37 protein-coding genes are annotated in these 50196 nt (G+C 42.9%); 23 read left to right on the top strand and 14 right to left on the bottom strand.

Annotation, left to right across the window (positions count from 1 at the left end; all coding sequences use genetic code 11):
• Positions 1-370 precede the first annotated feature (370 nt).
• From HC733_RS14145 to HC733_RS14135, 3 genes are all read right to left on the bottom strand, one after another.
• On the bottom strand, positions 371-2245 hold the full coding sequence (locus HC733_RS14145; protein ID WP_190365677.1) for a choice-of-anchor I family protein: 1875 nt from the start codon (positions 2243-2245) through the stop codon (positions 371-373).
• Positions 2246-2400: 155 nt separating this feature from the next.
• Positions 2401-3657, bottom strand: coding sequence for an HlyC/CorC family transporter (locus HC733_RS14140; RefSeq protein WP_190365676.1), 1257 nt, complete (start codon positions 3655-3657; stop codon positions 2401-2403).
• A gap of 61 nt (positions 3658-3718) precedes the next feature.
• On the bottom strand, positions 3719-4525 hold the full coding sequence (locus HC733_RS14135) for a cytochrome C assembly family protein (protein ID WP_190365675.1): 807 nt from the start codon (positions 4523-4525) through the stop codon (positions 3719-3721).
• 166 nt (positions 4526-4691) lie between these two features.
• Here HC733_RS14135 and ffh point away from each other — a divergent pair, with 166 nt between their 5' ends.
• The 6 genes from ffh to HC733_RS23175 all read left to right on the top strand — a co-directional run bounded on the left by ffh (position 4692) and on the right by HC733_RS23175 (position 20336).
• Positions 4692-6071, top strand: coding sequence for a signal recognition particle protein (ffh, locus tag HC733_RS14130; protein WP_190365674.1), 1380 nt, complete (start codon positions 4692-4694; stop codon positions 6069-6071).
• 467 nt (positions 6072-6538) lie between these two features.
• Positions 6539-8701 (top strand): type I secretion system permease/ATPase, encoded by a 2163-nt coding sequence (locus HC733_RS14125; RefSeq protein WP_190365673.1) that lies wholly within the window; start codon positions 6539-6541, stop codon positions 8699-8701.
• Entirely contained in the window at positions 8698-10005 is a 1308-nt protein-coding gene (locus HC733_RS14120; RefSeq protein WP_190365672.1) for an HlyD family type I secretion periplasmic adaptor subunit, read from the top strand. Before HC733_RS14125 ends, HC733_RS14120 begins: the two co-directional genes overlap by 4 nt.
• 40 nt (positions 10006-10045) lie before the next feature.
• Positions 10046-10432: a hypothetical protein gene (locus tag HC733_RS14115; protein WP_190365671.1), complete on the top strand. Its 387-nt coding sequence runs from the start codon at positions 10046-10048 to the stop codon at positions 10430-10432.
• A gap of 46 nt (positions 10433-10478) precedes the next feature.
• Positions 10479-11144, top strand: a complete 666-nt coding sequence (locus HC733_RS14110; RefSeq protein ID WP_190365670.1) for a hypothetical protein — start codon at positions 10479-10481, stop codon at positions 11142-11144.
• Between the two features lie 30 nt (positions 11145-11174).
• Positions 11175-20336, top strand: coding sequence for a calcium-binding protein (locus HC733_RS23175; RefSeq protein ID WP_238937553.1), 9162 nt, complete (start codon positions 11175-11177; stop codon positions 20334-20336).
• Between the two features lie 255 nt (positions 20337-20591).
• Here HC733_RS23175 and HC733_RS14030 read toward each other — a convergent pair whose 3' ends face one another.
• Positions 20592-21332, bottom strand: a complete 741-nt coding sequence (locus tag HC733_RS14030) for a LytR/AlgR family response regulator transcription factor (RefSeq protein ID WP_190365669.1) — start codon at positions 21330-21332, stop codon at positions 20592-20594.
• Positions 21329-22366, bottom strand: a complete 1038-nt coding sequence (locus HC733_RS14025; RefSeq protein WP_190365668.1) for a sensor histidine kinase — start codon at positions 22364-22366, stop codon at positions 21329-21331. The genes HC733_RS14030 and HC733_RS14025 overlap by 4 nt, the downstream gene beginning before the upstream one ends.
• 158 nt (positions 22367-22524) lie before the next feature.
• Between HC733_RS14025 and HC733_RS14020 the strand changes: the two genes are divergently transcribed.
• Positions 22525-23745, top strand: a complete 1221-nt coding sequence (locus tag HC733_RS14020) for a hypothetical protein (RefSeq protein ID WP_190365667.1) — start codon at positions 22525-22527, stop codon at positions 23743-23745.
• A gap of 56 nt (positions 23746-23801) precedes the next feature.
• Here the strand turns inward: HC733_RS14020 and HC733_RS14015 are convergent, their stop codons facing one another.
• Positions 23802-24446 (bottom strand): class I SAM-dependent methyltransferase, encoded by a 645-nt coding sequence (locus HC733_RS14015; protein ID WP_190365666.1) that lies wholly within the window; start codon positions 24444-24446, stop codon positions 23802-23804.
• 142 nt (positions 24447-24588) lie between these two features.
• Here HC733_RS14015 and HC733_RS14010 point away from each other — a divergent pair, with 142 nt between their 5' ends.
• Positions 24589-25476 carry a LysR family transcriptional regulator gene (locus tag HC733_RS14010; RefSeq protein WP_190365665.1) on the top strand — a complete coding sequence of 296 codons (888 nt, stop codon included), beginning with the start codon at positions 24589-24591 and terminating at the stop codon, positions 25474-25476.
• A gap of 32 nt (positions 25477-25508) precedes the next feature.
• Here HC733_RS14010 and HC733_RS14005 read toward each other — a convergent pair whose 3' ends face one another.
• The 5 genes from HC733_RS14005 to HC733_RS13985 all read right to left on the bottom strand — a co-directional run bounded on the left by HC733_RS14005 (position 25509) and on the right by HC733_RS13985 (position 30262).
• Positions 25509-26717: an endonuclease/exonuclease/phosphatase family protein gene (locus HC733_RS14005; RefSeq protein WP_190365664.1), complete on the bottom strand. Its 1209-nt coding sequence runs from the start codon at positions 26715-26717 to the stop codon at positions 25509-25511.
• 148 nt (positions 26718-26865) lie between these two features.
• Positions 26866-27618, bottom strand: a complete 753-nt coding sequence (locus HC733_RS14000) for a HugZ family pyridoxamine 5'-phosphate oxidase (RefSeq protein WP_190365663.1) — start codon at positions 27616-27618, stop codon at positions 26866-26868.
• Entirely contained in the window at positions 27611-28408 is a 798-nt protein-coding gene (locus HC733_RS13995) for a heme ABC transporter ATP-binding protein (RefSeq protein WP_190365662.1), read from the bottom strand. The genes HC733_RS14000 and HC733_RS13995 overlap by 8 nt, the downstream gene beginning before the upstream one ends.
• Entirely contained in the window at positions 28401-29450 is a 1050-nt protein-coding gene (locus tag HC733_RS13990) for a FecCD family ABC transporter permease (protein WP_190365661.1), read from the bottom strand. The genes HC733_RS13995 and HC733_RS13990 overlap by 8 nt, the downstream gene beginning before the upstream one ends.
• The gene (locus HC733_RS13985; RefSeq protein WP_190365660.1) at positions 29447-30262 is read right to left on the bottom strand and encodes a heme/hemin ABC transporter substrate-binding protein; all 816 of its coding nucleotides are present in this window, start codon (positions 30260-30262) and stop codon (positions 29447-29449) included. The genes HC733_RS13990 and HC733_RS13985 overlap by 4 nt, the downstream gene beginning before the upstream one ends.
• A 214-nt stretch (positions 30263-30476) precedes the next feature.
• Here HC733_RS13985 and HC733_RS13980 point away from each other — a divergent pair, with 214 nt between their 5' ends.
• The 6 genes from HC733_RS13980 to tyrA all read left to right on the top strand — a co-directional run bounded on the left by HC733_RS13980 (position 30477) and on the right by tyrA (position 36054).
• Entirely contained in the window at positions 30477-32567 is a 2091-nt protein-coding gene (locus HC733_RS13980; protein ID WP_190365659.1) for a TonB-dependent receptor domain-containing protein, read from the top strand.
• 220 nt (positions 32568-32787) lie between these two features.
• Positions 32788-33036 carry a 30S ribosomal protein S16 gene (gene rpsP, locus HC733_RS13975; RefSeq protein WP_010382415.1) on the top strand — a complete coding sequence of 83 codons (249 nt, stop codon included), beginning with the start codon at positions 32788-32790 and terminating at the stop codon, positions 33034-33036.
• Positions 33037-33053: 17 nt separating this feature from the next.
• Entirely contained in the window at positions 33054-33587 is a 534-nt protein-coding gene (rimM, locus tag HC733_RS13970) for a ribosome maturation factor RimM (protein WP_190365658.1), read from the top strand.
• Complete coding sequence (gene trmD / locus HC733_RS13965) at positions 33587-34354, top strand: tRNA (guanosine(37)-N1)-methyltransferase TrmD (protein WP_190365657.1); 768 nt, start codon at positions 33587-33589, stop codon at positions 34352-34354. The genes rimM and trmD overlap by 1 nt, the downstream gene beginning before the upstream one ends.
• A 33-nt stretch (positions 34355-34387) precedes the next feature.
• Positions 34388-34747: a 50S ribosomal protein L19 gene (rplS, locus tag HC733_RS13960; protein ID WP_190365656.1), complete on the top strand. Its 360-nt coding sequence runs from the start codon at positions 34388-34390 to the stop codon at positions 34745-34747.
• Positions 34748-34920: 173 nt separating this feature from the next.
• The gene (gene tyrA, locus HC733_RS13955; protein ID WP_190365655.1) at positions 34921-36054 is read left to right on the top strand and encodes a bifunctional chorismate mutase/prephenate dehydrogenase; all 1134 of its coding nucleotides are present in this window, start codon (positions 34921-34923) and stop codon (positions 36052-36054) included.
• A 53-nt stretch (positions 36055-36107) separates the two neighbouring features.
• Here the strand turns inward: tyrA and HC733_RS13950 are convergent, their stop codons facing one another.
• Positions 36108-37262 carry a chorismate mutase gene (locus HC733_RS13950; RefSeq protein ID WP_190365654.1) on the bottom strand — a complete coding sequence of 385 codons (1155 nt, stop codon included), beginning with the start codon at positions 37260-37262 and terminating at the stop codon, positions 36108-36110.
• Positions 37263-37604: 342 nt separating this feature from the next.
• Between HC733_RS13950 and HC733_RS13945 the strand changes: the two genes are divergently transcribed.
• From HC733_RS13945 to purF, 7 genes are all read left to right on the top strand, one after another.
• The gene (locus HC733_RS13945; RefSeq protein ID WP_190365653.1) at positions 37605-40586 is read left to right on the top strand and encodes an EAL domain-containing protein; all 2982 of its coding nucleotides are present in this window, start codon (positions 37605-37607) and stop codon (positions 40584-40586) included.
• A gap of 127 nt (positions 40587-40713) precedes the next feature.
• Positions 40714-41499: a tRNA pseudouridine(38-40) synthase TruA gene (truA, locus tag HC733_RS13940; protein WP_190365652.1), complete on the top strand. Its 786-nt coding sequence runs from the start codon at positions 40714-40716 to the stop codon at positions 41497-41499.
• 152 nt (positions 41500-41651) lie between these two features.
• A complete protein-coding gene (gene accD / locus HC733_RS13935; protein ID WP_190365651.1) occupies positions 41652-42527 on the top strand; it encodes an acetyl-CoA carboxylase, carboxyltransferase subunit beta in 876 nt (291 codons plus the stop codon).
• A 25-nt stretch (positions 42528-42552) separates the two neighbouring features.
• A complete protein-coding gene (gene folC, locus HC733_RS13930) occupies positions 42553-43815 on the top strand; it encodes a bifunctional tetrahydrofolate synthase/dihydrofolate synthase (RefSeq protein ID WP_190365650.1) in 1263 nt (420 codons plus the stop codon).
• 12 nt (positions 43816-43827) lie between these two features.
• Entirely contained in the window at positions 43828-44496 is a 669-nt protein-coding gene (locus HC733_RS13925) for an SPOR domain-containing protein (RefSeq protein WP_190365649.1), read from the top strand.
• Between the two features lie 61 nt (positions 44497-44557).
• Complete coding sequence (locus HC733_RS13920) at positions 44558-45052, top strand: CvpA family protein (RefSeq protein WP_190365648.1); 495 nt, start codon at positions 44558-44560, stop codon at positions 45050-45052.
• 17 nt (positions 45053-45069) lie between these two features.
• Positions 45070-46596, top strand: coding sequence for an amidophosphoribosyltransferase (purF, locus tag HC733_RS13915; protein ID WP_190365647.1), 1527 nt, complete (start codon positions 45070-45072; stop codon positions 46594-46596).
• A gap of 76 nt (positions 46597-46672) precedes the next feature.
• Here the strand turns inward: purF and HC733_RS13910 are convergent, their stop codons facing one another.
• Positions 46673-47272, bottom strand: coding sequence for a Yip1 family protein (locus HC733_RS13910; protein ID WP_190365646.1), 600 nt, complete (start codon positions 47270-47272; stop codon positions 46673-46675).
• A 360-nt stretch (positions 47273-47632) separates the two neighbouring features.
• Between HC733_RS13910 and HC733_RS13905 the strand changes: the two genes are divergently transcribed.
• A complete protein-coding gene (locus tag HC733_RS13905) occupies positions 47633-48097 on the top strand; it encodes a DUF2846 domain-containing protein (protein WP_190365645.1) in 465 nt (154 codons plus the stop codon).
• 99 nt (positions 48098-48196) lie between these two features.
• On the opposite strand, the gene HC733_RS13900 is transcribed toward HC733_RS13905, so the two are convergent.
• Positions 48197-48988: a PhzF family phenazine biosynthesis protein gene (locus HC733_RS13900; protein WP_190365644.1), complete on the bottom strand. Its 792-nt coding sequence runs from the start codon at positions 48986-48988 to the stop codon at positions 48197-48199.
• Between the two features lie 250 nt (positions 48989-49238).
• Here HC733_RS13900 and miaE point away from each other — a divergent pair, with 250 nt between their 5' ends.
• Positions 49239-49991: a tRNA isopentenyl-2-thiomethyl-A-37 hydroxylase MiaE gene (gene miaE, locus HC733_RS13895; RefSeq protein WP_190365643.1), complete on the top strand. Its 753-nt coding sequence runs from the start codon at positions 49239-49241 to the stop codon at positions 49989-49991.
• Positions 49992-50196: the final 205 nt, after the last annotated feature.

Here is a 50196-nt window from a genome sequence, read left to right as displayed (position 1 = left end):
AACTCAATGCCATTCTAGCGGGTGTGGGCCAAAACTTTAGAAAAATCCTAAGCCTATTAAGGCTTTTTTACGTCTGGATTTTATGTTGGCTATGTGCGCCATTGGCACGTGAAAATCAACAACAATAACGTTAGATGGTTAACCGAATCTAAAGATAGCAATCCAAATTGAACAACCTCAGTTTTTTGAAAAACCGAGTTTTTCAGAATCGACTATGTAGGTCGGTTAAGCGAAGCGCCACCCGACGTTTGTGGCTCTGTCCTGTATTATTGTTAGATGGCGCCTTTGGCTTATCTAACCGACTGAGTTATGTAGGTCAGTTAAGCGAATCGCCACCTGATGTGTAGAACGTTGCCTTAACCTTTTGCACTTAGTCTTTTAACGCGATTTGCCATACAGCCACTGAGCCTGAGATCTCATTACCCACGATCAATAGTGGCTTGCCTGTTGCGCTTTGCTCTGCTGGTACAAAGGTCATGCCTTCAGGTGCCAAATCGCCGCTAATATCAGCGCCTTCAACCGTGCCGCGGTTGTAGAAATAGTCAGCAAACTTAACATCATACGGGTTGGTGATATCGTACACCATTACGCCACCCATGCGCTCTAGGCCTACAAATGCAAATAAGCGCTCACCTATTTTACCTAATGCCAGCGCTTCAGGTTCAGGGCCTTTGGCATCAGAGCGGGTATCACCTTCGTTTGTATCTTCGTCGTTGTTAAATGCACTGCCATGGATTGATGCGGTGATGCGTTCAATTTGGTCGCCAGAGTCAAAGACCACCATGCCATTGCTATCCCAAATGGTGAAGGAGCGAGCACCGTAGGTATATAGCTGCTCGTATTGACCATCGTTATTGTTATCACCTTTCACCGTGGTGACTTTTAAGCGGCCGATGTCGTCATCATCGTTGTTCAGATAAGCAAAGTTATCGGCAAGGGTCAGTTTTTTAGCGCGGCTTTCGTCAACGTAAGCTAGGCAGCCATCGTCTTTATCGTAATCTAAGCCACCTTTTGCCGTACATTCAGCTTCATCTTTTGTATCAAAAAAGTATTCACGACCATCCCCTTCATTGGCACTGACGATAAAATTAGCACCTTTCCAAGTGAAGTTGGTGATGGTGTCGGGTTGGTACATGCCATACAAGCCAGGGTATTTTCTGAAATTAATTTTGCCATCTTTGTCAGAGGCATCCATGGTCAGCTCTGACCAATCTTTAAATCCAAGGCCCATCAGCTTTACGCTGTTATCGGTTAAATCAACAACCGCAATGGCATTGTTTTCTTGAATAGAGACATACGCATAGCGGTTGTCTTTGGAGATGCTTACATACTCAGGCTCAAGGTCCATTGCAACTGTGGTGTTGATAAGTTTGCCGTTGATGGTACGGCCTGTTGGATTGGCAAATACCATGCCTTGCGCTTCAAGTTCTGCTTGCTTGTCGTTAAATGCTTTAAAGTCAATGTGTGTAGCGGTTTCGGCAATTGTGCCATTAGTGATGTTAATCACGCTAATGGTGCCCTCAGGATCAACGCTATAGTCGCCAGCAGGTTCGCCTTCGTTAGCCACCACCACTTTAGTGCCATCATGGCTAAAAGTTACCATGTCGGGCAGCGCGCCAACTTGAACATTTTTGATAAATACCGGTGTGTTTCCTGCAATATTATAAAACGCGATTTGACCTGCTTCGCCAATGGTTTTTGACGCCATCGCGACCGCTAACAGTTGGTTGTTACTGTCAATAGCAATGCTGTTTGCATCCCCTGGCGTGCGCTCATTCAATTTGAGCGTAAAAGTGCTACTTAAATTGGTGCTGGTGGTAATGTTTTCGTTGTTTCTAGCAAGGGCTGTGCTGTCAAAAGTTGTTGCAGGAATGATATCAACAACGGCTTGTTCGCCTGAGCTGTTAATGGCGTAGATCCATTTTTTAGCGGCTTGATATGCCACGATTTCTGCCGCACCTTCGGGGCTTTGTGCATTGAGTACGGCTCGACCAACCAATTGAATATCAAGCAGTCGATTGGCATCTTTACCATTTTGACCGTCTACGCCATTTTGCCCATCCGTACCATTTTGTCCATTAGCTCCATTATTGCCTGCTGGTCCTTGCTCGCCTGCAACGCCTTGTGGTCCTTGATTGCCATTTTTACCATCATCGCCATCCAGTGAACAGCCAGCCAAAATGGTGGTAATTGAAAGTGCGATTAGAGAATGTTTTAAAGAGTGTTTGAATGAACGGTCTAACATGTGAGCCCCTTGGTGTTTTTATTAATCTTAAAAAGGGGACAGTCAAACATAGCTTAATGATATTTGTGTGACTCTATTGTTTCAATTTTGTGGCTTGAATAAAACAAAAAACCGAGCCGTTAGTACTCGGTTTTTTGTATGGGTTTGGTCAAAAGTTAGCGCTTAATCACTTTAACCAGTTTAACCATGTTTTCTTTGAGCTCTACCACTTCCATTTGGTAGTCGACAATCACTAAGCTAAGTGGCGCATCTGGGATATCTTCAAGATATTCAACAATTAGGCCGCTGAGTGTTTTGGGGCCCTCAGTAGGTAATTCCCAATTCATTTCTTTATTGATATCGCGGATATTAGCTGCACCATCAACCAGTACTGAGCCATCGCTTTGTACGTTTACTTCTTCGCTGGCTGCAGGCGTTTGGGTAGTCGTAAAGTCACCAACCACTTCTTCAAGAATGTCTTCAAGTGTTACCAGACCTTGAATATCGCCGTATTCATCAACCACCAAGCCAATTCGCTCTTTGCTTTGTTGGAACTTAAGCAATTGTGTATTAAGTGAGGTGCCTTCAGGAATGTAGTAAATTTCGCGTACGGCACGTAACAAAGAAGGCTTATCAAATTGTTCTTTTGTGAGCAGGCGCAAGGCATCACGAGAGTGAATAAAGCCAACCGCATCGTCAATTTGGTCACGGTACAGTAACACGCGAGTATGTTGAGCATGGGTAAGCTGGCGCGAAATATCTTTCCAATCATCGTTGATATCAATGGCATTGATCTCGTTGCGCGGGATCATAATATCTTCAACAGTTACTTGCTCTAAGTCTAAAATAGAAGTCAGCATGTTTTGGTGATTAGACGGCAGTAGCGCACTTGACTCATTCACCACGGTTTTTAGCTCTTCTTTGCTTAAACTATGCTCTTCAATTTGTTTGCTTGAAATACCAAATAATTTAAGCATGCCGTTGGTGATCCAATTAACCGTGACAACCAATGGAAACAGTACCTTAAGTAACCCTTTCAAAATAATCGAACTTGGGAAAGCGACTTTTTCAGGGTATAAAGCAGCGAGTGTTTTTGGCGTAACTTCAGCAAATATCAGTACCACGAGTGTTAATACAAAAGTAGCGATGGCAATACCCATATCACCGTATAAGCGTAAACCTATAATGGTGGCAACTTGCGCAGCTGCAATATTAACGAGGTTATTACCGATGAGGATCAGGCCGATAAGCCTATCAGGGCGTCGTAGCAGTTTACTTACACGTTTTGCTGCCCGGTGGTTTTCTTTTTCTAAGTGTCGCAATCGAATGCGATTTATTGACATGATCCCCGTTTCAGAGCTAGAAAAATAGCCCGAGGCCATGATAAGCAAGCCCAATATTATAAATAAGGTGCTTGTTGATATGTCGTCCAACAGTGGATCCCTTTCAAACTTACGAGCGTGTATTAAGCGTTAGCTGGCGATAAGAGTCAAGCTAAAACTTCCCTAGGATGACCTCTTGAATAAATCGACTGCCAAAATAAGCCAATGTAATCAATCCAGAAGCGGCCATAATTGAAACTACCACAGCTTTACCACGCCAGCCAAATTTATGATGCCCTAAGGTTGCTGCTGCAAATATTGTCCACGCCACTAACGATAAAACCGTTTTGTGAATAAACTCTTTAGCAAACATCCCATCTAAAAATACAAAGCCCGACAATAGCGCTAAGGTAAGTAACGCGGTGCCTATGGTAAGTAGCTGATATAACTGTCTTTCAACTTGCATAAGCGGTGGCAGGTGACTGTGCATAATGGCTAAATCTTTGTGCTTGAGTCGGTTATCAATATAAAAGAATTGCACGGCGTAGAGGGTTGCAATGATGAGTACACAGTACGCCAGCAATGACAGCGAAATGTGTACCACAAGTCCTAAATCGACATTGATGGTTTGCATTATAATATGGTGCGGAATAAACAAGCTGGCTACTAGCAGTAGTGCTGCAAAGCCATACACCACAGGCAGCAATAAGGTTGCAGGAAATCGCAATGAGACGGTAGTAACACTAACCACGATAACCCAGCAGGTGAGCAAGGCGACATTCACGGTACTTAAATCTTGTCCATCATTGGTGAATACGGAATTTACCAACAACAACATATGAGACAAAATCGCCAGTGTACTTAATATAATTGTGAGCTTTTGGCTTGGCCCTTCTTTGTGAAATAGCCTCGATAAAACATGACCTGTTGCAAGTACATAAAACAGGCTGGCAAATAAAGACAAGCTAACAATCAACATTAAAGTGTGCCTACTAATAAATTTCCTTTATGAAAGCTATTGTATTTTAAGCACTGCTTCTTGCATAGAGTTTCCAAAAAGAAACTTTGTATGCACTTGAACACTGTATTAGTAGGGGCCATATCAGTATAATGCCAAACAATTACGATTTATTGGAACCTAATACATGTTTGAAAACCTCCAGGAACGTTTAGGTAAAACGCTTAAAAACATCAGCGGCAGGGGCCGCCTAACCGAAGATAATATTAAAGATACTCTGCGCGAAGTACGTATGGCGCTGCTTGAGGCCGATGTCGCATTACCTGTGGTTCGTGAGTTTGTTAAACAAGTAAAAGAACGAGCGGTTGGCGTTGAGGTAACCAAAAGTTTAAGCCCAGGTCAGGTCTTCATTAAAATTGTTCGCGAAGAGCTTGAAAAAGCCATGGGCGAGTCAAATGAAGAGCTTAACCTAGCGGCACAACCACCAGCAGTGGTGATGATGGCGGGCCTGCAAGGTGCGGGTAAAACCACCAGCATCGGTAAATTGGCTAAGTTTTTAAAAGAGCGCAAGAAAAAATCTGTACTTGTGGTCAGTGCCGACGTATACCGCCCCGCGGCAATTAAACAGCTTGAAACATTGGCCAGCGAAGTAAATGTAGAATTCTTCCCAAGTGACATTTCACAAAAGCCTGTAGACATTGCTACCAACGCAATTAGCCACGCGAAGAAAAAATTCATCGATGTAGTGCTTGTTGACACCGCGGGTCGTTTGCACGTAGACAACGACATGATGGATGAGATTAAAGCGCTTCACGCTGCCATCAAACCGATAGAGACGTTGTTTGTTGTGGACTCTATGACCGGCCAAGATGCAGCGAATACCGCCAAAGCATTTGACGAGGCGTTACCGCTGACCGGTGTGATTTTGACTAAAACCGATGGTGATGCCCGTGGTGGTGCGGCGCTGTCAATTCGTCATATTACAGGCAAACCAATCAAATTTATTGGTGTGGGTGAGCGCACTGACGCGTTAGAACCTTTCCATCCAGACCGTATTGCTTCTCGAATTCTTGGCATGGGTGACGTATTGTCGCTTATCGAAGAAGTTGAGATGAAAGTTGATAAAGAAAAAGCCGCCAAAGTAGCTGAAAAAGTCTTCAAAGGTGACGGGTTTACACTAGAAGATTTTGCAGAGCAGCTACGCCAAATGAAGAACATGGGCGGCATGATGTCGATGCTTGAAAAACTACCAGGCATGAATAACCTACCAGATGCAGTAAAAGGCCAAATGGGTGATAAAACCTTTAACCAAATGGAAGCAATCATCAGCTCAATGACGCCAAAAGAGCGCGAACGCCCTGAGATCATCAAAGGTTCACGCAAAAAACGCATTGCAGCGGGTTCTGGTACACAAGTGCAAGACATCAACAAGCTGCTGAAGCAATTTACGCAAATGCAAAAAATGATGAAGAAGATGAAAGGCAAAGGCGGCATGATGAAAATGATGCGCGGCATGAAAGGCATGTTACCGCCAGGCATGATGGGCGGCGGTGGTCCGAAGTTTTAATAGCTAGATATTTAGTAAAAACCCGAGCTTAGCTCGGGTTTTTTGTTTTTCTAGAGGGCAAAGAGTTAACAATCAAAATTACGTTTGAGAAATAGCGCATTTGATAATCTTTATTGTGATTTTAGTTTTGCAGTTATGTTGGTTATAAAGTTATTTATTAACACTAGGGCTATAGTTTTGTTAGATGCGTACAGTGACAGACAAACTTTTGAGTGAACTTTAAACATTATACGGATGTATTATAAGCGACTCATTTTTTAGCTTAAACGAAAGTTTGAATTTGTGTGAAAAAATGGAGTTTACAATTAATGAAGTGTTGTTTTTTGTTTTTAAATTCAGAGTGTTAGCTTTGTGTTGATCGTTATTTTGCTATGTTAGACTAGTCCCTAATTACGGGAGGGACGCAATGGTTATAACTGCATTCACAAAGTCAAATGTTCACTTACAACATATAGAAGACGCAAATCATGGACGATAAAACCTATCAGCAGTTCGAATCTGGACTTGTTTGTCTCGCTTTGGCGGGCAGGCTTCATAAACGTGCCGTCAATATTGACGAATTGCGGCGCAACTTTACAGACCCTAAACTTAGAGAACCTAAGTTTGTTAACATTCAGATTATTCGAGCCGCAAAGTCACTAGGGTTTAGAGCTAAGTTTAAAACAACTCCAGTTTCAGTGCTAAACCAGAAAATATTTCCAGTGATTGCAAAACATGTTAAGGGGCACTTTGTGCTCATTGTAAATTGCTCGGATAAGGGATTGCTGGTGCAAGATGTTACTGCCAATAGGCCTGCACAGCTAGTATCCAGAGAGTCGTTTTATGAAAGCTATGAGCAACAGCTATTGATGCTTACTCCACGGCAAGGCTTGCTTACACAAGCCGCACGCTTTGGTTTCAAATGGTTTTTACCTGTGATGGCTAAGTACAAGCGCTTTTTTACCGATGTACTAATTGCGTCATTCTTCATTCAATTACTTGCGCTTGCATCCCCAATATTCTTTCAAGTCGCTATTGATAAGGTGATGGTCCATAAAGGAATGACCACGCTTGATGTATTAGCAATTGGCTTTCTATTTGTCATTATTTTTGAGGTAATACTGAGCGGTTTACGTGGCTACCTATTTAGCCACACGACTAATCGGGTAGACGTAGAGCTGGGTTCTTTGCTGTATGACCATATGCTGAAGCTGCCTATTGCTTTTTTTAAGTCACGCAGAGTCGGTGATACGGTTGCTAGGTTAAAAGAGTTAGACACCATTCGAGACTTTATGACGGGGTCGGCTTTGACTGTGGTGCTAGACATGCTATTTACACTGGTATTTTTCGCGGTCATGTTTTACTACGCGCCAGTTCTGACTTGGATTGTTGTTGGGAGCTTGCCATTTTATTTTGCTATTGCACTCATCTTAGGCCCCAAACTGAGACACAATTTAGAGCAAAAATTCCAACGAAGCGCTGAAAATCATTCATTTTTGGTTGAATCCGTTTATGGGATAGAAACGGTAAAATCTCTTGCAATTGAACCTCAAATGCGCAGTAAATGGGAGGATAAATTAGCTGATTACGTCGGTGTTTCTTTTAAAGCTGGGCAGTTAAATAATATTTATGGTCAATGTTCTTCTTTTATAACCAAACTAACCGGTTTGCTCATTCTATATTTTGGTGCAATTGCGGTAACAGACGGTGATTTATCAATCGGTCAATTTATTGCTTTTAACTTACTAGCACAGAGAGTTACAGCTCCAATAATGCGATTTGCAAACCTTTGGCAAGACTTTCAACAAGCGAAAATATCTGTTGAAAGACTAGGAGACATACTTAACTCTCCCGTTGAAAGTGGTGAGAAAAACAAACTTTCATTACCTCAGCTCAATGGCTCGGTACGTTTTGAGCATGTGAGCTTTAGCTACTCTCCAGAACGCCCAAATGTTCTAAGTGATATTAACCTTGAAATTAATGCAGGTGAAGTGATTGGTATTGTTGGCAGATCAGGGTCTGGAAAAAGCTCATTAACTAAATTAGTTCAGCGGCTATATTTAGTGAGTTCAGGTCGAGTGTTAGTTGATAATGTAGACCTTTCACTGATCAACCCAAGTTGGCTTAGGCAAAAAGTGGGGGTGGTGTTACAAGAAAACTTCCTTTTTAACGCCAGTGTAAGAGACAACATTGCACTTAGTGATCCTTCAGCGTCTCTAGGTCGAGTTATAAAAGCGGCAAAATTAGCTGGTGCTCATGACTTTATTTTGGAGTTACCCCACGCATACGATACAGAAGTTGGCGAACAAGGTGCTAACCTCTCGGGTGGACAAAAGCAACGCATCGCGATTGCACGAGCACTCCTCACCGACCCCTCTATTTTAATATTCGATGAAGCGACGAGCGCGCTTGATTACGAATCAGAGCGGATTATCCAGCAGAATATGCAGCAGATAAGTCAGGGCAGAACGGTGTTTATTATTGCGCATCGTTTAAGCGCAGTACAGCATGCAGACAGGATAGTTGTATTAGATAGAGGAAGAATTGTAGAGAAGGGAACGCATATAGAGCTATTAGCCTCACAAGGGCATTACCATTACCTTTATCAACTGCAATTTGGCGAAACTAAACTTAAAAGGCAGCCTGTATGAAGTCTCGTGTTATTGATTATGAATTTTTACCAGCAGCGCTGGAAATTCAGGCGGCCCCTCCACCTAAGCTGGCTCGTGGTATTGTGTGGACGTTAGTTTCACTGCTGATAGTCGGTATTACGTGGATATGTTTGAGCCCCATTGATATTGTTGCAACTGCAACAGGTAAAGTTGTTCCAAAACAGCGTGTTAAAACGGTTCAGCCGATGGAGTCTGGCGTTATTTCTAAAATTTATACTTATGAGGGACAAAAGGTAAATAAAGGAGACTTATTGCTTGAATTAGACCCTGCAATAAACGCTGCTCAAAGTCGAAATCTAGCGCATCAGCAAAGTGACTTGCAACAGCAAATTTATCGGTTAACTCAATACAGCAATTGGTTAGAAAACAAGTCAGCACAGAGTTTGCCACAGCTGACGAGTGAGCAAGCTAGACTACTAAACAGCGAAAAGCGGCTTCATGAGACCCAGATAAGTATGTTGAGCTCAGAGGTGGCACGCCTTGAGGCTGAACTTCAGTCAGCCCAGCTAAGTAAAGTTAAAATAGAAAAAACCCTGCCTTTGTTGCAGGAGCGCACAGATTCTTTAGAAAAACTACAAAGTAGCAAAATGGTCTCTAGGGAAGAATATTTGGCGTTGAAGCAAGAGGCATTGGCTCTAGAGGCACAGCTACCTATTGAAAGCGCGAATGTTAAACGCCTTAGAGCTGCAGTAGCAAGTGCCAATAGTAACTTGCAGCAAAAGCAAGCTGAAGCGATACAAAATACACTGGCGCAAATTAACCAACTACAGGTTCAATATCACCAAATTAGCGAAGATCTTGTAAAAAGCCGGTTTTTAGAACAAAAGATGCAATTAAGAGCGCCTGTATCCGGCACAGTTGAAAACTTGACCGTAACAACGTTAGGCGAAGTTGTTACACCTGCACAAGAGCTTATGCGCATTATTCCTGAAGATGATGAATTAATCGTAGATGCAGGGTTACTCAACAAAGACATTGGTTTTGCTTATGCTGGGCAAAGCGTTGAAGTAAAAGTAGAGAGCTTTCCATTTACGCGGTACGGGGTGATTGAAGGGACTCTAATTGATGTCTCTACCGATGCTGTAGAGCACGAACAATTAGGTTTGATTTTTCCAATAAAAGTGAAGCTTGATAAGCAGTCCCTCAATGTAGATGGTAGAGAAGTTCCTTTGAGCGCAGGGATGAATGTAACAGCAGAAGTAAAAACAGGGCAACGTTATATTGTGGAGTTTTTACTCTCTCCGATTATTCAGCATGCACACGAAGGCGCAAGAGAACGTTGATACAGATATTGTCGTAGGCACAACCTTAAGGAAAGAGAAGATGTTTTGGACGCAAATTTTTGAGCGCTCATCGCAGGTGAATGAAGAACGCGTTAACTTAACCAAGATAAGGCTTGTGTGCCTTTTTATTCTGTTATTCATGTTTTTACTTTTGCACATTGCTATTTACGTTTATTTGATAGAGCCAACGGAATATATGCGCAGTGCTGGTCAATCAGGTTATCTAATAGGGTATATCGAGCTTGTTGATTATTACTGTGCTCATCTGCCGAACTTAGCACCTTACATACACGCATCGTTTAGAACGAACCCTTACAGTATTGCGCTATACACTGTTTGGATTTTATTTTCCTTTTTGTTTTTTATATATGGTGTTGTGTTTTTTGCTTTGAGTCGATTGTATAAAGCAAATAATAAAGGGGAGTAGTGGTGGTTTTTAGCTTTTTATATTTGCTAGCTTAATGAGAGGAAATATGTCTTTTAAACAACGTTTTTTGGAAGAAATTCAGAAGCCGTATTCGGTTACTGGTATAGATATAAAAAAAGCCAACTATTTTTTATACGCTATGTTGTCTTTATTTATTTTGCTGCATTTTTTGATTTATTACGTGTTGATTGATCCTCAGGCATATATTGCTTCGGGTGGTGTAGATGGGTATCCGAAGTGGCTTGAAGCCATTGTTAATTGGCATAGCAGTTTTAATCCAGTGCTGGAAGAGCAAGCAAAAGCATCGGGGTCGATGAGACTTTATCACGGTGCTATTTATACCGTGTGGGTGATGTTTTCTGTACCAATGATTTTATATGGTCTGATTTTTGGTGAGTTTTCTACTTTAATTAATAAAATTAATAATGATTTTAAAGGGAAGTCATTGTCATATTGTTTAATTCGTATTTTTATTATCTACATAGGTTTGCATTTTGTTTTCTGGTATGTGTATTACCATTTTTTTTCTATGGGTGTTGCAAGCTCTAGTGATGGTTTTGGGGGCTTTTTTATATATGAATCTATGGAGGTTTTGCTCGTGATTGGGGCTCCAAGTTTGATTTTGTTTTTTGTAATGGTGGGGAATTTAATTAATTTTTACTCGAGGTTTGTTTTTGTGTTTTTTTCTTCACTTTTTTATTGTGAAAAGTGAGTTTTTATTGTTTTTACGAGGGTTATTTAAATGGATTTTTTAAATCATAGATATTTCCAAGAATATAATTTAGCAATACCTGTTATCCCACGGCAATACACCTTGCCAGATGGGACCAAACGTTGGATCAATACTGATGGCACTATAACAGAAGGGGGGCCAGCTGGTTCAGAGCAGGCGATTGATACTGGATTAGTTGGTGGTGTTGATGCAGATAATGTACTGGTGCACTTTGACCCTCAGTTAGACACTGTCGCGAATGCGGTGACTGCTAAGCCTTATCGTCCAGATACTTGGGGGAATGAGATCACCGCTGTACAAGGTGCGCTAGACTCATTTCTTTCAATTTTTGAGCAACTTTCAGTTAATAAATTATCAGCACAAGAAGTGGCCGCATTTCAAAGGTTTATCAAATACACTAAAACAGGGCCGCTGACGGTATTGGATTTGACGGTCAATGTAAAAACAGAAGGTGAAATAGCTGGTAGCCTAAAAACGCTAGTAGGAGGATTAGCTGGGTTTGCTGGGGGTGTTCTTGGGGCATACGTATTTTCTGCAAGTTTACCAGTTATTGGGGCTGCGGTGGTTGGTGCAGCAGCTGCATATGGTGTGTCTGTCGCCTGGGATAAGTTAGAGATGACGGAACATGTTAATAATGCACTAGATACAAGTGCTGAGTTTCTCGACCAAGTATACGATGATGTACAAGCTTCTTTAGGTGACTCTTTTGACAGTTTTTCAGATTGGATGGCTAATCAAGCAGGCGACATACTAGAGCGCATTAGCAATATTGACCGTTCTATAGATGGTTGGTACGACAGGATGATGGATGCCATATCTGGCAAGGTGTTAAGTGTAAATTACATGACAGCTGGTAACGGTAACGCGTCATTTGAAACCGCTATGGCGTCATACTCTGAGTTTGGCGTGGCTGAAACAGCAACACCCAAAGCACCACCGCGTACACCCACCCCTCAGCCAGCTTCACCGCTTGTTTTAGACTTAGATGGTGACGGGGTTGAAACGGTGGGTCACGAGCAAGGGATTTACTTTGATCACGAAGGTGATGGTATTCGCGAGTTGTCTGGCTTTGCTGGCGCGGATGATGGGTTGTTAGCCATTGATTTAAATGGCGACGGTAAAATTACTGACGGTCAAGAGCTGTTTGGTAGCCATACTATCCTAGCTAATGGTCAAAAGGCCGAAAATGGCTTTGTTGCACTGGCCGAGTATGACAGCAATGGCGATGGGGTGATTGATAGCAACGATACCGTGTTTTCCCGCTTGCGTGTTTTTCAAGATAAAAACCAAAATGGCAAAACCGATGACGGTGAGCTGCTAACGCTTGAAGAAGCTGGCGTGGGCAGTATATCTCTATCTCACCAACACTCAGAAATCATAGATAATCATAATAACGAGCACCGTCAACTTGGTTTTTTTACAACCAATGACGGTCAGGTTCGTGCAATGAATGATGTGTGGTTTGATGTTAACTTAACGCAAACGCAACTCACTCCGTTTGTAGCACCAGAACATATTGCGGCACTGCCCAATGCTAGAGGTTATGGCAATGTGCGCTCACTGCATGAAACCATGGCAAATGATACGTCTGGACAGCTTAAAGAACTGGTCGAGGGCTTTGTTAATGCGGGTAACGCTCAGCGGAGGCAAGAGTTACTGAACAAGGTGATTTACCGCTGGACAGGTCAAACTGACAGTGAAGGTGGCAATTACTATCAATCGCCGATCGATAGAAGAAAAATTAAGGCATTAGCGCAGTTTTATGGCTTTGAAATTCCTGATCCACAAGGAACGGGTATGGACTATGCGCGTGAATACGAAGCCATTTTTGCGAAGTGGTCAGATAAGTTGTTTTTTAAGCTTGCAGCAAGCAGTTTTTTAGAGAACTTTTTCAGTCAGGTAGATTGGTCGAAAGATGAAGCAACAGAGCAATGGCACGCAAATTTTGACTATGCAATTGATGGTGTAATTAAATATGTTGATGCGCATCCTGAAAAAGCACAGTTATACATCTCGGATATTGCTAAAGCAATCAGTGGAATAGACCCATACAGTGACCGACACCTCAAGCATTTTGTAGCGCAATTTACGGCTAAAGTTGACTCAGGTGAACTAGACGGTTACTCCGACTTCACCAAAGCATTGTTATCAAACCTTGAGAACATCCTCAATCCTGAAGTATCAACAGGTGATGCCGATGACTTTATATTTGGTTTAGATGGGGATGATACGCTAGATGCAGGAGCTGGAAATGATGTAATTGATGGCGGCACAGGCAACGATGTATTGATTGGTGGAGAAGGCAACGATGTTTATCGCTTTGGGATTGGCTATGGCCAAGACACCATCCGTAATATAGACGCATTACTAGATAGTCAAGGTAATAGACGCCGTGACACGGTTAACATAGTTGGCTCTCTTAGTCTTGCCGATATTACCTTGCTACGTAGAGGTGATGACCTAGTAATAGAAATAATCGGCACCGATGACAGGTTATTTATAGAGTCTCACTTTGCTCAGGATGGTTTAGCTAGGCACATTGATGCCATTGTGTTTACCGATGGCAGCATGTTAGAGGTAGGACCAGAGCACTTTGACACCATTAATGCAGTGACGCAACACTTGACTGAAGGCGATGATGAAATACACGGCACTTCTAGTGCGGATACTTTTAATACGCTCGCTGGTGATGATTTGGTATACGGTAAAGCGGGTGATGATGTACTAACTGGAGGCGCTGGTAATGATACGTTGCACGGCGATGAAGGTAACGATCATTTACAAGGGCAAGGTGACAATGACCTGCTTTTTGGTGGGCAGGGCAACGATACCCTCGATGGTGGTGACGCACAAGATACGCTTTTGGGTGGTCAAGGGGATGATACGCTGATTGGCGGAGCAGGTGACGACATTTTAGATGGTGGTAAAGGTAATGACCTATACCGCTTCGAGCTAGGTTTTGGGTTAGATGTCATTGCCGAAAATACCGCTGAAAAAGGTATAAACGAAATAGTATTTGGGCAAGGGATCCGCGCTCAGGATATTAAGCTTATTCGCACTGAGCGAGATGTGCGTATCATTATCAATGAAGGCATCGATGAAATTCGCATAATAGGGCAGTTTGACGAAAATAGTACCATTGAAAAAATTACTTTTACTGACCCTGACAGCGCTGACATTAGCTGGAGCGTACAGCAACTTATTGACAAGTTGGCTTTGGCGACACAAGCGTCAGACACACTTTGGGGAAGCCGCGACGCTGACACCTTAGATGGACTTGCAGGCAATGACTTTCTAAAGGGTCAACAAGGAAATGATGTGCTATTTGGTGGGCAAGGAGATGATACTGTTGAAGGTGACGAGGGAAATGACCAGCTATTTGGGAATGAAGGTCACGATATATTAAAAGGTGGTGCAGGGGATGACCAACTTTCAGGAGGTTTAGGTAACGACAAACTCAGTGGTGGCCTAGGTGAAGATGTTCTGCAAGGCGGTTTGGGAGATGACCACCTATTTGGTGGCTATGGCAATGATACTTATCTAATCTCGGCCGATGGTAGTCGAGATGTGATAGAGAGCACCAATAATGCTCACTCATTGGAGCGAATATTATTTGCACAAGGGATTGCCAAAGAAGATATAAGCTATCAACGTACTGGTAATAGTTTGCTGATCACGATAGATAGTAACAATTTGAACACCCAAGTGATTGTGCAAAATGCATTTATAGGTTCTCAGTTTGAACTGGACCATTTAGCGTTTCACGATGGCAGCACGGTAGAGTTTTCTCATGTCATTAGGCAATTAAAAGATTGGTCTGGTAGTGACGGTGATGATGATATTTACGGAGATGAGCAAGATAATATTTTCAATGCTGGTAAAGGCCACGACAGCGTATACGGGCGTGCAGGAAATGACTTGATTGTCGGTGGGGACGGCGTTGATAACTTATATGGTGACTCAGGGAACGATGTTCTAAAAGGTGAGGCTGGAAACGATAGGCTATTTGGCGGTGATGGGGACGACACTCTCTACGGCGGCGTTGGTGATGACATCCTGCTTGGTAACCTAGGTGATGATAGTTTCAGTGGCGGAGCGGGTAATGATATAGCCGATGGTGGCTTAGGTACTGATACGTACCATTTTAATATTGGGGACGGTCGTTTAGAAATCCACGACGAAAGTTATAGTGACGACGTCAACAAAATCGTATTTGGTAGTGGCATTACACCAGATGACCTACAAATCGACTTTGGTTCAGAAGATGATTTAGAGCAACAGCTAGAAGGTAATGAAAACCCAAGCTTCCCTCATAGATATATGACCTTGTCACTTAGTAATGGCGATACGATAACGATAAGAAACTTTGCGGATCATCTAGAGCAACCCATTGTTAACTTTGAGTTTGAATTTGCAAATGGTGAGGTCTTAAATTACGAGGCGCTCATAGCCAATTATTTAAATGGTACTTCACAAGACGATAGAATTAATGGCTTTTTGACTGATGATGAAATCAACGGTCAGGCAGGAAACGACACTATTCATGGATTTGGTGGTGAAGACACCATTCATGGCGGTGATGGTAACGACACCTTATATGGTGATTACAATAACGACCTGCTTTTTGGTGACGCAGGTGATGATAAGATCTTTGGTGGTGAAGGGCATGATACTTTAGAAGGTGGCAGCGGAAACGACACCTTAAAAGGTGGATCTGGAGATGATGTATTTAGAGGTGGTGCTGGAAATGACACTGTAGAAGGTGGCTTTGGTAATGACATCTATCACTTTGCGTTAGGAGACGGGCAGCTAACTATTAACAACTACGAAGCCAACGCGCAAGCCGCTCATGACACGTTGCAATTGGCTGAAGGCATTTCAATGGATGATGTTGTTGTCATTCACGATACCAGTAATTTCACAGACAACTTAATCCTTTCTTTTGGTAATGATGAATACATAAAGGTTCGCCATTACTTCGATGATATCAGGTATACACTAGATAAAATCCAGTTTGCAAATGGTGATGTTTGGCAATTGGACGATGTGAAAGCACGCTATTTACAGACCGCGATGACAAGTGAAGCAGACCGTATATTTGGCTTTGACGAAGCTGATCAAATCAATGGTTTAGCAGGACATGACTATATAGAGGGGCGTGGCGGTTACGATATTTTATATGGTGGTGAAGGTAATGATACGCTCAATGGTGGTAGTGGTGATGACAAGTTATACGGAGGCCCCGGCAGCGATAGGCTGATAGGGGGGACTGGTCGAGATGTATATCACTACAACAAAGGCGATGGCTATCTCACAATAGATGATAGCGACGACAATCAACTAAATGCAGGCGAACTGTTATTTGGTGAGGGTATTGAGCAGTCAGACTTACATTTAAAACGCTTTGGAGAGCACCTTGTTATATCTCTTGGTGAAGGAGAGCAAATCAAGGTTGAAAATTTTTATGCTCAGTCGACTAGCACCTATTACAAGTTAGCAGCTGTAACTTTTGCCGATGGCGGTTCGCTCGATTTGACGTTGTTGGATGACTTGGCGGACCTAGCTGGTACGCACGGAAATGATGAAATTGAAGGTACATCTTCTGCGGATGTTATTAACGGCTTAGGCGGAAATGACATCATTAAAGGTGGGCAAGGCGACGATAAGCTCTACGGTGATGAAGGAGATGACCAACTTTATGGTGGCGAAGGCAATGATGAGCTATCGGGCGGTGCTGGAGACGACTATCTCGCAGGTGGTGAAGGCGATGACGTATACCACTACAATCGCGGCGATGGCACAATAGAAATTAGAGATAGAGACAATACCGGGGTGGGTGTTGGTAATATCATTAAGCTGGGTGAAGGTATTTTACCAAGTGAAATCTTATTTGAGCGTGGCTTAAACGCGAATGATTTATATGAAAGCCTAACACTAGTGCTAAGCGATGGCGGAAAAATCAAGATAACGGATTTTTACTTTGAGGGTAAGTTGTCAATTGGTGCAATCGAGTTTGCAGATGGCACTGTTTGGACACCTCAAGATATTCAGGCAATGATCACGGCATCTACCAATGATGATGACCTTATTCAAGGGATTGCCATTGGCGAAGCATTAGATGGTATGTCAGGCAATGACACCCTCTATGGACGCGGTGGCAACGACGTGATCTCTGGCGGTGAGGGTGATGATACAATATATGGTGGGTCGGGTGATGACGTGCTCATCGGTGGTCAAGGCAATGACTTTATGCAAGGTGGTCAAGGAAGTGATATTTATCAATACTCACAGGGTGATGGCAGTTTAACCATTGATGCACAATTCGATAGAACCGATAAATTAGTACTTATGGGCGGTATCAAGAAGTCAGATTTGCAAATCCAACGCGCTGAAGAGGATTTGGTTCTAACGTTGGCAGCCGATCAGCAAATCACTATCAAAGGTTATTTCTCTGAGCGTTGGTACGCTAATATTTATCCAATATCAAGTCGCAGAAATGAAGACGCAGGTCTCACCATTGAATTTGAAAATGGGAGCTCATTAAAACCACAAGAAGTTCGTGAAGCCCTGCTTAGTGCGTCAAACGGTAATGACGTGTTGATAGCTTATTCTTTACCAGAAGATGGTGAGCAGCCGATAACCCTTAACGCTTTGGATGGTGATGATATTGTGTACGGCCACTCAGGCGTAGACGAGCTCAATGGTGGAAGAGGCAACGATACCTTATTCGGTGCCAACGGTGATGATATTCTCGTAGGCGGAGCTGGAGACGACGAACTAAAAGGTGGCGATGGAGATGATTACCTTAGCGGCGGAACGGGTTCTGATTATGTCGAAGGAGGTAAAGGAAGCGATACTTATACTTATGCACGTGGAGATGGCCTGCTTGCTATTAATAACCGCGATGATGATTATTTGAATTCAATAGACCGGCTTGTGTTTGCTAGTGACATAAAGACTGAAGATGTGCGCATTTCTCGCCTTGGTGATGATTTATATCTCACATTTGAATTGGGGGATGAAATTAAAGTTGAAAGCTATTTCGATGAATTAGGAGGACATGCAAGGTATCGTTTAGACAGGGTAGAGTTTGTTGATGGTACTGTCTGGGAGTATGCTCAACTCAAAGATGCACCTTTTAGAGTGCCTGATGGCACAGCAGGTGATGACCATATTATTGGTTCTGATAGAGATGATAACATCAGTGGCTTTGCAGGTAATGACAAGTTAGAGGGCGGCGCTGGTAATGATGTACTCAAAGGTGGAGAAGGAGATGACGAGCTAATTGGTGGGGCGGGAGACGATCACCTATATGGCGGCGCCGGTACTGACACAATGGCAGGTGGCTTAGGGGTAGACACGTACCATTATAACCGCGGTGATGGTGAACTAGCAATTAGTGCATCCGTATCACAAGAAACTCAGCTACCAATAGATGTTCTCCAGTTTGGCGATGATATCTCTGTAAATGACCTTACCTTTTCACGTAGCGCTAATGATTTACTTATCAAGCTCAGTGGTGGTGGCGAGATACAAATTAAAGGCTACTATTGGGCAATTGATATAGGCACTCTTGCGGCAATTAAATTTGCAGATGGTAGTCAACTTGATTTGGCAGTAGTTAATAAAATACCCCCAGTAGGTACCGATAACGGAGAGGGAATTTCAGGGACCTCTTTAAACGATTACATTGACGGTCGTGGTGGCAGTGATGGGTTGTTTGGTCATGATGGTGATGATGAGATCCATGGTGGCTTAGGAGACGATTACATTAATGCTGGCAACGGTAATGACAAACTATTTGGTGAACAAGGCCGAGACAACATGTTCGGGTTTGCAGGTGATGATTATCTAGATGGTGGTGAAGGTCAAGATTACCTCGATGGTGGGGATGGCGATGACACAATAGTCGGTGGGCTAGATGATGATCGCCTTTCAGGTGGTTTAGGTAATGACGCTTTACACGGAGGTTCAGGTGATGATTACATTTTAGCGGGCAGTGGAGATGACACGCTCATTGGAGATGAAGGTAATGATTATCTATATGGACAGGATGGTCATGACTACATTGACGGTGGTAATGGTAACGACAGATTGTCTGGCGGTCTTGGTAACGATGAACTCATTGGCGGTGATGGTGATGATGTTTTAGAAGGCGACAGCGGTAACGATACGCTTCAATCTGGAGCGGGCAAAGATAAACTAGAAGGTGGAGAAGGCGATGATCACCTAGAAGGTGGTGATGGCCGTGACGAGTTAAATGGTGGCAAAGGCAATGACCATTTAGATGGTGGTGCTGATAGAGATGAGCTTTATGGTAAAGAAGGTCATGACACGCTGCTAGGTGGTGATGGTGATGATGATCTCTACGGCGATGAGGGTAACGATATACTCAATGGTAATACAGGAAACGATAATCTGTTTGCTGGAAGCGGCGATGACATCTTATATGGTGATGAAGGGAACGATTCTCTATATGCCGGAAATGGTAACGACAAACTTTATGGTGGTACCGGAGATGACTATTTAGAAGCAAGTTCAGGGAATGATGAACTCTTTGGCGGTGATGGTAATGATCAACTTTGGGGTAGCTGGGGCCAGAACTCGCTTAACGGTGGAGGTGGAGATGATAGCATTTATGCAGGTGCTGGTGATGAAACCTTAACCGGTGGAAGTGGTTCCGACACTTATTACTATTATCATGGTGCCGGCCACGATGTTATTACTGCTGAGCAAGAGTCAGAGCTAGGTGCTACCAATAAGCTTGTACTGAATGCAGGAATAAACTCTTCAATGCTAACTTTTAAACGTGTTGACCAACAGTTGGTAATAGAAATTGAAGGTGGTACAACAAGTAGTGGAAATATTATCGAGCCTGGCAGCATCACTTTAGAGCATTTTTACAGTTCAGATAGCAGCTCTTCATTTTCAGACCTTCAAATAGATTTTGTAGAGTTTTCGGATGGAACTGTGTGGGATAAAGCCACATTACATAGCAAAGTTGTTGGAGATTCACCTAGTTTAATGGGAGTAGCAACAGACGCTAACATTGAGCTGATGTTTGAAAGCTTATCGCAGTCTCTCAACTCAATGGGACTTGACAATGATGCTTCGGAAATTGGAAGAAGGCAACTAATAGAGCCGTGTATGATGATGTATGATATTCAATAAGGCTTAATACCAAATAAAACCCGAATCAGAGTGATTCGGGTTTTTTAACGTAGAGTTTGCAGTTAATCTAGCTCTTAAATCACCTAGCAATCACTCACATTGTGACTTATCAACTTGCAGCTCAATATCCACCTAAACCAAGCCGTTGCTTGAGCGAAGTGGCTGAGCCCCACTCATTAAAACAGCGTCTACCAAATAGTGGGCAGCTAAGTTGTTGGCAGGCGTTATCATCGTCAGTTATTTTTGTATAACTAACTAGGGGTAAAAAGCCTTCAATTTTGTTTTAACCTGTCCAAGATAGCGTCGGCTAACTGGGTGCATATGTCCTTGGCAACACAGATATACACCTTCGTCTGTTTGCTTCAGGCTTTCTATCATGCTGATATTCAGTAAATGGGAGCGGTGACATCGTATAAACTGTTGCGGGTCTAACAATGCGCTCAACTGCTTCATGGTTTTACGTATTACCAAGGTCTGTTTTGCAACTTTGATACACAGATAATCATTAGCGGATTCCACAGATATAATACTTTGCGTATCTACCATGCGGGTTTCGCCCCCTTCCTTGAGAGCTATTCGTTTAAGGTACTGGTGCTTAGGCGTTATTACCTGCTTATCTTTGGGATGATTTATTTGACGTTGTCGCAGACGAGTAAGCGTTTGTGCAAAAAATTCATCGTTAATCGGTTTTGTTAGGTAATCGATGGCATTGAGGCGAAATGCTTCTATCGCATGTTCTTGATAGGCACTAACAAAAACGATGTGTGCGTTACAGTACTGTGCGAGCAATGCACCTGCTTCTATGCCGCAGAGCCTGGGCATATTAATGTCTAGAAACACCACATCGGGTTGCTGCTGAGCAGCTAACAATAAGGCGTCTTCACCATTGTCAGCCTCGCCTACTATTTCTATATCGTTGGCAACCTCTAGGCGCAGGCGAAGCGCTTCACGGGCTAATGGTTCATCGTCAACAATTAAGGCTTTTAGGTGCTTCATAGAGGTACCGTCATGGTCACAATAAAGAGGTCGCCTTGTTGGCCATATGCCAATGTTGCCGAATTGCCGTAAAAGGTCTGTAACCTTTGCTTGGTGTTATACAGTCCCATGCCTGTTCCTTTGTTATTATTTATATTTTTGGCTGCGCTGAGTGAAGCACATGGATTACTCATTTTAATTATAAGGGAATGGGGCTGGGTTTCGAGTGCAATACCAATGCTCGAGTGTGACGTTTGTGCCGCTGCACCATGTTTTACCGCGTTTTCTAGTAGCGGTAGAAGTATGCCCGTCGGTAGTGCCACTTGTGGTAAAGACTCTGGTACGTGCCATTCTATCGAGAGGGTATCGGCAAAGCGCATTTTTTCAATGTCTAGATAGTGTCTGCACCGCGTTAGCTCTTTTGATAGTGGTTGAGTAAGAGGAGGCTCAAGTGTCAAGGTATGCCTAAGGTAGCTGCTGAGTTTATTCAGCATGTTACGTGCGGTGTTGCTGTCTTTTTTAAGTAGTAGGGTGTCTACACTTGCCAACACGTTAAACAAAAAGTGCGGATCGATTTGAAATTGTAAAAGCTTTAACTGCGCATCACGCGCTTGCTGCTGTAACTTGTCCTGCTGTTTAGATTGAAGTTGTGTACGTTTTTGATAATGCCAAAGCCAAAAGCCACAGCTCCACAGTAATAATTGCGTGACCGCTGACTTACCATTATGAAAATAGCCCCAAAAATGAAACTTGTTATTGGCAGATTCCAGTACATGGTACTCAAGCGCGTTGAAGCTAGCTCGCCAAGCCAGCCCTGCAACTACTGACAGCGCTAAGGCCATGGCTAGCTGAGCTGCGACGTGCCATCGCAGTATGGGCTGGTAAGCGACGAATAATAAAGACGAAAAAAGTGCGCCTAATGCCATGTAGCTGAAGATCCATATCCACTCAGGGGGTTTTACATCAAGCCAAGTAAAGCGGGTTAACAGCGCTAACGCCCCCCATAGCAGTAATTGTCCCCAAGCAAAACGACGAATAAAAAGACTGGTGAACATATTATCCTCATTATGATTTTGGCCTGATGGCATCATAGCGCGCAGAGCCTTAGGTTAAAAACCGAAAACCGCAAAAGGGCGACCGAATTTCGCAAATGACTGTGCCTCTTTCTTTGAGAGCGTTACGTTAAGGGCACTTTTTAACCCGGAGTATTTTCATGTTTCGAATCATTTTTTGGCTTTTTTTAACACTGAGCGCGAACGTTTGGTCGCAGCCTTATCGCACTGAGTATTATGCTGATTTTCATTTTTGGGAATCGCCTTATCAGCCCTTCATTGGCACGACACCGCTTAGCAAAGAAGATGCACAAAAGCGTATTCATATTCAGGCAGGTTATGATAGATACAATCGTTTGGTCGAGATCAAAACTAAGCTGGGTAAGCATTATAAAAATATTCCATCTTTGTACGTGCACGCGGTTCATACTCAAATTACGTATCAGGATAGTTTTGAAATACATCGCTTTTTTGATTCGTTTGGCAACCAGGTCACGGTATGGGGCGATGTGTGGGAACAACGTTATCAAAAAGATGGCAAAGGACGCTATCTGAGTCTTAAGTTTTTTAATAAAGACAATGAGGCTATTGAAAACAGCTGGGGGGTGGCGGCTTATCATTGGTCGCATCCTGGTGACGGCAGTGTTGTTGAAACCCGAGTAAACCAATCTGGCGAGCTTAAACCTCATCGGCCTGGCTTTGAATTTGAGCGTATTAGATTGCTTTTTGATGGGCGGGGAAATTTACGATTAATGCAGAACTTAGATGAGCAGCACAACTTGTTAGCATCGGCCTCTGGGGCTGCGCAATATCGTTACTTTTACAACGCTCGTCAGGGGTTTGAGCGCTGGGAGGTGCTCGATAAGCAGGGGAAGGCCGCGCTAGGTCCAACAGGTACAGCGGGTGAGCAATATACGTTTGATAAGAATAATTGGACTCAAATTGCGTTTTTTGGCGTTAACGGGCAACCTGCAATACACGATTCGGGGGCGGTACATTGGCACGCGCAATATGATCAATACGGCAATTTAACTGAGCGTTGGTTTACGGATGCACAAGGCCAGCCCATTAACGGGAAGTATGGCTTTCATAAACGAGTGTCAGTGTGGGACACCACAGGGTTAAAGCTGTTGCGCCATGAGTACTATGACAATAATAATCAATTGACGCGTAACATTGACGGCGTAGCTAAAGTTCACTTTATCTACAATATGCAGGGCTTATTAATTGAAATGCGTAATACCGATGAACATGACACTTTAGTCAACGACACATGGAACGGTTATGCCAGACAAACTTTTACATACGATGAAAAGCATGTGCAAAAGGGGTCACAGCGTTATCTTGCAAAAGGGGAGGTTTATCAACCCGCTGCTCGCTAAATAGTGTGTTGCAGTTGGCCGCAGCGGTGTAAAATACGCTGCGGAGGCTTAACTGCTTACTTTACATTAGCATCGTGCTCTTCGGGTTTTCGAGCCACCATAAATACGGCTTTATTGGGGCCTGGGCACCACTCATATTCAATGGAAAAGCCAGCATTTTCTAAGGACTCTTTTAATGCTTTTTGGCTAAAAACTTGAACACTGGGCATAAATGGCAGCACTTTAAAAAGTGGTGCAAATAATTTAAACCGAGTGCCCATATCACCAATACAGGCCGTGCTCGTCACAAAAACGCCACCAGGCTTTAATAGTTCAAATACCTTGGCAATGTGAGCTTGCCAATCGTGTAGTAGGTGTAAAATACTCATGCCCAGTACTACGTCCCAACTGCCATCAGGGCTTTTGAGATCAAGCAGTTGCGTTTGCTCAAAACTAATATTGGTTACATTAGCTCTGTCTGCTTTTTCTTTTGCTATCTGAAGCATTTTTGAAGAAAAGTCTGTTGCGTGAACATGTTTAACTTTGGGAGCGTGATATGTCGCCGTTGAACCTGTACCACAGCCAAATTCAAGCATACGTGTGTCGCTCGAAAGGTATTGCTCAGTGTGATCTAGTTTTTTTTGATATGACATTTCGTCGGCAACCGGTTGTTTTGCGTAATTGTTGGCGATGCAATTCCAGAAAAAAGAATGTGTAGGCATGTTGACTCCAGCCGTAAAAGGGATTTAGATGCATATTAGCATGCACAAATTAATATTAATTGACCGAAAATTGCATTTTAAATATACATATTTGCATGGGTTGGTATATTGATTTAAAAGGTAGTAGAGCGATGGAGACAGGATGGATTGGCGTTCAGTGAATTTTGATTGGAATCATGCGCGGTCATTTTTGGTTACAGCCAGAGAAGGTTCTTTGTCAGCGGGCGCACGTGCACTCGGGCTTACTCAACCGACGTTAGGTCGTCAAGTTGCATCGTTAGAAGCTGAGTTGGGTGTTGCTTTGTTTGAACGGGTTGGGCGAGGGTTAAGCTTAACACCAACCGGGTTGAAATTAGTTGAACATGTAGAAGCGATGAGCGAAGCGGCCAATCTATTTTCGCTAGCAGCGTCAGGCCAGTCTGATTCTATCGAGGGCAACGTGGTGATCTCAGCTTCTGAAGCCACATCGGCTTTTATATTGCCACAAATATTGCTGCCGTTTAGAGCGTTACATCCAGGTATTTCCCTGCAGCTACTTGCTTCAAACGCCGCCAGTGATTTAACAAGACGAGAAGCTGATATCGCTATCAGGGGCTTTCGGCCACATCAACCTGATTTAATCGCTAGGCGTATTAAGGACATGGAGTTTGGCTTTTATGCGTCACCGAGTTACCTAGCTGGTGTCGATTGCTCTGTTAATGCCACCGACTTTAACTCGCTGTCGTTTCTTGGTTTTGATCATACCGATATGATGATTAATGAACTGAACAAAAGAGAGATCCCTGTGACAGATAAAAACTTTTCGATTGTTTGTGAAAACCATCTGGTGCAATGGGAAATGGTCAAAATGGGGTTTGGTATCGGGATCATGGCCACATCAGTTGGTGATAACGAGCCTTGTGTTACCCGTGTGTTCACGGATATAGCTCCTTTTGTTGGTGAACAGTGGCTGGTTGCCCATCGCGAGCTACGCAGCAACAGGCGTATTAGAGCCGTTTATGATTTTTTAGCACATAAACTAGCGCGGTAGCGACTACCGCACTGCATTATTCGCTTTGGTGGTCATTCGCATTGTAGCGTATCAATTGATAACTCAATATCCACCCAAACTAATCTATGATCTGAAGATGCACTTCTATCAGCGACCAATTCAGCGCCAGCTTCATCTTTTGTTGGCCAAAATACGCCACTGTTGGTGAGCGTTAAATCAGCTGAGGGAAGCACATAGTCTGCTCTCATGCCCCAATGAGCCGTGTGAGTTGCAGCATTTTTGTTGTTTGGTTTATTCAGTAAGCCTCCTTGTGAGGTGGGAGCAGGGTATTTGTTGACCCGAGGGTGCTCCAGTAGCTGACTGATGGCTTTAGGGTGTGCATCTCCATCAACTGCACTGGCGTTTAAATCGCCCAAAATCACGAATGAGCTACCGTTAAAACCACCTGATTGACCATTATCGTCATACAGGTAGCTGTTGCCAGTTTCACTGATGTAGTCTTTCCACACTCTTATTTCATCGTGGTTTCTGCGACCATTTCTATCTTCAGGTCCATCAAATACAGGCGGTGTTGGGTGACTTGCCAGTATATTGATTTGCTTGCCGCATACTTTGATAGGAACATCCCAATGTGATTTAGAAGATAGTCGCATGATGTTGCGTTCTTGTTCTGAATACCAGCTGCGTCCATCTTTCTCTTGGGGCATTAAGTTATCAGGCATGTCTTGCCACAAAAAGTGTTGGAAAGTACGCACATTCTTACTATCAATGGGAAGTTTTGAGAGTAGCACCATGCCATATTGGCCGGGATAATGGCCAAAACCAAAGTGTGTTAATCGTGCATTTTCGCCCGATAAAGGCGTATTGACTCCAGTGTTTACTGGGGCTAGGTAAACATAAGGGTAAGTGATGGGGGCAAAGCCATTTTGTGATACTTCTAAATATCGCTTTTTAAAAAGATTAATCCCTTGCTCTGGGTCGCTGATGTAATCAAATTCATTGAGTAAAATTACATCTGGACGAGTGCGTTGAATTATCTGCGCAATATTATTGATTTGCTCGAACTGACCGCTGATTAAGGCTGTGGTTAACGCGTTGCCAGATGCGTCGATGTGCTGACCCATTTTGTAATTAGTTGCTTCCATACTCACGTTAAATGTGGCAATTCTCAGGTTATAGGAGTCTTCTGGTACATTTATAGCGGGCTTATTTTGAATACTTTGACAACCTATATTTAATAATGCGGTTGCCAACATGGCGGGTAGAAGTGCGTTTTTCATTGTGAACCTAATAACTAAATACGGTCGCTGTAGTTTACATGGTTTCGCCTTAAAAGGGTGTTGGTAGCATATTGTTTTATTTCGCTTAATTATGTAAGGAGGCGCACGGTGATAGCTAAACTCCGACAACATGCGCCAGTTAACGGTTTTATTCACTATGCTCAGTGGCACTTTCTTCAGCCAGTTGCTCTCTCGCCGCTTTGGTTAATCTAACTAACTCTTTACGCACACTGGTGCTATCTAAGCAGATTTTCTCAAATTGCACATAGTAGTTTTTCTCGTTGGCGCGCAAGTAGCAGCCATCGCTGACTATGGTTGTCATGGTGACGCTATCGCTATCAATGCCATGAGTGAGCTTTAAGATCAGACGATTAGCATCGCTGTGGTCATCATTCATATGGGTAACCATATTGGCTTCGTCGTTTAAATCCCATTGTGGTTGCGCTTGTCGCCATTCATCTTTTTCAATCCAAAAAATATGACCAAAGCCGCCGATATAGCGCACGCGTTTAACTTCCATACGCCACAGCTGGAAATCATGAGCTTGGCGGTAGCTTATGGCCTCGGGGTATTGGCGTTCATAGCGGGCCAAGAGGGCGTCATGTTCATCTACAGGCACAGGTGCTGCATCGCCTACCACAGTTACTCGTGCATGGGCATTTTGGTCGCCTTGTTCGGCTGCATCAAACACGGTAGCGCACATTTTACTGTCTTCTGATAAGTTGCGTGAGTGCTGCGCGATACCTGCAATGTAAAAAATTAATCGGCCTTCGTTATCACTCATAAAAGGTGAGACCGAACCAAAGGGGTAACCAGCTAGGTTCTTAGAAATGGTTGAAATTACGCAAACATTAGATTGTCTGACTAACGTTCTAGCTTCAAAAGCCGCTTGTTCACGCATGAGTTACTCCTCGTTGTGGTTCTGAAAATATCATAGGTATTTGATAATTTGGATGCGTTGTTATTTGCATATCTGTTTTATAAATTGGTTGTAAAACCGAGTGTTGTAAAACCTCTTGCGGTTTGCCATCGTGACTTAGCTTGCCTTGGTTTAATAGCAGTACACGATCGGCGTATAAAGAGGTTAAGTTTAAGTCGTGTAACACCGCAACAACGGTATTGCCTTGTTGTGCAAACTCTTTTGCTTTAGACAGTGTTAGGTGCTGATGGTGCATATCAAGTGCCGATGTTGGTTCATCAAGTAGCATCAGTTTAGCGCGAGTTGAGCTTTTATGGGCATCTAGTTGCGCCAAGCAGCGAGCAAACTGGACGCGTTGAAATTCTCCGCCCGATAATGCTGTGACATCTCTGGGGGCGAGCTTTTCGAGGTTAAGTTGTGCTATCAGTTTATTGACCACCTGTGTCTGTTGATGCAATGGCTCATGATATGGGTAGCGACCCATAGCGATAAGCTGCGCGGCAGAAAACGCAAAGTTGACGCGATTGTTTTGTAAAAGCACCGCGCGCTTGGTGGCCAGAGTTTGATAGTCCAAGGAGTGTAGCGCTTTGCCATCTAGTAATATGTCGCCTCCAAAAGGGATATCACCGCAAATTGCGCTTAACAACGTTGATTTGCCAGCACCATTTTCGCCTAATAACACCGTAAACTCACCCTCTTTTAGAGTAAAGTTGATGTCTTCAAGGATGGTTTTTTGACCTCGTTGAATAGATAAATGCTGACAGCTAAGCATGTTGACCTCGCTTTTGCTTCAATAATTGATACACGAAAAATGGGCTACCAAACAGCGCGGTTACAATACCAATGGGCAGCTCTGATGGTGCTACGATAAGACGTGATATCCAATCTGCAAGCAACATCAGCACGCAACCAAGCAACATGCTCAGTGGCAGCATACGTCTCAAGTCGGGGCCAACGAGCAAGCGTGCCACATGAGGGACTAACAGACCAACAAAGCCAATCATGCCAGCTAAAGCAACCGCACCACCAACACCTAAGGCAACAATCACGATGATTTGTGTTTTGAGTTTTTTAACGTTAACACCAAGGTGACGGGCCTCAAGTTCTCCAAGCATCAACGCATTAATTTTTTTGCGTAGTAAAAATAACACCAATACGCTGACAATTATTAGCGGTGCAGCATATTTCATGGCTGACCAACTGGCACCACCAAGCGACCCCATTTGCCAATAGGTCATTAAACGCAATGCACTGTCATCGGCAAAAAAGCTAAATAAACCAATGACCGCCATGGCCATCGCATTAATAGCTACACCGGCAAGCAGTAACGTGGTGATCTGAACTTGTCCTTGGTGACTGGCTACTTTATAAATTAACGCCGTCACACTCACAGCCCCAATAAAAGCCGCAGGTGCTACCATCGCTTCGTGAATAAAGCTCAGCTTTGCGCTCAGGGCTATAACCGCAACGGCGGCCATGGCTGCGCCTCCTGTCACACCCATTAAACTTGGATCAGCCAATGGATTTCTGCAAAGAGCTTGTGTTGCTGCGCCTGCACTGGCTAGTACTGAACCGACTAAAATAGCGAGTGCTAATCTGGGCAGGCGAATTTGTGTCATTACACTGACATGTAAAGGCTCTATCTCTGAGATCATAGCGTCAGGTAGTAGCCAAACAATTGGCATTTTCCAATTCCAGCCAATGGCGCCGCTGCTTAGCGATAACCAAGCCAACATGGCAAGTGTAATGGCGCTTAGCCAATACCACTGAATGTGCTGTTTGTTATGAAGTAAGGGGTAAGCAATATTGTTCATAGCGACTTTTGAGCATAATTAGTCAATGTGGCAATGGCTTCGGGTAAACGAGAAGTCATCCCGATTGAAATCAATGAGTCCATCACGAGAACACGACATTTTTGAGCGGCAGGAATAAGTGCAAGAGATGCTTGAGCACAGAATGCTTGTTTGCCACCCAGTGAGTATACGGTATGGCTGGGCGCAACGATAAAGTCTGGGTTGCTGGCTAACAAAGATTCTAAATTGTAGGGTTTAAAGCCCGATTCATTTGCGAGGTTTTCAATACCCGCGTAACGGAACAAAACATCTGGCACCGTTTCTTTGCCTGCCACTAATACGCCTCTGTCACTGGCTGACAAAATAAACAGTGCTTTATAAGGGGTTTTTGTTTGTGTTGGTGGCAACTGTTGTTTGAGTTGCTTGATAAGTTGTGATGCACTTTCTTGCTTGTCTAAGTCTTTGCCGAGGGTGGTAATAAGGCTAAATAATTCAGCTACCTTCGTTGGCTTTGGATAGTGATTGACGGGTACGCCCGTACTTTTTATTTGTGTTAATACTTCTGGTCGGCCACTGCCTTCAAGGGCAAATACGCGAGAAGGGGCTTGTGCCAAAATGCCTTCAGCAGCTAAATCACGGTAGTAGCCTACTTTAGGTAACGATTGCGCTTGCTGTGGCCAAGTGCTTGAGGTGTCTATGGCAACAACTTGTTCTCCAGCGCCGAGCGCAAAAACAATATCTGTCAACGTCCCGCCAGCGATAATTAATCGTTCAGCCTGAGCGTTATAACTCAATATAAGTAGTGTTAAAAATAGATAGATACGTTGCTTCATCTGTTTCTCGTTCTTTATAAGACTTACGGATAAGCGCTGTGGGCGTAGTGGTTTCTAAGCACCCTTCGTTAAGCACGCGCTTTTTGATACATGAAGTGTATATAAAAAAGGTTCTCAAATCTATATCTAAGTGATATCTATTTTCATTTGCATTTAGGTTTTTATGCTTTTATAGTGTCGGCAAATGACTCGTTTCCCTGTTTGAGGTATAAAAATGGTATTTAAGCACACGGCAATTTCTCTTGGTTTGGTTATGGCACTGACCAACACAACCAGTGTGTTGGCAGAAGAATTTGAAAAAAATAGCGATGTAATCGTAGTAACTGGTTCGCGTATAGACCAAAAGCTATCGGATGTTGCTGGTAGCGTTAATGTGGTTACCGAGCAAGATATCGACAATGAGTTAGCGGTAGATTTAAGTTCTGCATTTCGTTATCAAACGGGCATTAGCGCTACTGGAAATGCAGGGCAGGCACAGGCGTTGAATATTCGCGGCATGGGCGGTAATCGCGTGGTTTATGTTAAAGATGGTCGCAGACTCAATGATGCCTATCAAGGTGGCAATGGTTTGTTAATAGGGCGTGGCTATTTAGACATCGAAGGCATTAGACAAATCGAAGTAGCCAAAGGGGCTGCGTCATCTTTATATGGCTCTGATGCGCTAGGTGGTATTGTCGTTATTTCCAGTAAATCACCTGAAGACTATTTGGCAGGTCAGTCATACTTTGCAAGTATTCAGGCAGGCTTTAATGGTTTAAGTGATGAAACGTCTCTCACAGGTACGTTCGCAAAACGCTTTGGTGATAATGCAACGTCTGTTGTTTTGACTCGCCGAGACGGTGAAGAAACGCAAAACTACGTAGAGGACCTGCCTGGCTTTGATTACGACAGCAATGCCGTGGTTTTAAAATCACAACAGCGTTTAAACAACACAGATAGTTTATTAGCCACAGTTGATTACTTTGAGCAGCAAACCAATCAAGTGGTGTCTAAAGCATCGCAAGAAACGGTAGATGAAAATACCAGTCTTTCTTTTTCTTTGGGTTACAACAGTAAAGCAGCAACCTTTTTATACGATAACTTGGATGCGCAAATCTACTTAACCGATTTTGAGCAAAAAAGCGCGCAAATCAGAGCCGGTAATGGTCGCACAGGTGCCTATGTCGATAATAATGATTACCGCTTCGAGCAGCAAATTTGGGGTGCCAAACTGTTGCTAGATAAAAAACTAATGACTGGCAGTTTCGCACAGCAGCTAGTCTATGGGTTTGATTTTGAGCGCTATGACACCACTCGTCCGCGTTTTAAAACTCGATTAGATGCAACTGGACAAACGCTCTTTGCTAACCAGCCGCAAAAGGCATTTCCTGGCGCCGATACAAACATGTTGGGTATTTTCGCGCAAACTAATATGACGTTAGTAGATGAATTGCTTGAACTGCAAATGGCGGTGCGTTGGGACCATTATGATATGCAGGCCAAAGATAGCACTTTATATACAGATGCAGATTTTAAAGATATCGATAAAACCGCGTTTTCTCCAAAGGTGGGCTTAGTTTATTCAGTTAACAGCAACCTACATGCTTATGTACAATATGCAGAAGGCTTTAAAATTCCGCCGCACGATCAAGCATATCAAAGCCACGGTGTAGAACCGTTTTATCAAATCTTACCGAACGCTGATCTTGACCCAGAATATAGCCAAGGCATTGAGCTTGGCTTGAAAGGGGATTTTGATAATCATCAATTTGTACTTTCACTATTCAACACTGAGTTTGACGGCTTTATTGCTTCTAAGGTTGTTAAAACGCAGCCAACTCAAATTCCAAGAGTGAATAAGGTTTACTATCAATACCAAAACCTGTCTGATGTAGAAATTAAGGGGGTTGAAGCCAGCTATACCTTGTGGCTAAACGACCGCTTTGCAATAGATACGGGTATTACCTATCTGGATGGTAAAGATACCGTGGCAAATCAATATATAGAATCAATTAGTCCGCTAAATGGTTATGTCAAGGCACGTTACGAGTTCGGTGATTTATCTGTTACAGCTGCTATTCGAGGCGCAAAAAACATGGATAAGGTGCCGAGTGAAAGTATGGTACAGACCAGCGGGTGGGGAACAACCGACTTGTTTGCACACTATCAAATTGGTAAGTGGCAAATTAATGGCGGGGTATTTAATGTATTTGATAAAGAATATGTCTCTTATCAAGATGTCGCAGGACAAGATAAAAACACCAGCCTGAGCCAATATACGCAGCCTGGTAGGCATATTGCTGCGAAACTGAAATATATATTTTAAACTCATTTGCGAGCGTCTCTGTTACAATGAGGCGCTCCTACCGCATTTTTTGTGCTTGTTTAGTGTACGCAGAGGTCAATATGGGCCCAATAACGCTGACAACGGCAGAAAAGTCAATTCTTACTTGCATTGTTGAAAAAAACTCGTACAATTCCCCAGCTTCCCAATAGTGGGAAGTAAATCTTATTAATGAAAACAGTCAATCTATTTAGAGGACGGTATGGTAACTATTCGTTTGCAACGTGGTGGCGCTAAGAAGCGTCCTTTCTATCAAATTGTGGTTGCGGATAGCCGTTTCTCGCGTGACGGTCGTTTCATCGAGAAAGTAGGTTTCTTTAACCCTATCGCTGCTGGTCAAGAAGAAAAACTTCGTCTAGACCTTGCCCGTGTTGATCACTGGGTAGGTCAAGGTGCAGGTCTTTCTGATCGTGTAGCTAAGTTAGTTAAAGACGCTCGTAAAGCGGCTTAATAGGCGTAAGTGTAACCATGAGTCAAGAAAACACCTCGATTATTGTAGTAGGTAAGCTTGGTGCCCCTTATGGTATTAAGGGCTGGCTTAAGGTGCATTCATTTACTGATGATCCCCAAGGGATCTTCGATTTCAGCCCATGGTTGATAGGGCAACAAGGTAAATGGCAAACCCTTGAAGTAAGCGACTGGCGTCGCCACAACAAGGGCTTTATCGCCAAGTTCGCGCAAGTAAACGACAGAGATCAAGCAATGGTATTCACCAATGCGGAAATTTCAGTAGATTCTGCGCAACTGCCAGAGCTTCCTGAAGGGGAGTTCTATTGGCGAGATCTCATCGGCATGTCTGTTGTAACCGATAAAGGTTATGACTTAGGGCAAGTTGATGACTTGATGGAGACAGGGTCAAATGACGTTTTGGTTGTGAAAGCAAACAAAAAAGATGCATTTGGTCAATCTGAGCGTTTGATTCCTTTTTTAACTGATTCGGTTATTAAAGAAGTAAAACACGAAGAAAAACAAATTGTTGTTGATTGGGATCCAAGCTTTTAATGAGCCAGCAAAAACCATTGTGGGTTGGAGTGATTTCACTCTTTCCTGAAATGTTTGATGCAATAACCCAACAAGGCGTTACAGGCCGTGCGGTTAAAAACGGTTTAATCGATTTTAACTGCTGGAATCCACGAGACTATGCCACTGATAAGCATAGAACAGTGGATGACAGACCTTACGGTGGTGGTCCTGGCATGCTGATGATGGTACAGCCATTACAGCAAGCAATACTTGCAGCCAAAGCGGCGGCAGGAGAAGGCGCTAAAGTAATTTATATGTCCCCTCAAGGGCGAAAACTAGATCAACAAGGCGCGGCTGAATTGGCCAAGTCTGAAAAATTGATTTTAGTAGCTGGTCGCTATGAAGGTATAGACGAGCGGATCATTGAGTCTTATGTAGATGAAGAATGGTCCATTGGTGATTTTATCCTCAGCGGTGGTGAACTACCAGCCATGACATTAATCGATGCAGTAGCGCGATTAGTGCCAGGGGTGTTAGGTCATAATCAATCTGCGGAGCAAGACTCATTTTCGGATGGCTTGTTAGATTGCCCTCACTATACTCGGCCAGAAACATTGGATGGCAAAAAGGTACCTGCTGTATTACTCAGCGGTAACCACCAAGAGATAGCCAAATGGCGCACTAAGCAGTCGTTAGGCAGAACTTGGTTACGACGTCCAGACTTGTTGCGTAACCTAGCTCTGACTGAGGAGCAAGCGACACTACTCGCTGAGTTTCAGCACGAGTACCAAAAAGCTTGTGGCTAGAAGACAGTTACACCTAGGAATGTGAGAAATAAAATGGCAAAAGTAAACCAAAATATTATTAAAGAGCTTGAAGCAGAACAGCTTAAGCAAGACATACCTGCATTCGGCGCTGGTGACACAGTTGTTGTTCAGGTACGTGTAAAAGAAGGCGAAAAAGAGCGTCTACAGGCCTTTGAAGGTGTTGTAATCGCTAAGCGTAATCGTGGTCTACACTCAGCTTTCACAGTTCGTAAAATCTCGAGCGGTGAAGGTGTTGAACGTGTATTCCAAACGCACAGCCCTCTAATCAGCAGCATTGCAGTTAAGCGTCGCGGTGCAGTTCGCCGTGCTAAGCTTTACTACTTGCGCGAGCGTTCAGGTAAATCAGCACGTATTAAAGAGAAACTTAACTAATACGCGCGTTTACCACGCTAAAAAAACAGGCCACTCTTTGAGTGGCCTGTTTTGGTTTGTAAACACATAAATTTCAACTAACATATAACCGCATTTCACTTTCTTCATTTTAGCTATCTTGATAGACTGTCTGTATCATATTTTTTACTGCTGTAATTTTTGCTTTACACCTAATGGCGAGCATAATGGATTTAAACGAACTAAGACAAGGCATCGATGCATGCGATACCGAGTTAGTTAACTTGTTGGCTAAGCGCCGCGCACTAACCGAACAAGTGGGTATTATCAAACAACAAACAGGTGCGCCATTGCATGCGCCTGAGCGTGAAGCGCAATTGATTGCGTCAAGACGTGAGCAAGCGCAAAAATTAAGTGTTAATCCAGATTTAGTGGAAGATATTCTTAGGCGTATGATGCGAGAAGCCTACGAGAATCAACAAGGAAAACTTGCGTGTGCTGCACCATCATTATCACCTGTGGTTATTGTTGGTGGTGAAGGGGCCATGGGCCAGCTTTTTGCAAAACAATTTGAGCGCTCAGGGTATGAAGTGCGAATTTTAGATAAGGCACAACAGTCTCAAGCACAATCGCTGTTATCAGATGCTAAATTAGTGATGATCAGCGTGCCAATTAATGCCATTGAAAGCGTAGTCAATAGCTTACCTGAATTACCACAAGACTGTGTGTTGGCTGACATTACGTCGGTAAAGCAAAAACCGTTGAAAGTGCTGTTAGAGAAACATAGTGGCCCCGTTGTGGGTCTGCACCCTATGTTTGGCCCCGATATTTCTCATTGGGTAAAACAAACCATTGTGGTTTGTCATGGCCGTATGCATCAAGAGTGTGAGGGGTTACTACAACAACTCAATATTTGGGGCAGCCAACTGGTGGAAATTGATGCCAAAAAGCATGACCAAGCGATGCAAATTATTCAGGTGATGCGCCACTTGACGACGTTTGTATATGGGCAATTTTTATCAAAACAATGCCACACACTGGAGGAGCTAAGAAGTTGCTCATCTCCTATTTATCAGTTGGAACTGATGATGGTTGGTCGTCTGTTTGCACAATCACCAGAGCTATATTCTGATATTATGTTGGCGCAATTTGATGATGTAGAAGGGTTGTTGGCGAGTTACCAAGACACATTTGCCAGTACCTTAGAAAAGCTGCAAAGGGGTGATAAAGAAGCACTAATAGATGCCTTTACTCAAGCTAAACAGTATTTCTCAGATAGCGCAGCACAATTTTTAAGCCAAAGCCGTGGTTTGTTAAACAAAGCCAATGACGCCAAAGTGCTGGATTAACTAATAGTATCGGGCCAAGGGAAATCTTCTCTTGGCCCAATCAGTTGTAATTGTTACATCACCTCAACTGCTTGCATAGATTCACTCTGGTAACATCCCAAAATACGGATATACTGAGTATGATCCTTTAACTCTTCTAATGCTTTTTGTACGTGTGACTCAGCCGTGTTGGCTACCAAGTCAACATAGAACACTTCCTCCCAGGGGTTTCCTGGAACGGGGCGCGACTCGAGTTTGACCATATTAATGTTGTGTTGCTTAAACACCATCAATGCATCAGCTAACGAACCAACTTGTTGTTTAGTCGCCATTATTAGGCTGGTTTTTGTGGGGATCTGAGTTGAAACTTGCAGTGCTTTGCGGGCCACGACAATAAAGCGGCTGTGGTTTTCTGCTTGATTAGCAAGCCCTGTTTTGATCACTTCCAATCCTACGTCTTTGCCCGCTTGAGCTGAACCAATTGCAGCACTGTTAGGTGTATTGAAAGCACTTTGCAAGGCACTTGATGTAGAGTCACAGGTTTCGTGTAATACATCCCCTAAACCCTGTACAAACTTACTACATTGGGCAAAAGGCTGAGGATGCGCGAATATTTTTTGTACATCTTTGAGTTGGGTGTCAGGTGTAGCCAACAAACAGTGTTCCACCGTATGCGTAACTTCGCCAACGATTGAAACTTGGGCATGCTGCAAAAGGTCAAAAACTTCGTTGATACTACCTGAGCTGGTGTTTTCAATCGGTAGTAAACCATAATCAGCTTGGCCTTTTTCAACTTTTTCGGTGATCTGCTCAAAGCTTTGACAACCGTTTTCAACTAGCTTGCCAGGTCTGCGGCTAAAATACTTGTGACATGCTAGCTGACTATATGAGCCAGGCCCACCTAAATAAGCGACACGATGAGTGTCTCCAACGGCATCTGGGTTTAGGCTTTTTTGCAGGAGTGCCTGTTGGTTAAGTACCGAGTCTTCAAGAATGGTTTGAAATACATTGTTGATATAGTACGCATCAAGCCCTAATGATTTGCCATAACTGATCAGCTTTTCAAGTAAAGCTTGCTCGCGACGCTCGTCTCGAATCGGTTTTTTATTGGCAATTTTATATTCTAAAACGCTATAACTTATACGCCGACGTTTTGCCAGCAGTATTAGTAGCTCAGAGTCAATCTCGTTTATATCGCTTCGTAGAGCGTTTAATGTATCTTCAGTCATAGGTCCTCATTCCCATTGGCAAAAAAAAACCTCCCAGTTGGGAGGCTTATAATTTGTTGGTGTTACGCGCAAACAAATAAGCCTCCTCAATCAAAGAAGCTAAAAAAGAAAAATACGTAAGTGCGAGTAACAATTAAATTCATAAATAAGATGATAAAATAAAATTCTGGATACATTATTAGCACACTTTAAATCTGTTCTACAAGCTTTAGTTTTGTAAAAGTTTAAGGATTACGTTGTTTTAACAAAGGGCTAATACGTCAAGCTTGGCGTATGCCTTGTGTATCTGTTATATTTGCTCGACTAAGTATAAAAATAACAATTAATTATAAGGGTTTAGCTGTGGTCAATCGCCGACCCCCTTCACGTTTTGGAATACACTCGCTCAGTGTTAAGTTATCTGTGCTGATTTCTGCGGTGTGTTTGATCGCGGGTATTTTTGCTGCGGCATTAATGCTTAAATCTGAAGAAAGACAGTTAATCCATGAAGAATATGCCCAACTAAAACGCTATAGTAATCAAACTGTTAAACAGTTTAATCAATTCTTAGAACACAAGTCGAATTTAGCCGAACAAGCCAATGCAATTGTTGCAAAAGAATTATGGTATCAAGCGAACAATATCTCCGCAGCGCAACCTGCTGATATCCAATACCGTGACGGAGTTTTCCAAAGTACGGCCAGCAATGGTTTGTCTGCAGCACAGTTTGCTGCGAGTGAATTGAGTGATAAATATCAGCAAATCTTTCGCCAATCTGAAGCACTATGGAATGTGATTGCTCCCTCACTGTTACAAGATTTTTTTAATTTTTATATTAATACTCAATCAGGTTTTGTTCGTGTAGCTCCACCTAATGTATTGATTAATAATGACTCTAGGCAAGCACTTTTTAACTCTCACTTTCTACCTATGTTGCGAGAGGAGTTAAACCCAACAAGAGAAGCGCTTTGGTCAGATGTGCACTTTGATCCTATTTGGAACAAGTGGGTGATCAGTATCTTGGTGCCACTTTATTACGAAGATGAGTATGTTGGCTTTACGGGGTCCGACATTGAAGTAAAACAGATGCTATCTCAGCTTTTGCTATCGGATGAGCATCAAGGCTACGTCATCTTTAATGATGAAGGAGAAATTATTGCGGCGCCCTCTACGGGTGAAGTAACGATACAAAGCCTTAATACTAATCAGTCTGTTGCAGAGGTTTTTCCTGAATTAAGTAAAGTATTTAGGCCTGTATTAGAGGCTAAGTTAACTGAGTTTCAAGGGGAATTTGAGCGCGGTGGTCAAGCACATATTATTAATGTGACCACGTTGAAAAAGTTGGGTTGGTATCTTGGTGTCTATAAAAAAAGAGACTCTAGCTTGTCGTCGATTGAGGCATTAAAAGTAAAATTCTTTGGACTATTTATTTTGTATGCTGCATTTGTTGCATTATTGCTTCATCAGGTTTTATATCAATTGGTGTTAAGTCGAATTAATGCACTAGTCGGTGCTGTGAGTGGGTTTGGCAAAGGACAATGGAAAACGCCTAACTTACCTGTTAGCAATGATGAAATTGGCTTGCTTAATGATACGGTCAATAAAATGAGCAGTGAGATAAAAGCCTTGGTCAGTGGACTCAATCAACGCATCGTTGAAAAAGAAAAGGCCGAAAAGCAAGCAAATCGTCTATCTAAAGCAGTGTCCTTTTCTGGTACGGCCGTTGCAATCACCAATGGCAACTTTGAAATCGATTATGTAAACCCCAAAATGATTGAAATGACGGGGTTTGACGAAGCGCACTTTGTCGCTAGACCCTTGCTAGATATTATATCGACAGATATGGCAATTTTAATTGATGATATCGATATTGACTTAAGAAGCAGAAATTATTGGCGTGGCGATACAATATTGGCAGGCTCTGGCAAGGCACCTATTTGGGTGAGTTTGAGCATTTCGCCAATTCGTGAGGCCGATGGTACGATTTCAAGTTATGTTGCTTCTGCGCAAGATATCTCCTTTGTTAAAGAAAGTCAGCGCAAAATGGAGGAGTTGGCTTACTTTGATACTTTGACAGGTCTTGCAAATCGTACTTTTTTTAGAATGCAACTTAGAAAGTCAATGGCTTTGGCGGGGCGTGGTCACTATGCTTTTGCGTTGTTTTATTTTGACCTAGATGAGTTTAAGCGAATTAATGATACCTTGGGTCATGATGCCGGTGATAGATTATTGGTTGAAGTGGCCGAGCGGCTCAAAAACCGCTTGCGTGCTGAAGACACCATAGCACGTTTGGGCGGCGATGAATTTGCTGTATTGCTAAGTGGCATAGATAGTCGAGACAATGCAATGGAGGTTGCCCATACCATTCAGCGTACGATCAATAAACCAATAAAGCTTGGTAATAACGAAGTGATTGTCAGTGCCAGTATAGGCATTACTATGGCACCGTTTGATAGCCAAGAAGAAGAACAACTACTTAAACATGCCGATTTAGCAATGTATGAGGCAAAGGCAAAAGGGCGCAACACCTTCCATTTTTATTCTCAAGAGTTAGATGCCGCTGCCAATGAACGTTTATATATAGAAAACGAGTTACGCATTGCCATCAAAGAGCAGCAATTTAAACTTCATTATCAACCGCAAGTGAACAGCGAATCGCTAGAAGTGATTGGCTATGAAGCACTCATAAGATGGAATCATCCTGAGCAAGGCTTTATTCCTCCCGATAAATTTATCCATATCGCCGAAGCAACAGGGCTTATCGTAGAGCTGGGTGAGTGGGTGTTAGAAGAAGCGTGTACCTTCTCTATGCAATTGCAAGCTGTTGGAAAAGCGGGGAGTATGTCTATTAACTTATCCGCACGGCAATTTAAAGATGACCGCTTGATAAGTACGCTTGCTGACGTTCTAAAACGCACAAAAATGCCACCACATTTACTTCACCTCGAACTAACAGAAAGTATGTTGATGGGGGATGTAGAGGCGGCAATAGCACAATTACATGAAATCAAAAAGCTGGGTGTTGCGTTATCTATTGATGACTTTGGTACTGGTTATTCATCTTTAAGTTACCTCAAGCGATTCCCGGTAGATATGCTTAAGGTTGACCGCTCGTTTGTTAAAGATATTCCTGATGATCAAAACGATATGGAGATCACTGCTGCTATCATTGCCATGGCGCAAAAACTACAGTTACAAGTGGTGGCAGAAGGCGTAGAAACGCGAGAGCAAGTCGACTTTTTGCAAAAAAATAATTGTTATGTGGTACAGGGATACTTTTACAGTCCGCCTATCGCTCAATCTGATGTTGAAGCATTTTGTGATACGTTAAAATTTCGCGTTTAATAGCCTTACATATACCAACTATGGGCAGAAATAGTTAATAACAAGCGTGTTAGCTGTTAAGCGCTTTTATTCGACTGTGTGATCGCATAAAATGCACCGCTATTGAGAAAAGAGGTAAGTAGTCGCTATGCGTGTAGCATTAGGTATAGAGTACAACGGTGCAAATTACAGCGGTTGGCAAAGACAATCGCATGTTAATAGTATTCAACAAGAGTTAGAAACAGCGCTATCTAGGATCTGCAATCATCCTGTAGAGATTGTATGTGCAGGGCGTACTGACGCAGGTGTTCACGCAACGGGTCAAGTGGTACATTTTGATACCGACGCACAGCGCGATATGAGTGCCTTTACACTTGGCTTAAATTCTCAACTACCTGACGACATAGCAATTCGTTACGCACAACAAGTTGACGATGAGTTTCACGCGCGTTTTAGTGCTACAGCAAGGCGCTATCGTTATGTAATTTATAACCATCCTTATCGACCTGGTATTTTAAGAAGTGGCGTTACGCACTATCACCATCCGTTAGACGAAAAGCTGATGCAAGCGGCGTGTCCGGCGATGCTAGGTGAGCAAGATTTTACTTCTTTTAGAGCTGTTCATTGCCAGTCAAATACACCTTTTCGCAATATTCATCATCTAAATGTTCAGCGAGTAGGGAACTATATAGTGATAGATATAAAAGCCAATGCATTTTTGCATCACATGGTTCGAAACATCACAGGTTGCTTGATTGATATTGGTATTGGCAAGGAATCACCTGATTGGATGCAGCATTTGCTCAATATCAAAGATCGTACTCAAGCAAGCGCTACAGCAAAACCTAACGGCTTATATTTAGTAGACGTTGACTATCCACAAAAGTGGCAGATCCCATCGACACCACTTGGACCATTGTTTTTACCAGAATAATGGCTCTATTTGAGTGTTTAGACAGCAAAAATATTAGACTACTAAGACCAGTTTTTTATATCTCTGACATCTAATTCATGTTTTAATTATAGAAATTCGTCTGTGCAGATACAGACATTACAACACAGGATTAGCAATAAGAGAGTTGCCAAATGAGTTGGTTAGAAAAAATCCTACCTAAGACGACTAAATCGTCAGGTAAAAAAGAGATCCCAGAAGGCGTTTGGGCGAAATGCACAGATTGTGACTCTATTTTATACAAAGCAGAGTTAGAGAAATCTTTAAATGTGTGTCCAAAGTGTGATCATCACATGCGTTTGAGCGCCAGAAAACGACTAGAGCTATTTTTAGATGATGCTGATCGTCAGGAATTGGGCGCACATCATGAGCCAAAAGACATATTAAAGTTTAAAGACTCGAAGAAATACTCAGATCGTATCAGCGCAGCCCAAAAGGTGAGCGGTGAAAAAGATGCACTAGTAGCAATGAAAGGCCGCCTAAAAGGTATGCCAGTTGCTGCAGTGGCGTTTGAATTTGCATTTATGGGCGGTTCAATGGCCTCCGTTGTGGGTGCTCGATTTGTAGATGCTGTTGATGAGTGTTTGAAGCATGATATGCCATTGGTATGTTTTTCTTCATCTGGTGGTGCTCGTATGCAAGAAGCTTTGATGTCTTTAATGCAAATGGCAAAAACCAGTGCAGCGCTTGCAAAAATGTCTGAGCGTGGTTTGCCGTTTATTTCGGTTTTAACAGACCCGACTATGGGTGGTGTATCAGCGTCACTGGCGATGTTAGGCGATATCAACGTGGCTGAGCCAAAAGCACTGATAGGTTTTGCCGGTCCACGTGTTATTGAGCAAACTGTACGTGAAACGCTTCCTGAAGGCTTCCAGCGCAGTGAGTTCTTATTAGAGCACGGTGCAATTGATATGATTGTAGACCGTCGTGAAATGCGTGACACACTAGCACGTATTTTGGCTAAGTTTATGAACTTGCCTTCTACTGAACAAGAGCATAGAGTAGCGTAAATTTTTTTAGTAAAGCTATTTTTTGATGACAGTTCAGACTCCATGCCAATCATCAAGTCTTGATGATTGGCTTTGTTATTTAGAAGGTGTTCACCCTTCAACCATCGAAATGGGGCTAGAACGCGTAAAGCGCGTTGCAGAGCAAACCCAGTTACTCGACACTGCTAGCAAAATAATCCTTATTGGCGGTACCAATGGTAAAGGCACAACAGCTCGCTGCTTAGAAGCGTTACTGCTAGCCCAAGGTTACAGCGTCGGCACGTATGCCTCTCCGCACTTAATTCGTTACAATGAAAGGGTACGAATAAATGGTAAAGAGCTGAATGATCAAGACCATATAGATGCTTTTTTCATGCTCGATCAGGGCCGTGGAGACACGCAGCTAACATTTTTTGAATATGGCACTTTGGGCGCTTTAGCTATTTTCAAACGCTATGCAGTTGATTATGTGCTCTTAGAAGTTGGTTTAGGTGGTCGTTTTGATGCCACTAATATTGTCACGCCTTACGCCAGTGTTATTACTACTGTGGATTTAGATCACAAAGAGTACTTAGGTGATACCAGAGAGCTCGTAGGTTACGATAAAGCCGGTATTTTTAGAACTAACACGCCAGCGGTTGTGGGTGATTTGGACATTCCTCATACAGTAACGGACTATGGCGCACAAATTAATGCGGATTTAGTTTTGGCGAATAAAGATTTTAGCCATAGAGTGACAGAAAGCGGCTTTAAATGGCAATATCTGGACTATGACTACGAGTTTGCAACGCCAGCCATTCCTGTGCAAAATGTTGCAACTGCACTGACATTGCTCGCTAAACTAAGCTTATTACCCACGCAAAATGTGATCAGTGAATGCTTAGCAAACTTGAAAGTAGAAGGGCGTTTTCAGCTGTTAAGCGAGTCGCCAAAAGTTTACACCGATGTGGCACATAACCCAGAATCTGCGCGTTATTTAAGGCAAAAGATTGCCCAGTTACGGGTACAGGGGTTTAAAATTCATGCTTTAATCGCTATGCTTGCTGATAAAGATAAAGCGAGTGTAATCAAAGAAGTGTCTGATGTGGTTGATATTTGGTCATGTGCTTCTTTGCAAGGTCCAAGGGCGGAACAAGCTGAAAATTTGCAAACGCTAATACAGTTGCAAACTAAAGCACCATGCGCCAGTCATAGCAGCGTTCAAACGGCGCTTGATGATATTCTTGCTAAGCAGTCAAATGATACCGCGTTGGTGATATTTGGCTCATTTCTTACTGTGGCTGATGCCATACAATATTGGCAAAAATAAGAGAGTAGTAACGTGGACTCAGGATTTGTAAATCGTTTAGTAGGCACCAGCATTGTTGTTGTTGCAGCTATTATTTTTATCCCCAATATTCTTGATGGTGAAAAAGTACATTACAAAGAAGGATTCAAAGCAATTCCTGAGCGTCCTGAGTTCGCGACAGTTGACTTGCAAGCTGTGATTGACGAACGAGCGTCGCAAGCGCCAGAAATCAAAGGGGAGCCGATGGAGGATATTACTTCGGATGACCACCTGTTTGTGGCTGCAAGTACAGAGGATAATTTAGGTAATGAACCTCAAGCGGCCCAGCCAGAGGAAGCGACAAATAACTCTGAGGCTGATATTTCTGAGCAAGCAAGTCAGACAGCCACCGTTGTTGCTTCGCAGCAGACACAGCCAAAGAGCGAACCTAAACGTGCTGCCACTTCAAATTTAACAGGCATGGCGTATGTTATTCAATTAGGCAGCTTTTCTCACAAACCTAATGTTGATGCTTTGGTTGCTAAACTTAACAAAAATGGCTTCAAAGCGTTTACACGCCCGGTTAAAACTCCAAATGGTACCCTTACTAAAGTGTTTGTAGGGCCTGATTTAAACAAAGCTAAACTTGAAGCTAAGTTGCCAGAATTAAAGAAATTAACCAAGCTAAATGGACGTTTGACACAATTCGAAATTGCAAAATGATCTGGTAATTGCCTAGCAGCTCTTATAGAATGCGCCCCAAATTAACGACTTGTTGGTTCTTATGATCTGGGTTGATTACACCATTCTTGGTATTGTCGGATTATCGACTTTATTTGGATTAATTCGTGGCTTTATAAAAGAAGCTATGTCATTAGCCGTTTGGATTGGCGCCTTTTTCATCTCCAGTTTATTTTACCAATATCTAGCAACCTTCCTAACCTCCATTTCAGAACCCCTTTTAAGAAATGCTGCCGCAATAGCCATATTATTTTTTGCGACATTACTGTTGGGTGGATTTGTTAACTATATTTTAGGTGAGATTGTGCAACGCACAGGCTTAACCGGCACAGACAGAGTCTTTGGATTGGTGTTTGGTGCTCTACGAGGCGTATTGGTCGTTAGCGCCTTATTGTTTTTTCTAGATGCATTCACCAATGCGCCAAGTACGCAGTGGTGGCCGGCATCAACTTTGATCCCTGAATTTGGCTTTGTAATAGAGTGGTTTTTTTCCTATCTAGAGCATAACTCCAGCTTTTTAAATTCAGTAAACCGTTAATCGGCGAGGAAAATTTAATGTGTGGTATCGTTGGGATAGTCGGAAAGTCTCCTGTTAATCAGGCGATTTATGATGGCTTAACTGTTTTGCAGCACCGTGGTCAAGATGCGGCGGGTATTATTACCATTGACAACAATACGTTTAGCTTACGTAAAGCGAATGGCTTAGTGAAGGATGTGTTTCACACACGCCATATGAAGCGATTACAAGGCAATATTGGTATTGGCCATGTGCGTTACCCAACAGCGGGCTCTTCAAGCTCGGCTGAGGCACAGCCTTTTTATGTAAACTCACCTTTTGGCATAGCGCTTGCGCATAATGGAAACTTAACTAATGCAGAGGCGTTAAAAGAGCGTTTATTTACTACGGCGCGTCGCCATGTAAATACCACGTCTGACTCAGAAATTCTTCTTAACATCCTAGCACATGAACTGGGTAAACCTGAGAAGATGAAGTTAGATGCTCAGGATATGTTTACTGCTATTGCTGAAGTTAACAAGCAAGTAACCGGCGGTTATGCAAGTATTGCGATGATCATCGGCCATGGTATTGTGGCATTTAGAGACCCAAGTGGTATTCGTCCACTGGTATTTGGTAAGCGTGAAACGCCGCAAGGCACTGAATACATGTTTGCATCAGAAAGCGTAGCGCTTAAAATTGATGGCTACGATTTCGTACGTGACGTAGCACCAGGTGAAGCAATTTACGTGACGGAAGAGGGGGAGTTTTACTCTCAATCTTGTGCCGACAAGACGATTCATGCGCCATGTATCTTTGAATTTGTATACTTTGCTCGCCCTGACTCAGTTATCGATAAAATGTCTGTTTACGCAACGCGTGTAAATATGGGTACTAAGCTAGGCGAAAAGATTGCCAGAGATTGGGCCGACAAAGAAATCGACGTAGTTATTCCTATCCCAGAAACTTCATGTGATATCGCATTAGAAATTGCCTCGGTGCTTGATTTACCATACCGCCAAGGCTTTGTGAAAAACCGTTATATCGGTCGTACGTTCATTATGCCAGGTCAAGAAATGCGTAAAAAGTCGGTACGTCGTAAGCTAAATGCGATAGACAGCGAGTTTAAAGGTAAGAATGTACTGTTAGTTGATGACTCTATTGTTCGTGGTACAACATCTGCTCAAATCGTAGAAATGGCTCGTGAAGCTGGCGCAAAAAATGTTTACTTTGCCTCTGCAGCGCCAGAAGTACGCTTCCCTAATGTTTACGGGATAGACATGCCATCGGCATCTGAGCTGATTGCACATGGTCGTGAAGTGGAAGACATCAACGCAAGTATCGGCTCAGATGGTTTGATTTATCAATCTCTACCAGATTTAATTGCAGCGGTACGAGAAGAAAACCCTGAAATAACGCGTTTTGAAACATCGGTATTTGATGGCCAATACATTACCGGTGATATTGACCAAAATTACTTAAACCGTGTTGATGAGTTACGTAACGACTCAGCAAAATCGACTCGTGAAAAAGCCATGTCTGCAAGTCTTGAATTACATAATCAAGAAACTGGTGAAGGCGAGTAATCGCTGATGGTTATCATCAGATAAAGAAAAGGAGCGTTTAATCGCTCCTTTTTTGTATCTCGCTTTTATATTATTGCTAGCTAAATGTGGGGCTAATAATGCCATTAGTCCAAAGTATGGCTGTTGCTGCTAAGATAATCACCAGCAGGATAAGCCCGCAGGTTACCACCGAACTTGCGTAGATGAAGCCGCGCTCTTCAGGGATGTGCATTAATATTGGTACGCCTGTATACAGCAAATACACCGAATACGCTAAGGCTACAAGGCCAACACTTACCACAAACCATAACTCTGGGTAAAAGGCTGAAAACGCAGACATAAACATGGGGGTGGCAGTATATGCTGACAGCTCAAGTGTTTGGGTAAAGGTTGGTTTTGCACCAAACGTTACAGCCATCCAGTGGGATAAGTAAGAAAGCGCAAAAATACCGACGATGAGTGCTATGTACATAGCTACACCAATCATTAGCGCACTGTCGTGAGTCAGATAAACGGCGTCTCCCGCACCGATTTTCCAACCTAGATGTACCGAAGAATAATAGCCCATAATGCTTGGGATTAGCGCAATTAGGGCGATGTGAGAAAGACTATATCTAATGCTTTCATGACGATTGTCGATGGTTTGCCACTCTTCGAGTGGGTGGGCATATAAGCCCCATAAGTGGTTTAAGATCATAACCGGCCCCTCATTAATATTGTTGTGTTATTTTTATACAGCGTCTGTTTAGTTATGAGAGACGGTCCGATTTTTGTCAAGAATAGGTTAAACTTTTGTCTAATTGAAATGTTCAGAACTCAGTGAATCTAAATATCATATAGAAAAGAGGGCAGAGTTAACGAACCAATCATGAGATGTTGAGTGCTAATTATGAGTTGGTTTTGTCCAAGTTACTCATTTAGCTTTTAGTATCTTTTATTGCGTTTTTTACAAATGTTTACACTTTGATTATTTCTTAATTGTTAATAGTGTTTTTAGTGAGTATTATCCCGCTTGCCTATTTTAGGGAATATAAAAATAATGAGCACTGGAGTAATTATGTTCAAAAAATCACTATTAAGTGTTGCTGCTGTTACACTTTTCGCGGGATGTTCATCTGTACCACTTGAACCAAAAGAAATGTCAGATCAAGCAAAGCAATTTGCTGCGCCTTCTGATGGTATGGCTGGGTTATATATCTATAGAGACTCTATGCTTGGCGCGGCTCTTAAAAAAGACGTTTGGGTTGACGGTAAGTGCGTTGGTGAAACCGCACCGAAAGTTTTCTTCTACACAGAAGTAGAGGGTAACAAAGAACACGCAGTTGCAACTGAGTCTGAGTTTTCTCCAAATGAGCTAAAAGTTGAGACGCAAGCGGGCAAGCACTATTTTGTTGAACAATACATTAAGCTTGGAGCTTTTGTTGGCGGCGCGAATGTCAAAGTAGTGAGTGAAGATGAAGGTAAAAATGCGGTTTCAGCTTTGAAACTAGCTAAGCAAGGCAAATGCAGTAGTCAGTTATAATCTTCTAACTGTTTTGTAATATGGTATCTAAATGAGATATTTAGATACCATTTGGTTATTGAGCTGTCTTAAAACCGATTTGTGGCATTTCTGTAAAGGCTAAACCTCGATTATTCCCTCTAAGTACTTCACCGCATACCCACTAATAAACACGCGTTCGCCTTCAACTTCGCAGTACAATACACCGCCACGTTTTGAGGCTTGATATGCAACAAGGCTGGTTTTACCAAGCTGCTGCGCCCAGTATGGTGCAAGCCCCGTATGAATTGATCCCGTTACCGGGTCTTCATCACCACCGTTAGCTGGCCAAAAATACCGAGAGATAAAATCATATTTACCATGAGATAGAGCGGTTACTACCACATCAAGCGGTCCTAATTGCATCAGTTGTGTTTTATCTTGAGTGACTGCCAACACATCTTCTTCGTTATCATAGATAGCAAAATAGGCCTGAGCACTTTTTAATACGTTGGTCGGTCTTATCGATAGCCCAAGAAGTAGCTGTTCAGGGACTGTTTCAAGCCTTTGCGGCATGCGATTTGGAAAGTCCATTTTAATGCGTCCATCAGGGGACTTTTCTATCACCATATTACCCACGGCTTTGGCGTAAAGTGAAATGGATGTTCGTTCGGGAAAGCTGGAGAAAATCACATAAGACGCGGCCAAAGTGGCATGCCCACAAAAGTCGATTTCTGTTAGCACAGAAAACCAGCGGATATGATATTGCTCATCGTGCTTTACCAAAAATGCGGTTTCTGAGAGGTTGTTTTCAGATGCGATAGATTGCATTAAATCATCATCCAGCCAAGTATCAGTGATAACTACGGCCGCAGAGTTGCCACTAAAGCGTGTATCAGTAAATGCATCGATAATATCTATCTTTATCTTCATAAGGTTTCCTTGCAATAGGTGCTTAGGTTCACTCAAGAGTGCCTGACATCGTCAGGGCGACTCAATAAACTCACTTGTAAGTATGCTAACTCGCAAATGACTGACATTAAGCAGCAGTTATATGCTTTTTACATCGGTCTCACAATAGCTATGATCTCGATTAATTCCGTCATTAGCCAGTTGTGTTACAATGTGCGCAATCAACTCAAAGAGTTTGTACTTAGCAAATCCGTAAATAGAGAAAGTTACGTTGGAAGAATTACTTAAACCTATTAAGCACTTTTTACAGTGCGAAACGCCTGATGCTTGGATAACTGAAGCAATAAAGCAACAAAACTTATCTGTGGTTTTAATTGATCACCTTATTTGCGAGTTAAAAGCCGCGCAATCTGCCATGTTTTTGATCCGTAAATATGCGGTTGATAAAGACAGTGGAGATGCGTTGCTTGAGTGGCTAAAGCCATTTGAAACGCTGATTTACAAGCGTGAAGGAAATTGGCGTGACTTAGCGGACAAGAACAAGCTAACTAAATCGATGATCCCCAAATCAAACACGCCTTATGGGCAAGAACTGATTGATAAGATGGTGATGTTGATTAAAGAAGAGCTACACCATTTTTATCAAGTGTTAGAGATCATGGATGAATATGGAATTGAATATCAAAGTATCACGCCATGTCGCTACGCAAAAGGCATGCTCAGACACGTTAAAACCTATGAGCCTGACGCGTTGGTTGATAAGTTAATTGTTGGGGCTTACATCGAGGCCCGCTCATGTGAGCGTTTTGCTAAATTAGCACCACATGTTGACAAACGCCTTGGAGATTTTTATATCTCATTGCTGCGCTCGGAAGCTCGTCACTATCAAGACTACTTAACTTTGGCGCAAGAGATCAGTGAATTTGATATCACAGAGCGCGTTGCTTTTTTTGGTAAAGTTGAAGCTGAACTTATCGCAACACCAGATGAAGACTTTAAGTTTCACAGCGGTGTGCCGAGCTAAATTTGCTCGGCTTTATAGGGCTCACCTGACCTCGGGAAAATTATTAATTGGGCTGTGAGTTTAGCAATTGTGCTATTCGTGAAAATGTGAGCTTACGGCAAGTTAGCGTAACTCACCATCAAAAATATGCTTGAGTCCAGAATTTAGTCTATGCGTTGTGATTTATAGTTCCAAGGCAAGTAAAGTTCTGGGTTTAATCGCAATT

Origin of the sequence: Pseudoalteromonas sp. S16_S37, assembly GCF_014694405.1 — a bacterium.
Lineage (GTDB): Bacteria > Pseudomonadota > Gammaproteobacteria > Enterobacterales > Alteromonadaceae > Pseudoalteromonas.
The sequence above is the reverse complement of the archived record's forward strand: the minus strand, read 5'-3'. Positions and strand labels throughout refer to the sequence as shown.

What these genes read in the sequence shown, in the direction of transcription:
- HC733_RS14145 (WP_190365677.1), bottom strand. Translation starts at nt 2,245, where the DNA reads ATGTTAGACCGTTCATTCAAACACTCTTTAAAACATTCTCTAATCGCA.
- HC733_RS14135 (WP_190365675.1), bottom strand. Translation starts at nt 4,525, where the DNA reads ATGTTGATTGTTAGCTTGTCTTTATTTGCCAGCCTGTTTTATGTACTT.
- ffh (WP_190365674.1), top strand. Translation starts at nt 4,692, where the DNA reads ATGTTTGAAAACCTCCAGGAACGTTTAGGTAAAACGCTTAAAAACATC.
- HC733_RS14125 (WP_190365673.1), top strand. Translation starts at nt 6,539, where the DNA reads ATGGACGATAAAACCTATCAGCAGTTCGAATCTGGACTTGTTTGTCTC.
- HC733_RS14120 (WP_190365672.1), top strand. Translation starts at nt 8,698, where the DNA reads ATGAAGTCTCGTGTTATTGATTATGAATTTTTACCAGCAGCGCTGGAA.
- HC733_RS14115 (WP_190365671.1), top strand. Translation starts at nt 10,046, where the DNA reads ATGTTTTGGACGCAAATTTTTGAGCGCTCATCGCAGGTGAATGAAGAA.
- HC733_RS14110 (WP_190365670.1), top strand. Translation starts at nt 10,479, where the DNA reads ATGTCTTTTAAACAACGTTTTTTGGAAGAAATTCAGAAGCCGTATTCG.
- HC733_RS23175 (WP_238937553.1), top strand. Translation starts at nt 11,175, where the DNA reads ATGGATTTTTTAAATCATAGATATTTCCAAGAATATAATTTAGCAATA.
- HC733_RS14030 (WP_190365669.1), bottom strand. Translation starts at nt 21,332, where the DNA reads ATGAAGCACCTAAAAGCCTTAATTGTTGACGATGAACCATTAGCCCGT.
- HC733_RS14025 (WP_190365668.1), bottom strand. Translation starts at nt 22,366, where the DNA reads ATGTTCACCAGTCTTTTTATTCGTCGTTTTGCTTGGGGACAATTACTG.
- HC733_RS14020 (WP_190365667.1), top strand. Translation starts at nt 22,525, where the DNA reads ATGTTTCGAATCATTTTTTGGCTTTTTTTAACACTGAGCGCGAACGTT.
- HC733_RS14015 (WP_190365666.1), bottom strand. Translation starts at nt 24,446, where the DNA reads ATGCCTACACATTCTTTTTTCTGGAATTGCATCGCCAACAATTACGCA.
- HC733_RS14010 (WP_190365665.1), top strand. Translation starts at nt 24,589, where the DNA reads ATGGATTGGCGTTCAGTGAATTTTGATTGGAATCATGCGCGGTCATTT.
- HC733_RS14005 (WP_190365664.1), bottom strand. Translation starts at nt 26,717, where the DNA reads ATGAAAAACGCACTTCTACCCGCCATGTTGGCAACCGCATTATTAAAT.
- HC733_RS14000 (WP_190365663.1), bottom strand. Translation starts at nt 27,618, where the DNA reads ATGCGTGAACAAGCGGCTTTTGAAGCTAGAACGTTAGTCAGACAATCT.
- HC733_RS13995 (WP_190365662.1), bottom strand. Translation starts at nt 28,408, where the DNA reads ATGCTTAGCTGTCAGCATTTATCTATTCAACGAGGTCAAAAAACCATC.
- HC733_RS13990 (WP_190365661.1), bottom strand. Translation starts at nt 29,450, where the DNA reads ATGAACAATATTGCTTACCCCTTACTTCATAACAAACAGCACATTCAG.
- HC733_RS13985 (WP_190365660.1), bottom strand. Translation starts at nt 30,262, where the DNA reads ATGAAGCAACGTATCTATCTATTTTTAACACTACTTATATTGAGTTAT.
- HC733_RS13980 (WP_190365659.1), top strand. Translation starts at nt 30,477, where the DNA reads ATGGTATTTAAGCACACGGCAATTTCTCTTGGTTTGGTTATGGCACTG.
- rpsP (WP_010382415.1), top strand. Translation starts at nt 32,788, where the DNA reads ATGGTAACTATTCGTTTGCAACGTGGTGGCGCTAAGAAGCGTCCTTTC.
- rimM (WP_190365658.1), top strand. Translation starts at nt 33,054, where the DNA reads ATGAGTCAAGAAAACACCTCGATTATTGTAGTAGGTAAGCTTGGTGCC.
- trmD (WP_190365657.1), top strand. Translation starts at nt 33,587, where the DNA reads ATGAGCCAGCAAAAACCATTGTGGGTTGGAGTGATTTCACTCTTTCCT.
- rplS (WP_190365656.1), top strand. Translation starts at nt 34,388, where the DNA reads ATGGCAAAAGTAAACCAAAATATTATTAAAGAGCTTGAAGCAGAACAG.
- tyrA (WP_190365655.1), top strand. Translation starts at nt 34,921, where the DNA reads ATGGCGAGCATAATGGATTTAAACGAACTAAGACAAGGCATCGATGCA.
- HC733_RS13950 (WP_190365654.1), bottom strand. Translation starts at nt 37,262, where the DNA reads ATGACTGAAGATACATTAAACGCTCTACGAAGCGATATAAACGAGATT.
- truA (WP_190365652.1), top strand. Translation starts at nt 40,714, where the DNA reads ATGCGTGTAGCATTAGGTATAGAGTACAACGGTGCAAATTACAGCGGT.
- accD (WP_190365651.1), top strand. Translation starts at nt 41,652, where the DNA reads ATGAGTTGGTTAGAAAAAATCCTACCTAAGACGACTAAATCGTCAGGT.
- folC (WP_190365650.1), top strand. Translation starts at nt 42,553, where the DNA reads ATGACAGTTCAGACTCCATGCCAATCATCAAGTCTTGATGATTGGCTT.
- HC733_RS13920 (WP_190365648.1), top strand. Translation starts at nt 44,558, where the DNA reads ATGATCTGGGTTGATTACACCATTCTTGGTATTGTCGGATTATCGACT.
- purF (WP_190365647.1), top strand. Translation starts at nt 45,070, where the DNA reads ATGTGTGGTATCGTTGGGATAGTCGGAAAGTCTCCTGTTAATCAGGCG.
- HC733_RS13910 (WP_190365646.1), bottom strand. Translation starts at nt 47,272, where the DNA reads ATGATCTTAAACCACTTATGGGGCTTATATGCCCACCCACTCGAAGAG.
- HC733_RS13905 (WP_190365645.1), top strand. Translation starts at nt 47,633, where the DNA reads ATGTTCAAAAAATCACTATTAAGTGTTGCTGCTGTTACACTTTTCGCG.
- HC733_RS13900 (WP_190365644.1), bottom strand. Translation starts at nt 48,988, where the DNA reads ATGAAGATAAAGATAGATATTATCGATGCATTTACTGATACACGCTTT.